53 protein-coding genes, 1 tRNA gene and 1 pseudogene (2 of these 55 running past the window's edge) are annotated in these 57,671 nt (G+C 61.8%); 32 read left to right on the top strand and 23 right to left on the bottom strand.

What is annotated here, in order from left to right; translation table 11 throughout:
* Positions 1-291 carry the end of a 3-keto-disaccharide hydrolase gene (locus tag IZV00_RS12615; RefSeq protein ID WP_230463209.1) on the top strand. It extends 324 nt beyond the left edge of the window, so the window shows 291 of its 615 coding nt (coding positions 325-615); the start codon falls outside the window, past its left edge; its stop codon occupies positions 289-291.
* A 45-nt stretch (positions 292-336) separates the two neighbouring features.
* Here the strand turns inward: IZV00_RS12615 and putA are convergent.
* Positions 337-3,941, bottom strand: a pseudogene (gene putA / locus IZV00_RS12610) (trifunctional transcriptional regulator/proline dehydrogenase/L-glutamate gamma-semialdehyde dehydrogenase).
* Positions 3,942-4,280: 339 nt separating this feature from the next.
* Between putA and IZV00_RS12605 the strand changes: the two are divergent.
* Positions 4,281-5,645, top strand: a complete 1,365-nt coding sequence (locus tag IZV00_RS12605; protein ID WP_196224956.1) for an aspartate aminotransferase family protein — start codon at positions 4,281-4,283, stop codon at positions 5,643-5,645.
* 80 nt (positions 5,646-5,725) lie between these two features.
* Here the strand turns inward: IZV00_RS12605 and IZV00_RS12600 are convergent, their stop codons facing one another.
* The 4 genes from IZV00_RS12600 to IZV00_RS12585 form a co-directional block, all read right to left on the bottom strand.
* On the bottom strand, positions 5,726-6,538 hold the full coding sequence (locus IZV00_RS12600; protein WP_230463208.1) for a DUF2182 domain-containing protein: 813 nt from the start codon (positions 6,536-6,538) through the stop codon (positions 5,726-5,728).
* Between the two features lie 4 nt (positions 6,539-6,542).
* Positions 6,543-7,175, bottom strand: coding sequence for a DUF1326 domain-containing protein (locus IZV00_RS12595; protein ID WP_196224955.1), 633 nt, complete (start codon positions 7,173-7,175; stop codon positions 6,543-6,545).
* Positions 7,176-7,355: 180 nt separating this feature from the next.
* Positions 7,356-8,060, bottom strand: a complete 705-nt coding sequence (locus IZV00_RS12590) for a LuxR C-terminal-related transcriptional regulator (protein WP_230463207.1) — start codon at positions 8,058-8,060, stop codon at positions 7,356-7,358.
* A gap of 587 nt (positions 8,061-8,647) precedes the next feature.
* Positions 8,648-9,202 (bottom strand): outer membrane protein assembly factor BamE, encoded by a 555-nt coding sequence (locus tag IZV00_RS12585; RefSeq protein WP_196224953.1) that lies wholly within the window; start codon positions 9,200-9,202, stop codon positions 8,648-8,650.
* Between the two features lie 88 nt (positions 9,203-9,290).
* On the opposite strand from IZV00_RS12585, the gene IZV00_RS12580 reads away from it, so the two are divergent.
* The 3 genes from IZV00_RS12580 to dinB are packed head-to-tail and all read left to right on the top strand — an operon-like array spanning position 9,291 to position 11,466.
* Positions 9,291-9,803, top strand: coding sequence for a ubiquinol-cytochrome C chaperone family protein (locus IZV00_RS12580; protein WP_196224952.1), 513 nt, complete (start codon positions 9,291-9,293; stop codon positions 9,801-9,803).
* Positions 9,800-10,330: a YceD family protein gene (locus IZV00_RS12575; protein WP_196224951.1), complete on the top strand. Its 531-nt coding sequence runs from the start codon at positions 9,800-9,802 to the stop codon at positions 10,328-10,330. Before IZV00_RS12580 ends, IZV00_RS12575 begins: the two co-directional genes overlap by 4 nt.
* Positions 10,331-10,386: 56 nt before the next feature.
* Entirely contained in the window at positions 10,387-11,466 is a 1,080-nt protein-coding gene (dinB, locus tag IZV00_RS12570; RefSeq protein WP_196224950.1) for a DNA polymerase IV, read from the top strand.
* Between the two features lie 6 nt (positions 11,467-11,472).
* Here dinB and IZV00_RS12565 read toward each other — a convergent pair whose 3' ends face one another.
* Complete coding sequence (locus IZV00_RS12565; RefSeq protein WP_196224949.1) at positions 11,473-12,267, bottom strand: DUF1134 domain-containing protein; 795 nt, start codon at positions 12,265-12,267, stop codon at positions 11,473-11,475.
* A 233-nt stretch (positions 12,268-12,500) separates the two neighbouring features.
* Here IZV00_RS12565 and IZV00_RS12560 point away from each other — a divergent pair.
* From IZV00_RS12560 to IZV00_RS12520, 9 genes are all read left to right on the top strand, one after another.
* A tRNA-Ser gene (locus tag IZV00_RS12560) sits at positions 12,501-12,592 on the top strand.
* A 718-nt stretch (positions 12,593-13,310) separates the two neighbouring features.
* A complete protein-coding gene (locus IZV00_RS12555) occupies positions 13,311-13,838 on the top strand; it encodes an RNA polymerase sigma factor (RefSeq protein ID WP_196224948.1) in 528 nt (175 codons plus the stop codon).
* A 56-nt stretch (positions 13,839-13,894) separates the two neighbouring features.
* A complete protein-coding gene (locus tag IZV00_RS12550) occupies positions 13,895-14,851 on the top strand; it encodes a FecR family protein (RefSeq protein WP_196224947.1) in 957 nt (318 codons plus the stop codon).
* Between the two features lie 82 nt (positions 14,852-14,933).
* Positions 14,934-17,159: a TonB-dependent receptor domain-containing protein gene (locus IZV00_RS12545; protein WP_230463206.1), complete on the top strand. Its 2,226-nt coding sequence runs from the start codon at positions 14,934-14,936 to the stop codon at positions 17,157-17,159.
* A gap of 222 nt (positions 17,160-17,381) precedes the next feature.
* Positions 17,382-18,161 (top strand): DUF2334 domain-containing protein, encoded by a 780-nt coding sequence (locus IZV00_RS12540; protein ID WP_196224945.1) that lies wholly within the window; start codon positions 17,382-17,384, stop codon positions 18,159-18,161.
* Entirely contained in the window at positions 18,118-19,257 is a 1,140-nt protein-coding gene (locus tag IZV00_RS12535) for a glycosyltransferase (protein ID WP_196224944.1), read from the top strand. Before IZV00_RS12540 ends, IZV00_RS12535 begins: the two co-directional genes overlap by 44 nt.
* Positions 19,258-19,333: 76 nt before the next feature.
* Positions 19,334-20,293 carry a hypothetical protein gene (locus IZV00_RS12530; protein WP_230463205.1) on the top strand — a complete coding sequence of 320 codons (960 nt, stop codon included), beginning with the start codon at positions 19,334-19,336 and terminating at the stop codon, positions 20,291-20,293.
* A complete protein-coding gene (locus IZV00_RS12525; RefSeq protein WP_196224943.1) occupies positions 20,293-20,796 on the top strand; it encodes a DUF2141 domain-containing protein in 504 nt (167 codons plus the stop codon). The genes IZV00_RS12530 and IZV00_RS12525 overlap by 1 nt, the downstream gene beginning before the upstream one ends.
* Before the next feature lie 2 nt (positions 20,797-20,798).
* A complete protein-coding gene (locus IZV00_RS12520) occupies positions 20,799-21,971 on the top strand; it encodes a glycosyltransferase (RefSeq protein ID WP_196224942.1) in 1,173 nt (390 codons plus the stop codon).
* Between the two features lie 330 nt (positions 21,972-22,301).
* On the opposite strand, the gene IZV00_RS12515 is transcribed toward IZV00_RS12520, so the two are convergent.
* Complete coding sequence (locus tag IZV00_RS12515; protein WP_196224941.1) at positions 22,302-23,282, bottom strand: polysaccharide deacetylase family protein; 981 nt, start codon at positions 23,280-23,282, stop codon at positions 22,302-22,304.
* Between the two features lie 101 nt (positions 23,283-23,383).
* Between IZV00_RS12515 and cofE the strand changes: the two genes are divergently transcribed.
* From cofE to cofC, 3 genes are read left to right on the top strand one after another with little or no spacing between them, the layout of a single operon-like run.
* A complete protein-coding gene (cofE, locus tag IZV00_RS12510; RefSeq protein WP_196224940.1) occupies positions 23,384-24,139 on the top strand; it encodes a coenzyme F420-0:L-glutamate ligase in 756 nt (251 codons plus the stop codon).
* On the top strand, positions 24,136-25,068 hold the full coding sequence (gene cofD, locus IZV00_RS12505; protein WP_196224939.1) for a 2-phospho-L-lactate transferase: 933 nt from the start codon (positions 24,136-24,138) through the stop codon (positions 25,066-25,068). Before cofE ends, cofD begins: the two co-directional genes overlap by 4 nt.
* A 3-nt stretch (positions 25,069-25,071) precedes the next feature.
* On the top strand, positions 25,072-25,650 hold the full coding sequence (gene cofC / locus IZV00_RS12500) for a 2-phospho-L-lactate guanylyltransferase (RefSeq protein ID WP_196224938.1): 579 nt from the start codon (positions 25,072-25,074) through the stop codon (positions 25,648-25,650).
* 13 nt (positions 25,651-25,663) lie between these two features.
* On the opposite strand, the gene IZV00_RS12495 is transcribed toward cofC, so the two are convergent.
* Positions 25,664-27,925: an NADP-dependent malic enzyme gene (locus IZV00_RS12495; RefSeq protein WP_196224937.1), complete on the bottom strand. Its 2,262-nt coding sequence runs from the start codon at positions 27,923-27,925 to the stop codon at positions 25,664-25,666.
* Between the two features lie 127 nt (positions 27,926-28,052).
* Here IZV00_RS12495 and mutS point away from each other — a divergent pair, with 127 nt between their 5' ends.
* A complete protein-coding gene (mutS, locus tag IZV00_RS12490) occupies positions 28,053-30,704 on the top strand; it encodes a DNA mismatch repair protein MutS (protein ID WP_230463204.1) in 2,652 nt (883 codons plus the stop codon).
* A gap of 9 nt (positions 30,705-30,713) precedes the next feature.
* Positions 30,714-33,476 (top strand): [protein-PII] uridylyltransferase, encoded by a 2,763-nt coding sequence (locus IZV00_RS12485; protein ID WP_196224936.1) that lies wholly within the window; start codon positions 30,714-30,716, stop codon positions 33,474-33,476.
* Between the two features lie 6 nt (positions 33,477-33,482).
* Here IZV00_RS12485 and IZV00_RS12480 read toward each other — a convergent pair whose 3' ends face one another.
* The 11 genes from IZV00_RS12480 to IZV00_RS12430 form a co-directional block, all read right to left on the bottom strand.
* Positions 33,483-33,983, bottom strand: coding sequence for a L,D-transpeptidase family protein (locus tag IZV00_RS12480; RefSeq protein ID WP_196224935.1), 501 nt, complete (start codon positions 33,981-33,983; stop codon positions 33,483-33,485).
* Positions 33,980-35,038 (bottom strand): GTP cyclohydrolase II, encoded by a 1,059-nt coding sequence (ribA, locus tag IZV00_RS12475; RefSeq protein ID WP_196224934.1) that lies wholly within the window; start codon positions 35,036-35,038, stop codon positions 33,980-33,982. Before ribA ends, IZV00_RS12480 begins: the two co-directional genes overlap by 4 nt.
* Positions 35,039-35,051: 13 nt before the next feature.
* Positions 35,052-35,849 (bottom strand): exodeoxyribonuclease III, encoded by a 798-nt coding sequence (gene xth, locus IZV00_RS12470; RefSeq protein WP_196224933.1) that lies wholly within the window; start codon positions 35,847-35,849, stop codon positions 35,052-35,054.
* Between the two features lie 268 nt (positions 35,850-36,117).
* Entirely contained in the window at positions 36,118-36,756 is a 639-nt protein-coding gene (locus IZV00_RS12465) for a LolA family protein (protein WP_196224932.1), read from the bottom strand.
* Between the two features lie 266 nt (positions 36,757-37,022).
* Positions 37,023-39,350, bottom strand: a complete 2,328-nt coding sequence (locus IZV00_RS12460; protein WP_196224931.1) for an FtsK/SpoIIIE family DNA translocase — start codon at positions 39,348-39,350, stop codon at positions 37,023-37,025.
* A 143-nt stretch (positions 39,351-39,493) separates the two neighbouring features.
* Positions 39,494-40,417 carry a DMT family transporter gene (locus tag IZV00_RS12455; protein ID WP_196224930.1) on the bottom strand — a complete coding sequence of 308 codons (924 nt, stop codon included), beginning with the start codon at positions 40,415-40,417 and terminating at the stop codon, positions 39,494-39,496.
* 182 nt (positions 40,418-40,599) lie between these two features.
* Entirely contained in the window at positions 40,600-41,760 is a 1,161-nt protein-coding gene (ispG, locus tag IZV00_RS12450; RefSeq protein WP_196224929.1) for a flavodoxin-dependent (E)-4-hydroxy-3-methylbut-2-enyl-diphosphate synthase, read from the bottom strand.
* A 51-nt stretch (positions 41,761-41,811) separates the two neighbouring features.
* Positions 41,812-43,119 carry an OmpP1/FadL family transporter gene (locus IZV00_RS12445; RefSeq protein WP_230463203.1) on the bottom strand — a complete coding sequence of 436 codons (1,308 nt, stop codon included), beginning with the start codon at positions 43,117-43,119 and terminating at the stop codon, positions 41,812-41,814.
* A gap of 326 nt (positions 43,120-43,445) precedes the next feature.
* Complete coding sequence (gene pgmG / locus IZV00_RS12440) at positions 43,446-44,816, bottom strand: phosphoglucomutase/phosphomannomutase PgmG (protein WP_196224928.1); 1,371 nt, start codon at positions 44,814-44,816, stop codon at positions 43,446-43,448.
* 18 nt (positions 44,817-44,834) lie between these two features.
* A complete protein-coding gene (locus IZV00_RS12435) occupies positions 44,835-45,284 on the bottom strand; it encodes a DnaJ domain-containing protein (protein ID WP_196224927.1) in 450 nt (149 codons plus the stop codon).
* Entirely contained in the window at positions 45,284-46,093 is an 810-nt protein-coding gene (locus tag IZV00_RS12430) for a division plane positioning ATPase MipZ (protein WP_196224926.1), read from the bottom strand. The genes IZV00_RS12435 and IZV00_RS12430 overlap by 1 nt, the downstream gene beginning before the upstream one ends.
* 103 nt (positions 46,094-46,196) lie before the next feature.
* On the opposite strand from IZV00_RS12430, the gene panC reads away from it, so the two are divergent.
* Positions 46,197-47,042 carry a pantoate--beta-alanine ligase gene (gene panC, locus IZV00_RS12425; protein WP_196224925.1) on the top strand — a complete coding sequence of 282 codons (846 nt, stop codon included), beginning with the start codon at positions 46,197-46,199 and terminating at the stop codon, positions 47,040-47,042.
* Between the two features lie 344 nt (positions 47,043-47,386).
* Here panC and IZV00_RS12420 read toward each other — a convergent pair whose 3' ends face one another.
* Both IZV00_RS12420 and hemE read right to left on the bottom strand, forming a co-directional pair.
* Positions 47,387-47,827, bottom strand: a complete 441-nt coding sequence (locus IZV00_RS12420) for a CopD family protein (RefSeq protein ID WP_196224924.1) — start codon at positions 47,825-47,827, stop codon at positions 47,387-47,389.
* Positions 47,827-48,888: a uroporphyrinogen decarboxylase gene (hemE, locus tag IZV00_RS12415; protein ID WP_196224923.1), complete on the bottom strand. Its 1,062-nt coding sequence runs from the start codon at positions 48,886-48,888 to the stop codon at positions 47,827-47,829. Before hemE ends, IZV00_RS12420 begins: the two co-directional genes overlap by 1 nt.
* 288 nt (positions 48,889-49,176) lie before the next feature.
* On the opposite strand from hemE, the gene IZV00_RS12410 reads away from it, so the two are divergent.
* The 11 genes from IZV00_RS12410 to IZV00_RS12360 all read left to right on the top strand — a co-directional run bounded on the left by IZV00_RS12410 (position 49,177) and on the right by IZV00_RS12360 (position 56,245).
* Positions 49,177-50,004, top strand: a complete 828-nt coding sequence (locus IZV00_RS12410) for a pyruvate, water dikinase regulatory protein (RefSeq protein ID WP_196224922.1) — start codon at positions 49,177-49,179, stop codon at positions 50,002-50,004.
* A complete protein-coding gene (locus IZV00_RS12405; protein WP_196224921.1) occupies positions 50,001-50,594 on the top strand; it encodes a Maf family protein in 594 nt (197 codons plus the stop codon). Before IZV00_RS12410 ends, IZV00_RS12405 begins: the two co-directional genes overlap by 4 nt.
* Entirely contained in the window at positions 50,591-51,412 is an 822-nt protein-coding gene (aroE, locus tag IZV00_RS12400; RefSeq protein WP_196224920.1) for a shikimate dehydrogenase, read from the top strand. The genes IZV00_RS12405 and aroE overlap by 4 nt, the downstream gene beginning before the upstream one ends.
* Before the next feature lie 5 nt (positions 51,413-51,417).
* Positions 51,418-52,011: a dephospho-CoA kinase gene (gene coaE / locus IZV00_RS12395; RefSeq protein WP_196224919.1), complete on the top strand. Its 594-nt coding sequence runs from the start codon at positions 51,418-51,420 to the stop codon at positions 52,009-52,011.
* A gap of 34 nt (positions 52,012-52,045) precedes the next feature.
* Positions 52,046-52,738, top strand: coding sequence for a DNA polymerase III subunit epsilon (gene dnaQ, locus IZV00_RS12390; protein ID WP_196224918.1), 693 nt, complete (start codon positions 52,046-52,048; stop codon positions 52,736-52,738).
* Positions 52,739-52,818: 80 nt separating this feature from the next.
* Positions 52,819-53,424: a ribosome hibernation-promoting factor, HPF/YfiA family gene (gene hpf, locus IZV00_RS12385; RefSeq protein WP_196224917.1), complete on the top strand. Its 606-nt coding sequence runs from the start codon at positions 52,819-52,821 to the stop codon at positions 53,422-53,424.
* Between the two features lie 138 nt (positions 53,425-53,562).
* Positions 53,563-54,030, top strand: a complete 468-nt coding sequence (locus IZV00_RS12380) for a PTS sugar transporter subunit IIA (protein WP_196224916.1) — start codon at positions 53,563-53,565, stop codon at positions 54,028-54,030.
* Between the two features lies 1 nt (position 54,031).
* Positions 54,032-54,487: a PaaI family thioesterase gene (locus IZV00_RS12375; RefSeq protein ID WP_196226643.1), complete on the top strand. Its 456-nt coding sequence runs from the start codon at positions 54,032-54,034 to the stop codon at positions 54,485-54,487.
* The gene (locus tag IZV00_RS12370) at positions 54,477-54,815 is read left to right on the top strand and encodes a DUF1491 family protein (protein WP_230463202.1); all 339 of its coding nucleotides are present in this window, start codon (positions 54,477-54,479) and stop codon (positions 54,813-54,815) included. The genes IZV00_RS12375 and IZV00_RS12370 overlap by 11 nt, the downstream gene beginning before the upstream one ends.
* A gap of 181 nt (positions 54,816-54,996) precedes the next feature.
* Complete coding sequence (locus IZV00_RS12365; protein ID WP_196224915.1) at positions 54,997-55,644, top strand: cell wall hydrolase; 648 nt, start codon at positions 54,997-54,999, stop codon at positions 55,642-55,644.
* 109 nt (positions 55,645-55,753) lie between these two features.
* Positions 55,754-56,245, top strand: a complete 492-nt coding sequence (locus IZV00_RS12360; RefSeq protein WP_196224914.1) for an MmcB family DNA repair protein — start codon at positions 55,754-55,756, stop codon at positions 56,243-56,245.
* A gap of 24 nt (positions 56,246-56,269) precedes the next feature.
* On the opposite strand, the gene IZV00_RS12355 is transcribed toward IZV00_RS12360, so the two are convergent.
* Both IZV00_RS12355 and IZV00_RS12350 read right to left on the bottom strand, forming a co-directional pair.
* A complete protein-coding gene (locus tag IZV00_RS12355) occupies positions 56,270-56,503 on the bottom strand; it encodes a hypothetical protein (RefSeq protein WP_196224913.1) in 234 nt (77 codons plus the stop codon).
* Positions 56,504-56,811: 308 nt separating this feature from the next.
* Positions 56,812-57,435, bottom strand: coding sequence for an ankyrin repeat domain-containing protein (locus IZV00_RS12350; protein ID WP_196224912.1), 624 nt, complete (start codon positions 57,433-57,435; stop codon positions 56,812-56,814).
* Between the two features lie 46 nt (positions 57,436-57,481).
* Here IZV00_RS12350 and IZV00_RS12345 point away from each other — a divergent pair, with 46 nt between their 5' ends.
* A protein-coding gene (locus IZV00_RS12345) for an SCO family protein (RefSeq protein WP_196224911.1) crosses the window boundary here: on the top strand, positions 57,482-57,671 show its beginning. 467 nt of this gene lie beyond the right edge of the window; only the first 190 of its 657 coding nucleotides appear in the window; its start codon is at positions 57,482-57,484; its stop codon lies beyond the right edge, outside the window.

Genomic DNA, 57,671 nt, shown 5'->3' with positions numbered 1-57,671 from the left:
GGCTTTATCGCGCGCCGTGGTCAGTTTGCGCGAACAACGTTCCCGCCGTCGCAAATAATCGGTTCGATTGGTGAGCCCGGCCCTCTGAAAGCAGCGATCAAAGCTGAATGGAACGAAGCCCATATCATCGCCAAGGGTTCGGCCATCTATCATCTGTTGAACGGCCAATTGATGGCCGCGGCGACCGATGAGTCGGCGGATCGTCGGCGCAAGGGCGAGATCGGGATGCAGGCGCACGTAGGTCCGCCGATGAAGGTCGAATATCGAAACATCCGGTTGAAGCTGCTGTAGCGCAATCCGTGAAGGGATCGGCTATGGAAGCGTCGGCGTAAGCGCTTATCCGATCATCATGAGGCTGGCATTACCTCCAGCAGCAGTCGTGTTGATGGAGATCGACACTTCTTCGAGCAACCAATCGCAATGATAGGCAAGGGGCTGGTCCTGCTTGGCTGCATGAACGGATATGATCGGCCCCGGCATAGCCGCGACTTCCGCCGCGGCTCGGGCAACGGCAGCCTCGTCTCCTTCCACCAGCGCAACTGCGCAAGGCCCGTCAGGCAGGACCGCGAATGCAGCGGCGACATTAGAGGGCAGATCGTCGGGAAGCGCCTCTGCAACCACGCCCCGGTTCCCGGTCGCAAGGATGGCAGCCATCTGTTCGAACAATCCATCCCGGCTCTGCGGCTTCATCAGCACCTGACCACGGGGATGCAGGCTGTAAAGATTACGTTCCCCGACGGGTCCGGCGAGCGCGTGTTCCAACCCAACAGCGGAGGCGGCGGCGTAGTTGCGGGCTTTTGCCGCGCTGCCGATTTCGCCCTTTTCTTCCAGCCAGTTCGCGAAATCATGGATGGGTGAAGCCGGATGCCGCGACTTCCATCCGAAAGCGGATGGGTGCGTCGCCAGCCGGTTAAGATAAAGCGGACCACCAGCCTTGGGTCCCGTTCCAGAGAGCCCACAGCCCCCAAACGGCTGGACGCCGACAACCGCGCCGATCATGTTGCGGTTCACGTAGAGATTGCCCGCCCTCACCCGCGATGTAACATAAGAGATCGTCTCATCGAGGCGGGTATGAAGGCCGAAGGTCAGCCCATAGCCAGTGGCGTTGATCGAATCGATCAGCGCGCCCAACCGTTCCCGGCGGAAACGCACGACATGCAGAACCGGGCCGAAAACCTCTCGCTCCAGTTCGCCTATATCGTCAATCTCGATAATCGTTGGCGCAACGAAGGTGCCGTGTGCCGCCTCGGCAGGCAGGGTGAGTTGATCAACCCGTTTTCCGCGCTCGCGCATTCTGGCAATGTGCTGATCGATCCCCTTCTTTGCCGCCTGCGTGATCACCGGCCCGATGTCCGTCCTCAGCGCATCGGTGCTGCCAACGCGCATTTCCCGCAACGCGCCCTTGAGCATCAGGAGAATGCGATCCGCGACCTCTTCCTGCAGGCAGAGTATGCGCAGCGCGGAACAGCGCTGACCCGCGCTGTCGAACGCGGAGACCAGCACGTCCGCCACCACCTGTTCGGCGAGAGCAGACGAGTCGACGATCATCGCGTTCTGTCCCCCCGTTTCGGCGATAAACGGAATAGAGCGACCTGCGGGTGAAAGCCTCTTGGCAAGCTGGCCCTGAATCATTCGCGCAACGGCAGTCGATCCCGTGAACATGACGCCCGCAGTTTCCGGCGCCGCGACCAGTGCGCTGCCCAACGCGCCATCGCCCGGCGCCAGTTGCAGAGCATGCCGGGGCACGCCCGCCTCATGCAGCAAGCGCACGGCCTCCGCCGCGATCAGTGGCGTTTGGACTGCGGGTTTTGCCAGCACCGGATTGCCTGCAACCAGAGCGGCAGCGACCTGACCGGTGAAGATTGCGAGGGGAAAATTCCACGGGCTGATGCACAGGGTCGGTCCCAGAGGATCTTGCCCGGCACCGATATTGGCCCGTGCCTGCGTCGCATAATAGCGGAGGAAATCGACCGCCTCGCGAACCTCCGCGATTGCGTTGGAAAGAGATTTCCCGGCTTCGCGGATCAACAGACCGAGCAGGATCGGCATGCGCGCCTGCATCGCATCGGCGGCGCGTTCCAGAATGGCTGCGCGCTCCTCCACCACCCTGCTGCTCCAATCGGACGTCGCGGCACGGGACATGAGTGCGGCGGCATCCTCGGCCGCCAGTTCCACCACCGTGCCGACCCTGTCCCGATGATCGGCTGGGTTGAGTATGGCGCGCGCCTTCCCTGAACCGAAGGTCGGGACCGCCCTCCACTCGATCGCGGCGCTATCGCGAAGGGCCTGCGACAGGGCGGCGAGCGTGCCTTCGTCGCTAAGGTCGAAGCCGGTTGAATTGCGCCGATCGGGATACAGATCGGCGGGCAGGACGATCAGGTCATGCTTCGCGCCGGGATGGGGCATGGCACGGACCACCTCGGCCGGATCAGCGATCAGATCCTCGACCGAAACCGCCGGGTCCGCGATACGATGGACGAAGGAGGAGTTGGCGCCATTCTCAAGCAAGCGGCGGACCAGATAGGCAAGCAGCGTCTCATGCGTGCCAACCGGCGCATAGATGCGGCACGGGCGGTCGAGATTTTCCTTGCCCACGACCTGTTCGTAAAGCGGCTCTCCCATGCCATGCAGGCACTGAAACTCATATTGGCCGACGCTGAAATCAGGGCCTGCGATGCGGTAAATGGTCGCGAGGGTCTGCGCATTATGGGTCGCAAATTGCGGAAAGATCGCATCGGGGGCCGCAAGCAGCTTTTTTGCGCAGGCGATATAGGCAACATCGGTGTGCACCTTGCGCGTGTAGACGGGGAAGTCGGCAAGGCCGTCAACCTGGGCACGCTTGATCTCCGCGTCCCAATAGGCGCCCTTCACCAGACGGACCATCATGCGGCGTCCTGAACGCCGGGCAAGATCGATGATCCAGTCGATGACGAACGGGCAGCGCTTCCCATAGGCTTGAATGACGAACCCCAGGCCATCCCATCCGGCCAGTTCCGCGTCTGTCGCCAGACTTTCGAGAAGATCAAGAGAGAGTTCGAGCCGGCCCATTTCCTCGGCATCGATGTTGAGGCCGATATCATAGCTTTTGGCGAGCAGGGCCAATTGCCGCACGCGGGGCAGCAATTCCCCCATCACCCGATCCGCCTGAGAGCGGGCATAGCGGGGATGTAGCGCCGACAGCTTGATGGAAATGCCGGGGCCTTCATACACGCCGCGTCCGCGCGCCGCCTTTCCGATCGCGTGAATGGCACGCTCATAATCGGCATGATAACGGTCGGCATCGGCCCCGGTCGTCGCCGCCTCACCCAGCATGTCATAGCTATAACGGAAGCCCTTTGCTTCCATACTCCGGGCGCGCTTCAGTGCCTGCTCGATCGTCTCCCCCGTGACGAACTGTTCGCCCATCATCCGCATGGCGAGATCGACGCCGCGACGGATCACCGGCTCCCCCGCGCGCGCCACCAGTCGGGTCAGCGCGGCGCCCAATCCCCGGTCATCAACGCTGCCGGCCAGCTTGCCGGTCACGACCAGGCCCCATGTTGCTGCGTTGACGAACAGTGATTTGCCGCCGCCCAGATGCGATCCCCAATCGCCATTAGAAAGCTTGTCGCGGATCAATGCGTCGCGTGTCGTCTGATCGGGAATACGCAACAACGCTTCGGCGAGGCACATCAGCGCCACGCCCTCTTCACTGGAAAGTGAATATTCCTGTATCAGACCTTCCACGCCGTTGCCCCTATGGTTGGCGCGCAGCGTGGTCACGAGCAGGCGGGCGATTTTTCTGATCGCTTCGCGATCCGATGGCTCAAGTGTCGCGGCTTCCAGCAGCGGCGCGATGCACGCGGCTTCCTCGCGCCGGTAGGCGGCGGTGATCGCTCGCCGAAGCGGTGTTTGGGGCATATGGGCGGGGCAAAGTCCTGGAAGGGCACGCGTCGGGTCATGGCAACTCCAACCACCCTCCATCATTGGGCCTGAGAATCGCATATATGGATGGATTGACCCAATTTTAGCATCCGGGTCGGGAGAAAAGCTGGAAAATCCCTCTATCTGGACTTGTTCGCTGCCCTCACTCGACGGGAATCGCAGACAAACCACCCCGTCTCATGATCATGTGTTGATAAGTGTCCACAAAATTCTTATGCATCCGACGGGCACGCTACTTCCCTGCATGGATGAGGGTAAGTCGATCCCCGCATTCTGCGCGTAATGGTCGTCGGGCGCATATCCATCTCGGAGACGGCCGAAATGTCAGTTTCTAAAAGATCGGAAGCACGAAGATAATGTACGATCCCAGCGAAAATGCTGCAGCTGATATTGCAGCTCACTTCCACTCCTTCACGAACCTGGCGACCCATCCCGAGGTCGGCCCCCTCGTTATAACCAAGGGCGATGGCGTGTTCGTGGAAGACGATCGAGGGAACCGCTATCTTGAGGCGGTGTCTGCCCTGTGGTGCGCCTCTCTGGGCTTCAGCAACGAGCGTCTGGCCAAGGCGGGCTGCGAAGCGCTGCGTGGATTGCCCTATTATCACACCTTCACCGGACGTTCCAATCCGGCCGTGATCGCGCTTGCCAACAAGCTGCTGTCGATCGCGCCTGTCCCGATGTCGAAGGTGTTCTTTGCGAACAGCGGGTCGGAAGCAAACGATTCTGCTGTGAAGCTGATCTGGTATTATCATAACGCCATCGGCAAGCCGGAGAAGAAGAAGATCATCGCCCGACGCAACGCCTATCACGGCGTTACCGTGGCGTCGGCCAGCTTGAGCGGGCTTGTCACCAATCATCGCGATTTCGACCTGCCCATCCATAATATTCTGCATACCGATTGCCCGCATTATTTCCGCTACGCCGAACCTGGCGAAAGCGAAGAGGATTTCGCGACGCGCCTCGCCGACAATCTTGAAAAGCTGATCCTGGAACAAGGGCCGGAGACGGTCGCCGCCTTCTTCGCCGAACCGGTCATGGGCGCGGGCGGGGTGCTTCCGCCGCCGGCTACCTATTTCGAAAAGGTCCAGGAGGTACTGGCGAAATATGACGTGCTTCTCGTCGCGGACGAAGTGGTGTGCGGCTATGGCCGGACGGGTGAGATGTTCGGTTCGACCACTTTCGGCATGAAGCCCGATATCCTCACAACGGCGAAGGGGCTGTCGTCCGGCTATGCACCGATTTCGGCGGTGATGGTGAATGAGAAGGTCTATGCTCCGATCGCCCGGAACAGCGGCACCATCGGCACCTTCGGCCACGGCTTCACCTATTCGGGCCATCCGGTCAGCTGCGCCATCGCCCTGGAAACGCTCAAAATCTACGAAGAAGATAATGTCGTCGGCCATGTGCAGTCATTGATGCCGCAATTCTGGAAGGCGCTGCGCAGCTATGAAGGCCGCAAATATGTCGGCGAAGTGCGTGGGGTTGGCCTGGTAGGCGCTATCGAGCTTTATGCCGATCCTGAAAACCGGACCAGCTTCGACCCCGCAGTAAAGGCCGGGGCGCGCTTGGTCGAAATCGGGCTGACACAGGGCCTGATCGTGCGGGCGCTGGGCGATACGATCGTCTTCTGCCCGCCGCTTATCATCACCGCCGAAGAGCTTGATGATCTGTTCGCCCGTTTCGAACGCACCATGGCTATCTTCGAAGACACCATCGGCTGACAGTCCGGCATCGGAGCAACTACTGCGCAATGCAGCGGTTGCTCCGGTTCGGCCCCGGTTGCCGCGCGGCTCACCCGTCGTCAGCGAAGCGCGACAAACAGTGCCGCGACAAACAGGAATGCAGCGGTCCACCGGTCCAACCGCCAGCGCGGTGGCGCCATCTTCTGGGCTGCGACCAGGCATGTGAAAAATGCGATCCAGGCGAGATTCATGACGCCGCCCACGAACAGCAGCAGCATCAGCGCCCAGCAGCAGCCAAGACAATAAAGTCCATGCCGCATGCCGATCTGGAACGCGCCGCGTGCACCGGGGCGCCAATAGCGATGAATGAAGATGAGCGGCGACTGGCAATTTTCCAGGCAACGATGCTTGGCAGGCGTCAATTCATAGAGAGCCGCCACCAGCAACAGGCCAGCAGCGCCCACGCGGCCACCCAGAGACAGCGTCTCGGCTGACAAATAGCCACCATGCAACAGCAGGGCCTGTGCACCAACCGCGATCGCTGAAAAACTTATCCAAATGAGCAGATAAGAGCCCATGACCATAAGGCTGTGCAGCAAACGCGCATAGTGACTGGTCGCTCGATCGATCCGCGCATGCAGCAATATCATGGGCGCGGCGGAAGGAAGCATCATGGCGACCATCATGATCGACCACATGGCGAAGGCCGCGAGAAAATAGCTGGGCGACAAGGGCTGGATGGCCATGGGCATTCCGCCCATCGGCATGTCCGCCATCCCTGTCCCCGCCATGTCCGCCATAGAGGCGTCCGGCATGGAGAGCAGCCATATCCAGGCCATCATCACCAGCAGCAGCAGCGCCGCTCCGACGATCAGGCTGTTTCGCGACAATAGTTGATGGACAACGGAAGGGCCGCCATCTGGTGGAGGCACCGGCCTAATGGACAACGCCACTCTCGGTCAGGTGAAGCTCGGCGAACTGCGCATGGGAATCGCTGAGCTGCACATCGACCGGCCCCTGGGTTTGCGCCCAACCGCGACCGACCTCGCACACATCATATTCAAAGCCCTGGGGCAGGTTGATGCGCGCGCGATGGGCTTCTCCCGTCACCGGGTTGACGATCGGTTCGCCACGCGCGTCGATCCAACCGGGAACATTCAGCTGCGCGGATCGGCCGTCAATGTCCACCCGTAGGTCGATAGGCGCGAATACGGGATCGTGCACCTTGGTGTAGGTCGTGGCAAAAACCTGGAAGAAGGTGGCGCCAGGCACCGTGTCCAGCCCGCTCATGATGCGCAGCAACGCTTCTCGCTGCGCCGCGTCCGCCCGTTCATCGACGATCGGAACGGCTTCGCCCATGCCTTCATGGATCGGCCCCGGCCAGGCGACGATCAGGCCGATGCGCAAGCCCGACAGGTCGGTGCCGTCATGATGACCCTGTTCGATGTCGATCGCGGCAACGGCCTGACAATGTCCATGCGTCGGCAACGCATTGAACTGGCAGGGACAACCATAGGCGCAATTGCAGTGGACAAATTCCTTGCCCTTGATGGTCCAGCGCGTGGCCATAGGACCTCTCCCGCCTTGAGTCTTGGACGGGGTCAGCATAGCAGCTTTTGCTATTGTTCAACAGGCCGAAGCCCCGCCCCGCCTCGGACTTCTGAATGCTCCTGCGTTTGCGCGCAGGAGCATCAGTCAGAATTTATGAGGGGGGGGGTGACCGCAGCCCTTTTGGGGCCACGGTCCAGTTCAGGCACGGCTGAGCGGCATGGCAGCCAATTCAAGCGGCGGTAGCTGTGCGGGATGGGGGATCGTCACCTCCACTGGCACTACCGGCTCTACCTCCGGCACCCGCCCACGCATTCCATGGTTGGCTGCCCAGATCGCAGCCTGCGTGCGGTTCTTGACGCGCAGCTTGCGCAGCACCGCCTTCACATGGACCTTCACCGTCGCCTCGCTGATATCCATTCTCTTGGAAATCACCTTGTTGGGGCATCCCATGATCAGCCAGCGCAGGATTTCCAGTTCGCGATCCGACAGGCTGGCGGCATCGACTGGCCGTTCAACCTCCAGCGCGTCCGTGAGTGTCGGCCGCGACTGCAATTCATCGGCGAGTTGCGGCGGAAGCACCCGCTCGCCCATCGCCACCAAGTGCAGCGTGGCCACCAGACGGTCACAGCTGATTTCCTTAATGATATAGCCCATCGCACCAAGCCGGAAGGCTTTCAGCATCGTCTGGAAATCGAACCGGTCGGACAGAACTACCAGATAGGAACAGGGGAATCGCCGTTGAAGGACGGCAACGCTGTCCGCATCAAGTTCTTCAGTTCCATTATCGACCAGAAGCAGCGACGGCCCGGTATCTTCTTCCGGCACCTCCGCCTTCTGAAGTGCAGCGGCAATATTGGGATATTGGTTAACCCGGAAATCTCGCTCAGTGAGAATCCGGCTCAACCCTTCTCTAACAATTGCATTACCGCACAACAGACGCACATTGACTGGGTAAGCCATTGGGTATTCCCCTCATGATCCCTTCCACCTTCGTAGCAGGCCCCAAACGAAGCGTGAAAGACCAGTTTCCAAATGCCTGCAGTGCGACCCTTTCTTTTCGTTTCAACGAGTTATGACTAGCATATTTGCGCGACGAGAGTCCTGAACTGCTCGCGGAAATTTAGGGTTAGTGCCAGAATTCGCTAACGAACTGTTAATGCGTTATATTCTGACTTTAACCTTATGTAGTATGCCGTATGCGCAGCGCGAGATATACTACTTTAGTCTTACTGCCGACGACACTAATCGAGCATATGCCTGAGCCGTCGCCGTTGCGAGTCTCTATTTGTTAACGCGAAAAATTAACCGCGTTTCCAAACAAGTCCAATGACTTGGATCGCCGGAATTTTCTGATGTCACCGATACTGGCACGCAAGCCTGCTCGAGACTCGCGACGACGAGGCTTTCTTGCCACAGCCGCCAGCGGGAATCCGGTAATAAGGCTTCGCTAAAAGGAAGCGTTGACCCCGGACAGCTTTGCTATCCTGTCCTTAAGAACCGTTAGGACCGCCGCCGGTATTGCTGCCGCCACCGCCGCCGCCCATGCCACCGGCACCCACCGCGCCGATATTTCCGAAAATCTCGTCGAACAGGCTGCGATGGCGGCCAAGGGTCGGCGTCTTGTCGCCCGCGGGCGATATCTTGGCGACCTGCTCAAGCCCCATGCGATCCACGGCAGTCACATTGCCCGCAGGGTCGAAACGGACATGCAACACGGTCTGGGCCACGGGCTTGGGATTGGAAAAGGCAAGCGCCCGCATGTCGCGCGACACATAATACCAGTCCTGATCCCCAAATTGCGCGGTAAAGCTGGGTCGGCCCAGCGTTCCTTCCACGGAGGCACGGTTGTCGATGCCCGGCTGGATCGAATCGACCAGCAGCTTGTCCACCTGATAGCCCTGATGCGTCCGGATGCGGGTGCAGGCGGATGTACCGAGGACCAGCGCGCCAAGGCCGACGGCGAGCAACAGATGTCGGCTGAACTGACGCATGAACTTCTCCTGCCGGGACAGGCCCCGGGAAAACGCGAAAACCAAAGCCGCCATTGCATCGCGCGGCCCGCCGATCAATATGGAAATGCGCGACCCCCGGCAAGGGGGCCTCCGCTCAGCTCAGCCAGGAAACTGCTTCGACATGCCAAACCTCTTTCAGCGCCTGTTCGCGCGAACCGATCCCAAGGACGCGATGCAGCCGCTCTATCAGGCCATCGTCCATGAAGGGCGTCAGCCGCATTGGTATATGGAAGGCCAGGTCCCCGACACGATGGACGGGCGGTTCGACATGATCGTCGCCATCCTCGCCCAGGTGCTGATGCGGATGGAAGCGATGGGCGCCGCGCAGGAAAGCGTCTGGCTGACGGAATTGTTCGTCGATGACATGGATGGCCAGCTGCGTCAGGAAGGCGTCGGCGACGTCGTGGTGGGCAAGCATATCGGCCGGATGGTGAGCGCGCTGGGCGGCAGGCTGTCAGCCTATAAAGCGGCACTGCTGGGCGAGGCGGAGCTGCGGGAAGCGTTGGAGCGCAACCTGTATCGTGGCGCGACGCCGGGTGATGCGATAACCCATGTCGAATCTTGCTTGCGATCGCGCTGGGTTCGACTTTCCGCATTGCCGTTGGACGCTTTGCTGACCGGAGATCTCGGATGAACAACCCGGCACCCGAATTCTCTCGCCCGGTGCGCGCCGATCAGATCGCGCGACATGCGCAAGGGGTTACCATCACCGCCGACGCCGATGAGCGAGAGGCACTGGCGAAGCGATTCAATCTGGTTTCGCTCAGCCGCCTTGAAGCCGATTATGCGCTGAGCGAAAATGATAGCGGCATCGAGGCACGCGGGCGCGTGCGGGCGGAACTGGCCCAGCCCTGCGTCGCTACGGGCGTCGCCGTGCCCGAGAAGATCGACACCGAATTCCTGCTGCGCTTCGTCGCGGAGCACGGCGATGAAGGCGATGACGAGGAACTGGAAATCGATTCGGAGGATTGCGACGTCATTGGCTTTGACGGGCAGACGATCGATATGGGGGAAGCGGTCGCCGAAACCATGGCCTTGGCCATGACGCCCTATCCCCGTTCTGCCGACGCGGACTCCTATCTGCGGGAAGCAGGCGTCCTGTCGGAAGAACAGGCCAGTCCTTTCGCTGTCCTCCAGTCCTTGAAGGACAAGAAGTCCTGACCTGACGACGCCTTCCGCGTTTTGCTTTCGTTCCTGCTGTGGCATAAACCCCCGCCATGGATTCCGGGCCGCGCAAGATCATCCATATCGACATGGATGCCTTTTATGCGTCGGTCGAACAGCGCGACGACCCAACCTTGCGCGGCAAGCCGATCGCCGTGGGCGGCGGCGGCCCGCGAGGGGTCGTTGCCACCGCCAGCTATGAGGCCCGCACATTTGGCGTGAAATCGGCCATGCCCGGCGCGCGGGCGCGGCGGCTCTGTCCGGATCTTCTGTTCGTGAAGCCCCGGTTCGAGGTCTATCGCGCCGTTTCGGCTCATGTGCGGGAGATTTTCGCCCGCTTCACCGACATCATTCAGCCGCTTTCGCTTGATGAGGCTTATCTCGATGTCACGGTGAACAAGCCGGGCCTAGCCTCCGCAACGGTCATCGCCCAGGAAATCCGGCGCATGATCCACGAAGAAACGGGCCTCACCGCCTCGGCGGGCGTATCCTACAACAAGTTGATAGCCAAACTCGCTTCAGATCAGAACAAGCCGGACGGCATTTGCGTCGTGCGACCCGGCGAAGGAGCAGGCTTCATGGCGGAGATGCCTGTGCGACGCATCCATGGCGTGGGGCCGGTGACGGCACGGCGGATGCAGGCGTTGGGGATTGAAACCGGCGCCGACCTTCGCGCGCGGGACCTGCCTTTCCTCCAGCAGCATTTCGGCAGCGCGGCCCCCTTTTATTATCGTGCCGCGCGGGGAGAGGACGACCGGCCGGTCCATGAGCGGCAGGAAAGAAAATCCGTCAGTGTCGAGGATACATTTTTCGACGACCTGATAACGCAGGACGCGCTGGTCGTCGAAATAGACCGGATCTCGCAAAGTCTATGGGGCAGGATCGAGAAGAGCGGGGCCTATGGCCGCACCATCGTCCTGAAGATCAAATTCGCCGATTTCCGGATCATCACCCGGTCGAAAAGCATGGGCGCCCCGGTTCGGTCGCCCGACCTGCTAGCGGAAACGGCGCGCACCCTGCTGCTCGCCCAGCTGCCGCTGCCCATGGGCGTTCGGCTGCTGGGTCTTGGGGTGCATAATCTTGACACCGAAGAGCCGGTCGAGGGAGGCCAGCAGCTTAGCTTTGTCCTTTGAACCAGATCAAAAGGGCAGCCAGTTCCGCTTTTCTGTGAACTTCATGTAGCCAGCATTGATGCCCAGCCGATAACCCACGCCCAGACGGATAGGGATCAGCACGACGCTGCCCCAACGCAGGTAGCTGGCCGTGAAGCCACCGACGATATAGGCTGTGCCTTCGGCAGCGGGGAAGCGGTGGTAAAGGTCCTGCGTGTCGTAGAGATTATAGACCAGAACGAAGGTGTTGGCCGCGTTGCCGCCCACGTCGAAGCCGATCGACGGCCCGGTCCAATAGACCTCCCGCTTGCCTTCCACCTTGTGGTTGAGCGTGCCGGACCCATAGCGCAGGCCAACGACAAATGCGCCGGATGCTTCTCGCCCGGCAATATAGGCGTTGGGACGGCCCTGATCCTTCAGGATCTTCTCGATCATGCCGGCAAGCCCCTCGGCCCCCTTCCCAAAGACGCCCTCGGCCGCCCCGATCAGATCATCTTCCTGATAGGATTCGCTCGGGCTCAAGGCGGCAGGGGGCGAATTGGACGTTACCGGCGCGCCGGTGGCGGTGCTGTTCGCCGCAGGCGGGGCATAATCCGGCGCCGTATTGCTGGGGGACGGAACGCTGTGGTCGATGCCGGGGTCGGTCGGGGTGCTGTTCGCGGGCGGAACGGGCGCGAGGTCCGCGTCGATTGCGGTGTTGGGATCGACCGTGCGCACCTGCGCGGTCGCAACAATTGGACTGAACGCCATACCCGCGGCTGCGAACGCCAACGCACCGCGCCGCACATTGCGAGCCGTCGCACGCCTTAAAATCCCGATCATGCCCGCTACTCCCCGAATTTTCCGCTCTTCGACCAGCTATCAGATTATCGGAAAGCAAGCTGAAACGACAATGAACGAACGGCGACCCGAGTCGATTCCGGGCTGGAACGAATCCTGCGGACAAGTTTGTAAGAATTTCATGGCATACACCCGTTGCCTTGCGCGAAAGCCGCCGTTATAGCGCTTCTCGCCTAGCCGCTGTCCCGCTCCAAGCGGGTGTTCAGGCCATGTTTGGAGACGTGGGTGAGTGGCTGAAACCAACGGTTTGCTAAACCGTCGTACTGTGAATACGGTACCGAGGGTTCGAATCCCTCCGTCTCCGCCAATTCCTTACATAAGTAGCTGAATTTACTAGCTTCTATGGAGAAAGCGATTGGCCGTCCCACAAATTGCCCCTCGCTTATCGGTGCTTGGACAGGCAGCTATCGACTGCTTCGCCCTATCCTGCGATTGCGACAAATCTCACAAACCGCCCCGCTTCCTTGCCGCCTTGCGACGGCTCCAAAGGAACCTTTGCCCGGCCAACAGGAATAGCACCCAAGCCCAAAACCAATCGCCTTCGATCCCGCTTGCCATCATGACGAAGCCGCCTCCGATCATCAAAACGACGAAAAGCGCCGTTATTGATAGGCCGTAGGCAAGATCGCTCACATGGCTTTCGCCGATGGGTTCCGGCGGTTGCCACGATCCCGTTCTAGGGCGCAAAAAGAAGCCCGGTCCTATGGCGGGGACCGGGCTAAGGTGGGGCGCGCAACAACGAGGGAGCCCCGCCCCCCAATGGCACTAGGGGACCGGGGACTTCGCCCCCTCACAAGCCCCGGACGGAAGCCTGCGAGGGTCAACCCGACCCCGAAGGATCGACACAGCGCCGGGAAGGACGTTCAGGGCAGCACGGGCATGTGCGTGCCCAACATAGGTGACGACGGGTTGCCATCGCCATATGATCGGCAGACAGGCAGATACCCTTGGGCGTGCCCGTCGAACCGGACATAAAGGTGATTTTCGCCCTTTCGGAGCCGATGGATATCGGACAAACAGGATCGATGAGTGCCGATCATAAGAATGAGCTTCAATCGGCCTATGGTATCCATCGCACCGAACTTCTGCGGTTTCTAACCGCTCGCACCGGCGACTCGGCCGAGGCGGAAGACCTTCTTCAGGAACTATGGATCCGTGCGCGGACCCAGCCATCGGGACCCGTTGTTAACGGTCGCGCCTATTTGTTCCGTATGGCCCAAAATCTGATCGTCGATCGTTTGCGCGAGCGTCAGCGGCGCATGGCGCGCGACCGCCGATGGTCGGACGAGGAAACGGGCTTCGTGAGCGGCGGGGCCGAACCAGCCGACCAGCGCCGCACCGCGGAAGAAACGATGCTTGATCGGGAGGAGATCGCGGCGCTCATCTCTGCATTGGCTACGCTGCCCGAGGGCGCTCGCCGGGCTTTCGAACTGCACAAGCTGCAAGGCCTCAACCACGGGGAGGTCGCCATCCGGCTTGGTATCAGCAAGAGCGGCGTGGAAAAGCATATGGCCGTGGCGATGAAATATCTGCGCCGCGCCCTGATGGACTGAGGTATGACAGATTTGCGACGTCTAAGGACTATCAGGATATTGGAAGGGCTCTCGCCATGACGGCGCGGTCGGACATCGATGAAGCGACGCTGGAACAGGCGTTGGCCTGGCAGGCGGCGCTGGAAAGCGACGATGCCGACTGGGACGGCTATATCGCTTGGCTGGAAGCCGATCCGTGTCATCGTGAGGCGTTTGATTCGGTCGTTCTTTTGTCCGCCGCAATCAACGACCACCGGCCTCAGATCGCACAGTTGCTGGAAGCGCAAATCCCGGTCGATGTTCGGCCCGTGCGTCGCGCCCGGCGCCTGCCGTATCTGGCGGGGGGTCTGGCCGCCGCCGTGGCCCTGATCATCGCGTTCCCCATGTACCGGGCATCAGAGCCGGTTGAGCAGTATAGCGCCAATAGCGGCAGCAGCCGTATCGTCACGCTGGCCCATGGCGTCAGCGTCACACTGTCGCCTGCCAGCCGCATCGTGGTGCGGGGCAGAGATGCAAATCGGATCGAACTGGCAAGTGGGGAGGCCTATTTCGATGTGAAGCATGATCCGGGCCGCACACTCGCGGTGTCGGCCGGGGATTATCAGATCGCCGATATCGGTACTCGTTTTTCCGTGAATATCGCGAGTCATGCCCTTCGGGTGGCAGTGTCCGAAGGGACGGTAACGGTGGCTTCGGCCAGTACGGAGCAGCCCATCAAGGTTGCCGCCGGTCAACAGCTGACGGGAAATGCGGCCGCCATCACATTGTCGCCTGCGCCGAAGGATGATGTGGCGAGTTGGCGTTCGGGTCGATTATCCTATACCGACACCCCGCTTGCGTTGGTGGTTGGCGATATCGTACGTTACACGGGCAAACCCGTCTCGCTCGATCCTTCGCTGGAGCAACGTCATTTTTCTGGCACATTGGTCATTGGCGACGGATCTAAACTCCTCACCGACCTCACGACCGTTCTGGAAGTGGATGTACAGAAGCAAGGTAGCGGTTTTCGCCTTCGCGCTCCTGCTAATCGCTGATGCAGGTTTTCATCCCGCACCAGCGGACGCGAAAGAACTCCTTTATCGCCTGGATATTCCATCGGAGCCATTGAGCGTCTCATTGTCGCGCATATCCGCGATCGCGGGCGTTTCGATCGGTCTGCCCGGCGATATGCCGCATGTTTTCAGCGGGCCTGTGAAGGGCACGATGTCCGTCGAAACTGCTCTGGGTCGGCTGCTGAAGGGCAGCGGCTATCGTGCGGTTAGGTTGGGACCTGCCCTGTATCGAATCGAGCGGCAAGCTGTAGCCACCCCGCCGCCCGTGCGCAGCCTTGCTCCTGCCTTGCCCTCACCAGACGTTCCCGCGCCTGATATCGTCGTAACCGCGCAGAAGCGTCTCCAACCCCTTGCCACCCTACCGTTATCGGTCTCCGTGCTGTCACTTGATAGCCTTGCCGCAGGGTCCGGGTCGCCGACCAGTCGGGACATCAGCCTGAACATGGAAGGGCTGTCGATGACGAACCTGGGACCGGGTCGCAATCGGCAGTTCATCCGCAACGTGGCGGACAGTCCATTCAACGGGCAAAGCCAGTCAACGGTGGCAGTTCAGGTCGATGATGCGCGCGTGACGTTTGATGCCCCCGATCCAGACCTTCGCCTGATCGACATAGAGCGGGTCGAAATCCTCAAAGGGCCGCAGGGGCCGCTTTATGGGTCAGGAGCGCTCGGCGGCATATATCATATCGTTACGCGCCAGCCGGAATTGGACCGGATCGGCGGCGCCATCCGCCTTTCGGGCCAGAGCGTCGCTCATGGTGGCACGGGAACGGGGGGCGAAGCGATCGTCAATATGCCGATCGTCAAGGGCACCTTGGCCGTGCGGGCCGTGGGCTATAGATTTGTCGATGCGGGATGGATCGACAGCGGCGCCGGACGCAAGGACAGCAATGCGGTCAAAACCAGTGGCTGGCGTCTTGGTGTACGCTGGCGGCCAACGAACCTCTGGACGGTGGACGTCGGCGTTGCGATGCAGGATCTTGATGCACGCGATAGCCAATATGTCGTGGCGGATCGCAAGACGCTAAGCCGATCGACCTTGTTTGCCGAACCTAGCTATAATGATTTCAAGCTGTTTCATGCCAGTGTCGAAGGCGAACTGGGAAGCGTCAAACTCCGTTCCGCGACCAGCTATGTCGACCATCGATTCAACTATGTCATTGATGCGACGGGCGCCGCCGCACAGTTCGCCATCCTGGAAGCTGCGCGCTTTACGGAACGGCGTGCCTATACTCTGTTCAACCAGGAACTGCGGCTGACACCTTCGAACGGCGGTCCCTGGCTCATTGGCCTGTCCTATCTGCGCGCCACGACCGGAGTGCATTCGACGATCGCGGCGGTATCGCAACCGCTGTCGCCGACGGCTGTCCAATCGCTCGACCGAACCGTGACCGAATTTGCCCTGTTTGGCGAAAATAAATTCTCGGTCTTGCCCGGCCTCGACGCAACCGTGGGGGCTAGGCTGTTTCATTCGACAGCGGAGGATGAGACAACAGAAATGGCAAGGACAAGATCGCAAAGCATAGCCAAGACGATATTGTCACCCAGTCTGACCCTGTCACGACCGTTCGCGGAAAGGGGCGTCCTATATCTGCGATATGCGCGTGCCATGCGGCCTGGCGGTCTTGCATCTGTGGGACAATCTAATGGCGGCCGGTTTAACGCGGATGAACTTGATACGGTTGACCTGGGATTTCGACAGTCGTCCGGAAACGGCCGACTGTCTCTCAGCGCCAGCAGCTATTTCACGCGCTGGAGCGATATCCAATCGGACTTCCTGTTGCCCAACGGCCTGATTTCCACGCGCAACGCGGGGCGGGGCGACATCATCGGGATCGAAGGCACGATCGACTGGTCGCTGGGTCGCGGCTTTGGTGTGTCGGCGGGCGGAAGTTTTCAAAGCGCGCGCCTTACCCATGCCGCAGACGGTCTCAAACTGGACGACACCCGTCTTCCAGTGACGCCCGACCTGACTGGCCGATTGGCCATCAACCAGCATGTGACGCTAGGGGGCTGGCAAGGACAGGCCGTGCTACAGGCCAACTATATCGGCAGCGCGCGTTTGACCTTCGATAGCGATCTGGACAGGGAAATGGGGCGTTATGCAACGCTGTCGACCTATGCGGACCTGTCGCGATCTTTCTGGACGATCGGCCTTCGGGTCGACAATATTTTCGACGTAAAGGGTGATAGCTTCGCATTCGGCAACCCCTTCTCCATTCGCAAGGCGCCACAGTTCACCCCGCTCAGACCGAGGATGATTACGGCTTCAATCGCGCGGCGTCTGTAACTTTGGCAGCCAATATATCGCCGTAAGCCAACAGGATTAGTGTGGCCCTATGCGTCATGGCCTGTCCGTGATTCTTCCTGTCGGTTGATGCAGTTCAGAAGGCGACCTGATCGGCCCGGCGCAGTATGATATGACTTTTTTTATCGGACAACTGCGGCGATTGCGTTCCGGCGCCGTCGTGCGACCGGGCCGAAGAGCGCGTCCTGCGGAACAGTCAAAAATATGCGGCGATTGCTGGTGTCCATTCATGATGTCGGTCCAGGGTTCGAGGCCGAAATCGACATTCTGATCGACCGGGTGGCGCGTTTTGTTTCACCGCAGCATCTAGCCATGCTAGTCGTGCCAAATCATTGGGGCCGACACCCAATAATTGCCGGGTCGCCCTTTGCAGACCGTGTGCGTTCCTGGTCGGATATGGGGATCAGCATGTTCGTGCATGGCTGGTTTCATAGCGATTCTTGTATGCACAAGGGCAGCCTCGCCGCCTTCAAGGCCCGCCATATGACAGCGGGCGAAGGCGAGTTTCTGGGATTGGAGACAGAAACGGCCGCTGCCCTTATGCGCGCGGGCCAAGACCTGATCGAGGACATTACTGGACGTCCCGTCGCGGGCTTCGTCGCTCCGGCCTGGCTGTATGGCAAAGGCGCCAAGGCAGCCCTCGTCGCATCCGGTTTTGCCCTGGCGGAGGATCATATGAAGGTGTGGAGTCCACGCTCTGGCAGGGCCATCGTGCGCGGCCCCGTCATCACCTGGGCCAGCCGCAGCAGGAGCCGCATCGCTTCCTCGCTGGTGGTAGCCAGATTGCTGCCCCACATCCTGCATTTCGCCCCGGTAATCCGCGTCGCGGTGCATCCTGGCGACGTGCGCGTGCCCGCGCTGCTCACCAGCATCGACAATGTGCTGCGTCGGTTGTGCGCCATGCGGACGCCTATGGGATATAAAGAATTATTGAACGATCATGTTGTCGCGCATTCGCATCCTGACCTTCCTGCACAGCTTTGAACCGGGCGGTGTCGAGCGCGTCGCCTTGCGCCTCGTGCGGCAATGGCGGCTTGAAGGCGTGGACGCGCCGCTGTTCATGGGACGCTCCAGCGGAGCGATGTTGGCCGAGCTTGGCGACGGCCTGGACTACGGCTCGCCTACCCAACCAGCATTCGGCACCGGCTGGTTCGAAACATTATGGATGATCGCGACGCTACCAGCCTTCATCCGTCGCAGCGCGCCGGACATCCTTTTTTGCGCGGGCAACAGCTACGCCATTGTCGCGGTTGCGATGAAGCTGATCCTGGGTCGTCGCTGCCCGCCGATCCTGGCCAAGATCAGTAACGACCTGGATCGTCGCGACATGATACCGCCGGTTCGCCTGCTATATCGCGGCTGGCTGTGGGTACAGGGACGCTTCATCGATCATTTCGTCGGCATGGAACAGCCGATGGCGCAGGAGATCGGCGCGGCGATGGGCATCGCACTGCATCGCATTGCGATCATTCCGGACCCCGCGCTCTCCTGCGGGCAGATCGAACGCCTCAGGAATGCGCGAAGCAACCGCATGAACGGAGAGGCTGGTATCAGGTTCGTGTCGGTGGGACGTCTGGCACCGCAGAAAAATTTCGCCCTCATGCTGCGCGCCTTTGCCGCCGCCGCTGGCCCGGCTGATACGCTCTTCATATATGGCGAAGGGCCGGAGCGCTCAAAGCTGGCACGATTGATCGATGGACTGGGCCTTGCTGGACGGGCCGTGCTGGTCGGCCATGTGGCTGATCCCGCCAGTCGGCTCGTCCACTTCGATGTCTTTCTGTTGTCATCGAACTATGAAGGCGTCCCAGCCGTGCTGCTCGAAGCCCTGGCAGCGAGCCTGCCGATCATTACGACCCGGTCCAGCCGAAGCATTCCCGCAATGATGATGGATGGGCAGTTGGCGAAAATCGTGCCAGTCGGCGATTGTCCAGCGCTGGGCCATGCCATCGGCAGCGCGGCCGACATGCGACAGGATGCCGCCGCCAGCCTCGCTCAGGCATCGCGCTTCACCATCGAGGATGCCGCGCGCGATTATCTGCTCGTCCTCACCACTCTGAGGGAAGGGCGCGCGGGACGCTGAAAATATTCGCGGCCTCGACTGAGGTGCCGAGTAGCAGGTGCCGTCGTGCGTGTAAGCCAACGACAAAGAGCAGCATATGACCGGCTTGAGCGCTTCAGGCATGATCGTTCCCACGTCCCTGGATGCCGAAGAAAGGCATCATCTTCCCGGATCGATCATCGATCCTGAACCGCTGATCAGATCAAGCCGCAACTGGACACGCTGGGCGGGACCGCTCGTCTCGATCCTTATCCTGATCGTCGCCCTCGACCAGTTCAGGGGGCTTGATCGGGCCGCACTCTGGGCGTTGCTGCCCGTCAGGCCGATTTTCTGGCTGACCTTCCTGTTTTATTACACGGCAGGTCCGCTCTCGGAATGGATCATCTTCCGACGGCTCTGGAAAATTCCGCTGGAAGGTTTTGGCGCGCTGATGCGCAAACTGGTCAGCAACGAAATTCTGCTGGGCTATCTGGGCGAGGTCTATTTCTACGCCTGGGCGCGCCGGAATGCGCGGATTACCGGTGCCCCCTTTGGTGCCATCAAGGATGTCACCATCCTGTCCGCGCTGGTGGGCAACGCTGTGACGCTGGTGATGGTTCTGTTCGCCATTCCTCTGTTCAACGCGATCGACACAGGCGCGCGGCGGTGGGACATAATCGGCTCGATCCTGTTCATGCTCGGATCGTCCCTGGCCGTCATGATCGCGCGCAACCGACTTTTTACCCTGCCCCGTCAGGAATTGTGGCGCGTCGCCTTCATCCATCTGTTGCGGATCGTCGCCACAACCCTGCTTGCGGCTGCAATGTGGCATATGCTGCTTCCCACCGTCGCGCTGGGCTGGTGGATATTGCTGGGCACCTTGCGCCAGCTGGTATCGCGCCTGCCTTTCCTGCCAAACAAGGATATTGTTTTCGCCGGCATTGCAGCCTTTTTCGTCGGGGCGGGCAATGAAATCGCTTCGGCCATGGCGTTGATGGCGACGCTCATTCTGGCCGCCCATCTTCTCGTCGGCATGGTGTTGGGGACTGCCGAACTGTTGAAGGAAGGGCGGTCGTGATGCTGATACCAGCAATGCTGGCGGCGGTGGCCATCCATTCCTCACCCGAACTGGGCAAGGCCGCAGGCCAATGTCGTCCCGGCGAAAATGGATCGGCCTTCCTGGTGGATGTAGAGGGTTTGAAGGACCGCAAGGGCCTGTTGAAACTGGAGCTCTACCCTTCCAACGACAAGGACTTCCTGGCCGATGACAATGTGCTCATCGCGGCAGGAAAGGCGTTCGCGCGCGTCGAGACGGGGATACCGCCGTCCGGCCCGGTATCGATGTGCATCCGGGCGCCCGGTCCCGGCACTTACGCGCTCAGCCTGATGCAAGATCGCAACTCAAACCACCGTTTTTCCTTATCCGCCGATGGCGTCGGCTTTCCGGGCAATCCCAGACTTGGTCTGTCCAAACCCCCTGCGGCCGCCGCCAGCACGCATGTGGGCGACCATCCGGCCCGCCTCCCGATCAGAATGAATTACTGGAAGGGGCTATTTTCCTTCGGCCCGCTGGAGCGATAGCCATGCGTATTGTCGATGTCTGCGCCTTTTACGCGCCGCAGGGTGGCGGGGTCAAAACCTATGTCGAGCGCAAGCTGCGCGCAGGGGCCGCTGCGGGGCATGAGATCATTATACTGGCTCCCGGTCCAAGCAATGAGAGCGTAGCGGTCGGCGGAGGACATATCGTCACGCTGGCGGCTCGCCGATTTCCGCTGGATCGGCGCTATCATTATTTCGACAACGAGACCGCGTTACACGCCATGCTCACGCATCTTGCGCCGGACCTTGTCGAAGTCTCCTCGCCCTGGTCGAGCGCGGCCATGGTCGGACGGTGGCAAAGCAGCGCGCCACGCGTCCTCATCATGCATGCCGACCCTTTGTCCGCCTATGCCTATCGCTGGTTCGGACCAGTGGCGCAGCAGAAGACCATCGATCGCGGTTTCGACTGGTATTGGCGCCACTTGCGTCGGCTCGATCAGGCATATGACATGATCATCAGCGCAAGCGAGGGGCTGTCCGCCCGACTGCGAGACGGTGGGCTGTCGCGGGTTAAAACCATCGCCATGGGCGTTGAACCGGGGCTGTTTGCTCCGTCACTGCGGAACGAAAGGTTGCGCGCCCGTCTCCTTGCCCGCTGCGACCTGGACGCTGACGCCACGTTGCTGATCGGCGTCGGCAGGCACGCCCCTGAAAAGCGATGGCCGCAAGTCATCGAGGCCGTGACGTCGGCGGGATACCGGCAATCCGTTGGACTGGTGATCGTAGGCGATGGGCGCGGGCAGCGTAACGTCCGCGCGGCTGCGGCCAACAATCCTCACATCTGCCTGATCGCGCCCGCGGGCAACCGGTCTTCGCTGGCCAAAATGCTGGCGAGCGCGGATGCGCTGGTCCATGGGTGCGAGGCCGAGACATTCTGCATGGTCGCCGCCGAAGCGCGCGCCAGCGGCCTTCCGATCATCGTGCCAGACCGCGGAGGAGCGGCAGATCAGGCCGTGCCCGGTGCGGGCTTGCGCTATCGCGCGGGGCAGTCAGCCGACCTGGCGCAGGTCATTTTGAAATTTCTCGATGACAACCCGGCAGCCTACCGACAGCGCGCCATGCAGAGCGCGGCTGGCATTACCACGATGGATGACCATTTCGATCGACTTTTCAGCGCCTATGCCCATTTGAATGGGATAAAGCGTCATGCGGCTTGAACCTCCTCTTGAACAACCGACAGCGGCACTGCCCACCGGCCCGGTCATTGCAAAGCCAATTGCGAAAGCTCGGACCAGCAAAGGTCCGCGCAAGGTCATCACGTCCGAAAGCCATGGATTTCAACGACAGTTCAGTTGCCGCTGCTGGCCAATGTTCGTCCGCATCATCTGGTGGGCACTGCGAAACTGAATACGCCGATTGCATATAACGATATGCGGCACTTTTCTGGATGACGATCAGCTTGCAGCCCCTGTCGGCCGTCTCACGTCCCTTACGGCAGACTTTGCGTCCGCCACATTATCCATACATTTGATTAATCGCGGCCGGGATCAGGCCGGGATGAAGCGCCGTTCGTAGCGCCAACTGGCCCATAGCTGCTGAACCATCCGGCTGGTGGTGCGAAGACGGTCGGGCGGGACGCGGCTGTGCGAGGAGCTCGCCTCTGTCGCCAAGCTTAGCGGCAGGTCTTTGAAGCCACAAACACTAAGACCCGTCAGCTTCGCGGCCTCCCGGCAGAGAGCGGTGAACCGGCGCATCACTGCATGATTGGGACGTTGGCGGTCGCGGGTCAGCATTTCGAAACTGTGCGTGACCACGGCGAACGCGGCATGCCGCTCGCCCACCGCGTGGCGCAGCCCGGTACGCATCTCTTTCGCTGACATCGCGCAGATTTGCGCGGGGCGAAAGCTGCCGGGCCGGTCGGTTATGCCCGAAACGGGAAGCTCGCAGACACCGAAGCTGCGCGTGGGAGCGATCTGATCACGCGCACCGCTGATGCGGCAGCCATAGCGATGATAGGCGGGGTTTACGCTGCTGTCCCACGTCATGCCGACATGACCGAGGGCGCGCAGTGTATCGTCATTGGCACCGAAATTGCCTGCTCGAAAGGCCATGGGCGCAGGCGCTCCGGCTTCCTCCAGCCATTGCCTGCCCAAGCGTAGCAAGGTGACCTGATCATCCATCGAGAAGTCACCGATATTGCGGCCCAGCCTCCCTTCGATAGGGGAGTGGCGCGCCCAGCGGAGCCATTCGCTGTGAACGTGCAGTTGCACCTCGTGCCCCCGGTCCATGATTGAGGTGACGATGGGCTTCAAAAACTCGGTTCCATAAACCAGCGCGGGCATCGGATCGACGAAGAACACGCCTTTAAGGCCATGCCTTTCCAGTTCCGCCATCTGCCAGCCGATGCCATAGGCTTGGCCCCGAGACTCTGCCCAGATGGACAGGCGGATATTGTCTTCCAGGTTTATTCCCCGCTCGTGGAGCAGTGACGATAATTCTGTGTCCACGGTGATCAGCAGGGCGGTCATTGCCAAAGCCCGTACCCCATCCATATTAAGGAGCCGTAACGCCCCCTGATTATGGCGACAGGGCGGCTACCCACTGGACCAGTCGCGCGCTACATCGCTTTATGATTTCAATTCACCCGCTGACTGGCATGGCTGAAATTTGCGCCGGTGACGATTTGGCCGCCCTGTTGCAAGACGCTCTGAAAGCGGCAGGACTCTGGCCGTTGCTGGACAACGACGTGCTGGTCATCACGCAGAAGATTTTGTCCAAGGCGGAAGGTCGCATGGTCGATCTTACCCAGGTGAAGCCGACGCCGGAGGCTCTGGAACTGGCGACAATCACAAAAAAGGACCCGCGCCTTGTCGAGCTTGTGCTGCGCGAAAGCGTCGCCGTCGTCCGTGCCGTGCCTCACATATTGATCACTCGTCACCGGCTGGGCCATGTCATGGCCAATAGCGGCATAGACCGGTCGAATATCGGCCCGGGCGGCCCGGAACGGGCGTTGCTGTTGCCCCTCGATCCCGATGGCTCAGCTGCCGCGATCAGCCATGCCCTTACCGACGACGGGATTGCGCCTGCGGTGGTGATATCCGACAGCTTCGGGCGGCCATGGCGGTACGGGGTGGTCGGCGTTGCGATAGGCGCGGCACGCTTGCCTGCGCTGATCGACCGAAGGGGAGACAGGGACAGGGATGGCCGCCGCCTGGAAGTGACGCAGATCGCCTTGGCGGACCAGATTGCGACCGCCGCCGCATTGGTCACAGGCGAAGGGGCCGAAGGCATTCCAGCCGTGCTGATGCGGGGGTTGCGGTTGCCCATGGGTGATGCGCCGGCAACGGCGCTTGTCCGGCCGCTGGAAGAGGATCTGTTTCGATGAGCCGTATCGTGACGCTGACTGGCGGCGTGGGCGGCGCCAAGCTGGTGCTGGGCCTCATGCGCATTTGCCCGCCAGAACAGATTACCGCCATCGTGAATACGGGCGACGATTTCCAGCATTTCGGGCTCACCATCTCTCCTGACATCGACACGCTTCTCTACACCCTGTCTGGTAAGGCCAATGCCGCACAAGGCTGGGGCCGGGAAGGCGAGAGCTGGAGCTTCATGGATGCCCTCAAATCCTTGGGCGGCGAAGATTGGTTTCTGCTGGGCGATGGCGATCTGGCGCTGCATGTGCTGCGATCTCATCTGCTGGCGCGCGGAGAGACGCTGAGCGCGATTACGGCCCGCTTCGCTGCTGCATGGGGACTGGACCTTACCATCCTGCCGATGAGCGATGACCCGGTTGCGACGCATCTTAATACCAGCGAAGGCGACATGCCCTTCCAGCGCTATTTCGTCGAACGCCGCTGCGCGCCAGAGGTGCGGGCCATTCGTTTCGAAGGGGCAGAGCGCGCTAAACCGGCGGCAGGCGTGATCGAAGCGATCACCGCCCCTGACACACGCGCCATTGTGATAGCACCGTCCAATCCCTGGCTGAGTGTCGATCCGATCCTTGCGGTGCCTGGCATCCGGGAAGCATTGGCTTCCGCTCGCGCGCCGGTTGTTGCGGTATCGCCGATCGTCGGGGGCCAGGCGGTCAAGGGACCCGCCGCCAAGCTGATGCAGGAGTTGGGCCTGACCGTGACCAATAAAAGCATCGCGGCCCATTATGCGGATGTGATCGACGGGCTGCTGATCGACGAACGCGACGACGCCTATGCCGTTTCGATCCCATACGACATTGGCGACACGCTGATGAAGACGCTGGAGGACCGGGAGAGAGTTGCGCGTGCTGTTCTGACGCTGGCCGACCGGATCGCCAGCTGAACCGTGCGCTGCTGGATCGTCATCCCGGTCAAGGCGCCGCAATTGTGCAAGACGCGGCTGTCCCCTGTGCTTGGCGAGGATGAGAGGCAAAAGCTGGTGGCGACGATGCTGCGCCAAACCGTTTCTGCTGCTCAGGCGGTTGCAGGGCGGGAGCAGGTTTTATTGCTGGGGCCTTCGCGCCATGGTCTGGCAGAGGATATTCCGCTGCTTACTGACCCGGGACGCGGCTTGAACGTAGCCTTGATCAGCGCCCGAGACGCGGCGATTGGGGAAGGGGTCGATCGGCTGTTGATATTGTCGGCTGATCTGCCTTTGATCGAGCCTGACGACGTGACGGCACTGCTGAACCTGCCGAGGGATGGCATCGCGGTCGCGCCCGATCATGCGGGCACGGGCACCAACGCGCTCTTACTCCCCCTCCCCGGCGCGGCCGAGTTCCGCTTCCATTATGGAGAGGGCAGTTTTGCCGCGCATGAGGCCGAAGCGGAACGGCTCGGCCTGCCTTTTCGCAGCGTGCAACGGCCCGGACTGGAACTCGATATCGATCGGCCGGAAGAACTGGCCCTCTGGCGGCGGGGCTAGCCCTGCCTCTTCCCTAAAGAGCCACCCCTGCCGAAGCCAGTACTGCCAGCGTCAGCAGTTCGGACGCGTTGGACGCCATGGTCGCGATCTGCACCGACTTCTCCATGCCCACGAGCATTGGGCCAATCATCGTCGTGCCGCCCAGTTCGCGCAACAATTTCGCCGAGATATTGGCTGATTGCAGGCCGGGCATGACGAGTATGTTGGCCGGGCCGGACAGGCGGCTGAAGGGATAATTTTTCATGACGGCGGGATTGAGCGCCGCGTCTGCGGTCATTTCGCCTTCATATTCGAAATCGACATCGCGGCCGTCGAGAACCTTCAGCGCGTCGCGGACATTTTCCAGATGGCCGCCCGGCGGGTTGCCGAAGTTGGAATAGGACAGGAAGGCAACGCGCGGGTCATGACCCATGCGCCGTGCGACCGCGACAGTGCCCTCGGCGATGTCGGCCAGTTCGTTGGCGGATGGCCGTTCATTGACGGTGGTGTCGGCCAGGAACACCGTCTTGTCCTTCGACACCATGATATGGATGCCGAAGGCTGTGCGTCCCACCACCGGGTCCATGACGCGCTTCACCTCGCGCAGAGTCTGGGCGAAGGGCCGCGTCACGCCCGTGATCATCGCATCCGCATGACCCATGCTGACAAGCAGGGTGCCGAAGATATTGCGATCGCGATTGACCATGCGTTCGCAATCGCGCCGCAGATGACCGCGCCGCTGCAACCGACTGTAGAGCGTATCCACCATCTCGGGCACCAGAGGCGAATTGACGCTGTTATGCAGTTCGAAACTCTCAGGATCGCGGACGCCAAGCGCCTTCAGCTTGTCATAGACCTCGTTCCGGCCGACGAGAACGGGGATGCCATAGCCAAGGTCACGGAACTGGATCGCGGCGCGCAGCACCACTTCTTCCTCCGCTTCGGCGAACACGACGCGCTTGGGATTGGCCTTGGCGACCTCATAGGCCGTGGTGAGGACCGAAGTCGTCGGATTCAATCGGCCTTTGAGAGACTGGCGATAGGCGGCCATGTCGGCGATCGGCTTTTGCGCGACGCCGCTTTTCATCGCCGCCTGCGCAACCGCTACCGGAACAACCTCCATCAGACGCGGATCGAAGGGCGCCGGGATGATGTAATCGGGACCGAAGCTGTGTGAACGGCCGTAAGCCTTGGCAACTTCCTCCGGCACCTGTTCGCGCGCCAGTTCAGCGATGGCATGCGCCGCCGCCACTTTCATCGGTTCGTTGATGCCCGTTGCGCGCACATCCAGAGCGCCCCGGAAAATGAAAGGGAAGCCCAGCACATTGTTGACCTGGTTGGGATAATCCGACCGCCCGGTAGCGACGATCGCATCCGGGCGAACTTCCAACACCTCGGGAGGCGCAATTTCCGGGTCGGGATTGGCCATGGCGAAGATGATCGGCTTTTCCGCCATCACCTTTACCATGTCCTGCGACACCGCTCCCGCGACAGACAAGCCGAGGAACACGTCGGCGCCCTTGATCGCTTCGCCCAGCGTGCGGGCGTCGGTCTTCACCGCATGCGCCGATTTCCACTGGTTCATACCCTCGGTACGGCCCTGATAGATGACGCCCTTGCTGTCGCACATGATGACATTGTCGTGCGAGACGCCGATCGCCTTGATCAGTTCGGTACAGGAAATGGAGGCCGCCCCTGCGCCATTCACCACGACCTTCATGTCCTTAAGGTCGCGCCCGGTCAGCATCGCGGCATTGATGACGCCAGCGGCGGCAATGATGGCGGTGCCATGCTGGTCGTCGTGGAAAACCGGAATGTTCATCCGCTCTTTCAGCGTCTGTTCGATGATGAAGCATTCCGGCGCTTTGATATCTTCAAGGTTGATGCCGCCAAAGCTCGGCTCCATCAGCTCGACCGCATCGATGAACTTGTCGACGTCCTCGGTCTTAAGCTCGATATCGATCGAGTCCACGTCGGCGAAGCGCTTGAAGAGCACGGCCTTGCCTTCCATCACCGGCTTTGATGCGAGCGCGCCCAGATTGCCAAGGCCAAGGATCGCCGTGCCGTTGGAAATGACCGCGACCAGATTGCCCTTGGCCGTATAGTCGTAGGCGGTCTGCGGATCGGCGGCGATGGCGCGTACCGGCACGGCGACGCCGGGAGAATAGGCAAGGCTGAGGTCACGCTGTGTCGCCATTGGCTTGGACGCGATGATTTCGATCTTGCCCGGCCTGCCAGTCGAATGGAAGAACAGCGCCTCGCGCTCGGAAAATTCCACACTCGACTTATCAGTCATGACGCATCCGCCCCTCTTTACCTAGTAAACAGGCCCTAGCGGCAAGCCCGACCTGTCGGCAAGCATGAGCGGCACGTTTTTTCACGCCCTTTCCTGAACTGCCGCTTGCGGCTATCGCCTGACGGTCATGCACAGCCCCAAGGAAAACGCCGCGACCCAGCCGACGCCGATGATGGCGCAATATCTGGCGTTGAAGGCTGAGGCGCAGGATTGCCTGCTCTTCTACCGCATGGGCGACTTCTTCGAACTGTTCTTCGACGACGCAAAGGCCGCCGCAGCGACGCTGGACATCGCGCTTACCAGCCGGGGCGAACATGGCGGCGCTCCGATTCCCATGTGCGGCGTGCCCGTGCACAGCGCCGAAAATTATCTGGCCCGGCTGATCAAGGCCGGACACCGGGTCGCCATCGCCGAACAGACCGAAACGCCCGCAGAGGCCAAGACGCGGGGCAGCAAGGCGCTCGTGGCCCGCGCCATCGTACGCTATGTCACGGCGGGCACGCTGACCGAGGAGACGCTGCTCGATTCCAAGCGCGACAACATGTTGGTGGCGCTGGCCCAGACGGGCGGCGACGGCGTGGGCGAGATCGGGCTAGCTGCGGCCGACATTTCCACCGGGCGTTTCGAAACGCTGACGCTGCGGACCAGCGACCTGCCCGCCGAACTGGCGCGGCTGCGGCCCAGCGAGATCGTCGTGCCCGACGGCCTCGCCCTCGATCTGCCCGAGGCGCATCCGTTCGATCGTGCGGCATTTTCCAGCAATCGGGCCGAGTCAGCGCTCAAGCGGCTGTTCGGCGTGGCTACCCTCGACGGATTCGGCCAATTCAGCCGGGCGGAGCTGGCCGCGATGGGCGGGCTGGTCTCCTATCTGGATCATGCGGGCAAGGGCACCCTGCCCTTTCTGGCGCCGCCCGTTCGCAAGGCAAGTGGCGCCCATGTGGCGATCGACGCGGCCACACGGGAAAGTCTGGAGATCAGTGCGACGATGAGCGGCGCGCGCGCGGGCAGCCTGTTGGGGGCGGTGGATCGGACGGTCACCGGCGCAGGCGCCCGGCTGCTGGCGCAGGACCTGTCTGCACCGTTGATGGATCAAGGGCTGATCGAAGCGCGGCTGGGTCTGGTGCAACTCCTCCATGACGACCCGCTGCTGCGCGATCAGTTGCGTGCCGCGCTAAGGGCATTGCCCGACGTCGGGCGCGCGCTGGGCCGCATAGCGGTAGGCCGGGGCAGTCCGCGCGATCTGGGACAGCTGCGCGACGGGCTCAATGAAGCGCGCATGCTGCGCGAACGGCTGGGACGGTTGCCCGATCAACCGCCTCTGCTCCAGCAACTGTTGCCAGCCCTTGATGGCCACGGAGCGTTGGTGGACAGCCTTTCGCGAGCGCTGGTCCCCAGCCCGCCGACCGAGACGGCCAATGGCGGATATATTGCCGACGGCTACGACCCGGCTCTGGACGAGCTGCGGCGGATGGCGGGCGACGGACGGCGGGCGATCGCTGCTCTGGAGGCAAGCTATCGCGAGCGTACCGGCATCGCGTCGCTGAAGATTCGGCATAATGGCGTGCTTGGTTATCATGTCGAAGTGCCCGCACGGGCCGCCGATCCACTGATGCAGCCGGACAGCGGCTTCACGCATCGCCAGACGCTGGCGGGCGTGGTCCGATTCAATTCGGTCGATCTGCATGCACAGGCCGGACGGGTCGCGCAGGCGGGTGCCCATGCGCTAGTGGCCGAGGCCGCGCATCTGGAGGATCTTGTCGAAGCCGCCCTGGCTCGCAAGGCAGAGATCGCGCTGGCCGCTGATGCGCTTGCCCGGCTCGACGTTGCCACAGCGCTGGCGGAGCGCGCCGCCGAAGGAGGCTGGCAGCGGCCGCATTTCTTGCCCCAGGAGGGCGGCGAACCGTGCCTTGAGATCATTGGCGGCCGACATCCGGTGGTCGAGGACGCGCTCCGGAAGGAAGGGCAGCCCTTCGTCGCCAACGATTGCTGTCTAGGGGCCGAAGACCGGCTCTGGCTGGTCACCGGCCCCAATATGGGCGGTAAATCCACCTTCCTGCGACAGAATGCGTTGATCGTGATTCTTGCGCAGGCTGGCAGCTATGTCCCTGCTCAGTCGGCGACGCTGACGTTGGTCGATCGGTTGTTCAGTCGCGTGGGGGCATCGGACAACCTTGCGCGCGGGCGATCGACGTTCATGGTCGAGATGGTGGAAACCGCCGCTATCCTTTCGCAGGCGACGGAACGCAGCTTCGTCATCCTGGACGAAGTCGGACGCGGCACATCCACCTATGACGGGCTGGCCCTCGCCTGGGCGGTCGTCGAAGCGGTGCATGAGGTCAACCGCTGCCGGTGCCTGTTCGCGACGCACTATCATGAACTGACACGGCTGGCCGAGACGCTCTCGTCGCTATCGTTGCACCATGTGCGTGCCCGCGAGTGGAAAGGCGATCTCATCTTGCTTCATGAGGTTGCGGAGGGGCCAGCAGACCGCAGCTATGGCCTCGCCGTCGCGCGGCTTGCCGGGCTGCCGCCCGCCGTTCTGAAGCGCGCCAAGGATGTGTTGACCCGGCTGGAGGCGGGCCGGGCAAAGACTGGCGGCATCGCGGCGGGCCTGGACGACCTTCCCCTCTTCGCCGCCGCCGCAGCGCAGGAGGAGGAAGCGGTCGATGCCCTGCGCGCCGCGCTCGACATGATCGATGCTGATGCGCTTTCTCCGCGCGAGGCGCTGGAGCAGCTTTATCGCTTGAAACAACTGGCCGCCGCCAGCAGCGGACACTAGACTGAGCCCATGGTCATGCAGTTCCCCTCCCTTGGCTCTCGCCGTTCCATCATCGACCGGCGCGCGATTTCCGACAGCATCAACGCGCTGGCGCAAGAGCATAGGGGCGACCCAGCGAAACTGCGGGGGTTGGTAGTTCGCGAACTGAAGACCGCGCTGGACGCCGGACGCGTCGATGTCGCGAAGCGGTTGGAGGCAAAACCCACGCGGGGACGCGAGGCCGTGACCGCCTTTGCGTTCCTGATCGACCAGATTCTGCGCCTGCTCTACGATGCAACCACGCATCATCTTTATCCTGCCAGCAATCGCAGCACGGGCGAGCGCATCACCCTGATGGCCGTCGGCGGCTATGGCCGTGGCGAGATGGCGCCGCATAGCGACGTCGATATCGCCTTCATCACGCCATGGAAGCCCACCGGGTGGACCGAGCAGGTCATCGAATCCATGCTCTATTCTCTCTGGGACTTGGGCCTAAAGGTCGGGCATTCGAGCCGGTCGATCGATGAAACCATGCGCATGGCCAAGGCGGATCTGACCGTGCGCACGGCACTGCTCGAAGCGCGTTATGTCTGGGGCGACCGGGCGCTGTACGAGGACACCGCCAAGCGGTTCGATGCTGAGGTGATGCAGGGGACGGCGCGCGCTTTCGTCACCGAAAAGCTGGAGGAGCGGGACGAGCGGCACAAGCGCATGGGCGATAGCCGCTATGTCGTTGAACCCAATGTCAAGGAAGGCAAGGGAGGGCTGCGTGACCTCCACACGCTATTCTGGATCGGCAAATATGTGAATCGGGTGAAGTCCGTCGCCGAGCTGGTCGATGTAGGCTTGCTGACCGATCTGGAACTGCGGCAATTCCAGAAGGCAGAGGATTTTCTTTGGGCCGTCCGATGCCACCTGCACATGATCACGGGGCGGGCGGAAGATCGCCTGACATTCGATCTACAGCTGGAAACCGCCACGCGGATGCACTTCACGGCGCGGCAGGGCCGCTCCGGTGTGGAGCGCTTCATGCGCTATTATTTCCTAAACGCAAAAATTGTCGGCGACCTGACCGCCGTGTTCCTTGCGCATCTGGACGACCAGATGGCGGCGAAGGGGCGGCGCTATATTCCGTCCATATTCCGTCGTCCCAAGAAGCTGGACGGGTTCGTGCTGGACCGTGGTCGGCTCGCGCTGCCAAGCGACGACTTTTTCCAGCAGGACCCGGTGCGGTTGCTCGAAATCTTCGCGGTGGCTGATCGCCATGAGCTGGGCATCCACCCAAGCGCCATGCGCACCGCCAGCCGGGACGCAGGTCTCATCACGGCGAAAATCCGCCGCGATGCTCGCGCCAATGCGGCTTTCATGGATGTGCTGACATCGCCCCGCGATCCGGAAACCGTGCTGCGCTGGATGAATGAATCGACGGTGTTTGGCCGGTTCATCCCCGATTTTCGTCGCGTCGTGGCGCAGATGCAGTTCGATATGTATCACCATTATACGGTGGACGAGCATACCATCCGCGCAGTCGGGCTTCTGGCCCGCGTGGAGAAGGGCGATCTGGTGGAAGACCACCCATTGTCCACCGAGATCATGGGCAAGCTGGTGTCTCGCCGGGTACTCTATGTCGCGGTACTGCTGCACGACATCGCAAAGGGCCGTGGCGGCGACCATAGCGTCCTTGGCGCCGAGGTGGCCGATCATCTTTGCCCACGCCTCGGCCTGACGCCGGCCGAAACGGAAACCGTCGCCTGGCTGGTGCGCCATCATCTACTGATGTCGGCCACGGCGTTCAAGCGTGATCTGGCCGATTACAAGACGATCCTCGATTTCGTCGAAGTGGTGCAGAGCCCCGAGCGGCTTCGCCTGCTGCTCTGCCTCACCGTCGTGGACATCCGCGCTGTGGGTCCCGGCGTGTGGAACAGCTGGAAGCGACAGCTGCTGGGCGACCTTTATGAGGCTGCCGAGGAAGTGCTGCGGCTTGGCCATAAGCAAAAGGGTCGCGGCGAACGCGTCACCGCCAAGCAGGAATCGCTGCGCAAGGCGCTCGGCATGTCGAAGGCCGACTTCCAGAAGCTCAGCAAGCGCCTGCCCGAATCCTACTGGATCGCCGAGCCTGAGGACATACTGATCCACAATGCGCAGCATATCCTGGCGTCGGGCGATTCACCCTTATCGATTGCCGCGCAATATTATCCGCAGCGCGGTGCCACGCTGGTCACCGTCTATGCCGCCGACCATCCGGGCCTGTTCTACCGGATTGCCGGCGCGATCCATCTGGCGGGCGGCAATATCATCGACGCGCGCATCCATACCACGCGTGACGGCGTCGCGATCGACAACTTCCTTGTGCAAGACCCGTTGGGCGGCGCTTTCCATAGCCCGGAACAGCTGACCCGCATCCGCAATGCGATCGAGGATTCGCTGGCGAACCGCCACCGCATGATCACGAAGCTGGAAGCGCGTCCCCTGCCCCGCACCCGCGCCGAAGCGTTCCGGATCGAACCCAATGTGCTGATCGACAACAAGGCGTCCAACCGCTTTACGGTGATCGAGGTCAATGCCCGCGATCGCCCGGCCCTGCTGTTCAGCCTTGCCAACGCTTTGTTCCAGTCGAAGGTCACGGTGCATAGCGCTCACGTCGCCACTTATGGCGAACGCGCGGTCGATACATTTTACGTGACCGACCTGCTGGGTGGCAAGATTGAGAGCAAGGCACGTCTCCAGACACTCGAGCGGCGGTTGCGCGAATCGGCTGGCGGTGAGATTGGCGAGGCTCTGGAGCAGGCCTGACCTGCCTTAGATGATCTCCATAACGTCGCCCGGAGCCAGCAACGGCAGCAGTTTCAGCATATCGTCGCGATCAATGGCGATGCAGCCCGCCGTAGGACGCCCTTCGGACAGGTGGAGAAAGATCGCGCTGCCCTGCCCCGGCACCGGCGGCGCGTCATTATGCCCCAGCACGACGATCACATCATAGGCATCATCGCCGCAGAGGAGCGATTCCGCCGAAAATGCTCGTGGCAGATGCACTGGCCGATTGTAGGCGGGATCAGCAGGGTCGTCAGACCAGCCATCACCTTCCCTCACCCAGCGCCATGGAAGCCGGATTGCGGCAGGCTCCGCCCTTCCCGGCCGCAGCAGAACGCCCCGCAACGGCCAGACCCCTAGCGGCGTGCAGCCGTCCCCCTCCCGCTTATCGGTCGCCGCGCAAACGCCGCCCCGGCCGAGCGTGCATGGGATGTCCAGTGTGCCGAACCGCAACCGCCCGGCGGCGCTGTTCACATGGATCGTGGTCACAGTTGATGCCCGGTACGATCGCGTTTGGTCGCCAGATATTGTTCATTGTGCGGATTGGCAGGCAGGATGATGGGCAGGCGTTCTGCCACCTTGATACCCGCGCCTTCCAGCCCCTCCACCTTCTTGGGATTGTTGGTGAGCAGTCGCACCTCTTCGATGCCCAGCAGCTTGAGCATGCGCGCCGCGACCGAGAAATCACGCGCATCGATGGCAAAGCCAAGGCGGACATTGGCATCGACGGTATCGAACCCCTGATCCTGCAAGGCATAAGCGCGCAATTTGTTGATGAGGCCGATCCCGCGCCCTTCCTGCCGCAGATAAAGCAACACGCCCCAACGTGAGTCCGCGATCCGGTGCAGCGCCTCATGCAATTGAGGCCCGCAATCGCATTTGAGGCTGCCCAGCACGTCCCCGGTCAGGCATTCGCTGTGCAGCCTGATGACCGGCGGCGAGGAATCCCGCGTCCCAACGATCAGGGCGACATGCTCTCGTGGCTCATCCGGACTGCGAAAGGCAATGATCTCGGCGGTCTCGCAGGCTGACACCGGCAGCCGCGCGCGCGTCGCTATGGCAAGATGAGCAGCGTCATCATAAGCGTCGATGTCATCGGCACTGACTTCGGCCTCGCTCTCTCCCTCCGATCCCAAAAAGAAAGCAGGCAGGATACCCGCCAGCCGGGCGAGCTTAAGCGTCGCCTTAGCCGCCAGCGGCGCGGTAAGGGGCTTGGCTGCAAACGGTCCCTTCAACGGGGATGCGAGGTCGAGTACCGGGTCAGCGATCGCGGTAGCAACATCGCCATCGATCCACGGCGCGCGGGCGATCAGCACGGGCATGTCGGGATCGGCAGCAGCAAGCTGGTTTGCGAGCTTCAATGTCTCGCCCCGGGCAGCTGCTATCAATATGTCCGCTTTGCCCGCAGGATCGAAAGTCTTCAGCGTCAGGGCATCGGCGCCTTCGACCGCCATGACGCGTATAGCGCCGTCAGTCGCACGAACGGTGACTGCCCAACCACGGCGCAGAGCGTCAATCGCGCGGGCGGCAGCGCGCCCGTTCATGGCAGACGGTCCATCAGAAGGCGAACTCCGTAATGATCGGGACATGATCCGATGGTTTGGTCCAACTGCGCGCCGGTTCGACAACACGGTGCCCGACCGCCTTTGCCGCAACATCCTGCGTCATCCACATATGATCCAGCCGCCGCCCACGATCCGATTCCGCCCAATCCCGCGCGCGATAGCTCCACCAGGTATAAAGCCGCTCGGGAGCCGGAAAAAATTGGCGGCCGATATCGATCCAATTGTTCGACTCCTGCAACCGGCCCAGCAGTTCGCATTCAATCGCCGTATGGCTGACGACATTGAGCAGTTGCTTATGGCTCCACACATCGCATTCCATGGGCGCGATGTTGAAATCGCCAGTGAGGATCGTCGGCTTGTCCTCAAGCTGGGAGGACCATTCGATCATGCGCTCAATGAAATCGAGCTTCTGACCGAATTTGGGGTTGACTGTCCGGTCGGGAATATCGCCTCCGGCAGGGACATAGACATTTTCTATCCGCACGCCATTGTCCAGGCGGACGCCGACATGGCGGGCTTCGCCATTGGCCTGCCAATCGAGCCGGTCATCCTCATGAATGGGCACCTTACTCATGATCGCCACGCCATGATGCATGCGCTGGCCGTTCAGCACCTGATGAACATAGCCCAGACGCCTGAACATGTCGGTGGGAAATATCTCATTCACCACCTTCGTCTCCTGAAGGCAAAGGATGTCAGGTGCTTCTTCGGTCAGGAAACGTTCGACTATGTCGATCCGGGCGCGGACGCTGTTGATGTTCCAGGATGCGATGCTCAGTGTTTTCGGCATGCTGATCCCCTAAGGGCCTGCGAACGGCTTCGCAAGCTTGGCTCTGCACCGACCTGCCACTGGCAAAGTAAGACCCCCGCTCCGGGGGCATGGAACGGGGGTCTCGATCGCGCCCTTGAAGCGCTTTGCGGCGGGAGCTGCGTTCCGAGTAACAGGGGGGAAATCCCGGACTTCGTCTCGCGCCGTGGAGTTCTTATTAGGGTTCCGGATATGAGCCGAAGATGAACAGAATTCGGCAGATCGCCATCCATCTCATGCCAGGCCCATTTCACCCCCCCGCCACGCGCCCCTTCGGGCGCGGGTCTGTCCAACGAAAGGCAGAATTCGCAACCGGGACGCCATAACGCTGGTTCGACAAGCGCACGCTAGTACGGTTATTCTGGGAATCGAGCGCTACCCATCCGTAAAGCTGAAGACCCGCAGGCCCGGCCGGATCGCGTTCAAAGATCATCGTGATGGTGCCGAATTCCGGCCGCCTGGGATCGCGTGCCTGGACGCTGATCACCTTCGGATCCCCGGTCTGGATCAACTTGCCAAAGCGGGACAAGTCCTTTTTCGGATCGAGCAAGGCGCCCAAAGGCGAGCTGCCAATCGGCCAGCGCTGCACCTGACGGACTTCATAGTCGATCATCGTCAAGGCCTTGCCGTCGCCGACGATCAGCAGCGGCACACCTTTTTGATACTGGAACCGCACCTTGCCGGGCTGCTTGATCGTAAGCTTACCCGTCAGGGTTTGACCAGTGCGGTCGGTCTGCACGAAATCGGCGGTCATCGTGGTGACGCCGCGAATATAGGCATTTACCCGATCCATGCCGTCCGGCGACTGCTGCGCTGCAACGGGCGCGGCTGGAACGAACAACGGTGCGGCGGCCAGGGCCAGGGCGAGTGGCGCAAACAAGCGCTTCATGCATTCTTCTCCGCTTTGTTGAGAGGTCGAGGAGTAACGATCAGGCGTTGAACCCATTGTGAACTGATGCGTTCCTGATCTCCGAACCCTGCATGGGCCGCTTTGCAGCTGTGAATTAGCTCGCCCGATGAACAAAAAAAAGGCTGGTCCGAAGACCAGCCGGAAAGTTTTAGGAGAGGATGCCTGAAAGGCCCGATCTTATTGAACGGCACTGGTCCTTTTCGCAAATGCATAGACGGCCAGATCGATTGCGTTTGACGCAATCGTCATAGCGGATTGCCATTTTCATCGCGCAATACCTCACGTCGGCCGACATGGTTCGGAGGGCCGACCAGCCCCTCTTCTTCCATCCGCTCAATGAGGCGCGCAGCCGAATTATAGCCGACCCGGAGCTGACGCTGCAGCCAGCTGGTCGAAGCCTTCTGATTTTCAAACACCAGCTGGCATGCTTTGCGGAACAGCTGCGCATCGGGGCTATCATCGCCCAGATCCACGCCGTCGAGGGCGAAGCTGCCTTCTTCCGGTTCTTCGGTCACGGCCGAGATATAATCCGGCTGCCCTTGTGCCCGCCAGTGGTCGGCGACCACGCGCACCTCGTCGTCGGACACGAAGGGGCCATGTACGCGCATCAGACCCTTGCCGCCGTGCATATAGAGCATGTCGCCCTTGCCCAGCAGCTGTTCGGCGCCTTGCTCACCCAGGATCGTGCGGCTGTCGATCTTTGAGGTCACGAAGAAGCTGATCCGGGTCGGAAGGTTCGCCTTGATGACGCCGGTGATGACATCAACGGATGGGCGCTGCGTCGCCAGGATCAGATGGATGCCCGCAGCACGCGCCTTTTGCGCCAGGCGCTGGATCAGGAACTCGACTTCCTTGCCTGCCGTCATCATCAGGTCGGCGAGTTCGTCCACCACCACCACGATCTGCGGCAGCGGCTGGAAATCGAGCTGTTCTTCCTCGTAGATCGGCTTGCCGGTTTCGGGATCGTAGCCCGTCTGAACGCGGCGGCCGAGTGGCTTGCCCTTGGCTTTCGCTGCCCGCACCTTTTCATTATAATTGGCGAGGTTGCGGACGGAGATGGAGGCCATCATGCGATAGCGGTCCTCCATCTGCTCCACCGCCCATTTGAGGGCGCGGATCGCCTTGGCGGGCTCGGTCACGACAGGCGACAACAGATGCGGGATGTCGTCATAGGTCGACAATTCCAGCATCTTGGGGTCGATCATGATGAGGCGCAGCTGGTCCGGCGTCATGCGGTAGAGCAGCGACAGGATCATGGCGTTAAGGCCAACCGACTTACCCGAGCCGGTGGTGCCCGCGATCAGCAGGTGCGGCATGGGCGCAAGGTCGGCGATAATCGGTTCGCCCGAGATATTCTTGCCCAGGATGATTGGCAGCGTGGCGTCCTGCACGAACTGTTCGGAGGTGATAAGCTCGCGGAACGACACGCCCTCGCGATTGGCGTTGGGCAGTTCGATGCCGATGACGGTGCGGCCGGGAATGGTCGCGACGCGGGCGGAAAGGGCCGACATGTTGCGGGCGATGTCGTCGGCGAGCGCAATGACGCGGCTCGCCTTGATGCCGGGTGCCGGCTCCAGTTCGTACATGGTGACGACCGGGCCGGGGCGCACTTCGACGATGTTTCCCTTCACATGGAAGTCGTCGAGCACGGATTCGAGCAGGCGGGCATTGCGTTCCAACGCGGCCTTGTCGATCTTCTGCGACTGGCTTGCGGGTATCGGATTAAGCAGGTCGGGCGAGGGCAGCGAGCTATTGCCGAACAGGTCATCCTGAGAAACGGGCGCCATTTGCCTTTGGGCGGGCGCGGGTTTGGGAGTCTGGATGGTGATGGGCGGCTTGGGCTCGTTCGACACGGCGCGGCGGGGAGCGATGACGCGTTCTCCGGTTTCGTCATCGTCATCTTGCGCGTCGGCAGTAACGCTCCCGCCGCCCGCGAAAGCGAGGGCCGGTTTGGGCAGACTGAGACGCGGCAGAGTTGGACGGCGCAAGGCGAGGATCGGCTTTTCCAGCGCAAGGCTGCGATACCAGGTGAAGAAGCCGGCGAGTAGCATCAGCACCACGAGAATGCCTGTGATCCATCCTTGCGCGGCGGGCGCGGCGGAGGTGAGGCTGCGTACGCCGTTGGCGGTGGCCAAGCCGATGAGACCGCCCCAGCCCGACGGGAGATCGATAAGCGAGTCAGGCTGGAACATCGCCAGCGCGATGCCGATGAGGATAATGCCGAGGAAGCATTTGCCGAACTGCCCTTTCCACCCGGTCATGTCCTGATCACCCCAAAGGCGACGGGCGGTGATGGCCAGCAAGGGAAGAACGAGCGCAACAGGTACGCCAAGCAGGGTGAAGAGGAAGGCGGAGACCCAGGCGCCGGGCCAGCCCATGATATTTTGGACCTGATTGTCGGCGACGGTCATCATCGACGGGTCGCTCAGGCGGAAGCTGAGCAGCGCGAGCGCGAGGAACAGGGTCGCCAGCATCAGCGCGATCGCGCTGATCAGCGCGCCGCTGCGGATGAGGCTGCGTTTCAGCATTTCGCGCCATTCCGGCGTGCGCTTTCCTCCGCGGCTGACAGCCATGGCTTTTGAATGTCCCCCAAATGTTCCGTTCCGGCACAATGCGCCGAGCGGGGACTCCGCGTCAAGAGTCCGGCGTTTCGGCTGGTCGCGGGAAAATCATGAATGAAATGGCGGGAAAAACGCGATTCCCGCCGGATCACCAATCATGTGACTCCTTCATGCATTTGCGCTGACGGAGATGCGCGCAGGGCGATGAGGCATCCGGCGACGATCAGCGCCGCGCCCGCGAGGGTCGAGAGGGTCAGCCGTTCGCCGAAGGCGAGCCAGCCGATGATCGCCGCCCAGATGAAGGCGGTAAATTCGACCGGGATGAGGTGCTGAGCCTCCGCCCGCGCATAGGCCCAGGCGAAGGCGGCGAGCGAGGTGAAGGCGAAGGCCGCGCAGGCGACGATGAGGAGCGCGGAATCAGGGCGGGGGAGGTCGAGGTGCAGCGGAAAGAGGGTCGGCGCTGCCCACGCGGCTGCCGCGCACAGGCCAAAGAGGATGAGCATGACGCAATGCTGGAAGAAGGCAACTTCGACCGGGGAGGCAAGCTGGGCCTGCTGGCGCTGAATGATCAGATTCCAGGCGAAGAGGACCGCTGAAACCAGCACAGCGGCGGCGCCGAGCAGGGCGTCCCAGTCATAGCTGTCCTGCATACGGCCCGACAGGATCACCGCGACGCCGACGAGTCCGAGAAGAGAGGCGCTGATGGCGCGCTTGCCGATCCGTTCGCCCAGCAGCAGCGCGGCAAGATAAAGGGCGATGAGCGGCGCGATGAAGGACAGCGCGATGGCTTCAGCGAGCGGCATGCGCATCAGCGCGAAGAAAAAGAGGCTCGCCATGATCGAGACGATAATACCGCGCAGGATATGCAGGCGCAGGACCGGTCTGGTCGGCCAACGGTGGCCGCCGGGCAGCATGATCACGAGGCCGAGCAGCGTCCCGGCCAGCGCGCGCCAGAAGAGCGCGTTGAACAGGCCGATGGAGAGGCTCAATCCCTTCATCGTCGCGTCCATGATGGCAAAGAGCAGCACGGCGGCGCAGCAGACTGCAAAGGGAATGGCGAGGGAGCGGGGTTGGGTCATGTTCATGGCATGGGGGGTGTAGCGGTGAGGCGGCTCGGCATCTGCGAGCAGGGCAGATTTAAGAAGGAATGGGCTTCGACAGGCTCAGCCCGAACGGGGGATGGGGAGGCTTGGAGGGTCGAGCCTTCCCTATAAAGGGGACGGCGGCGAGTGGACTGGGTGTGGCGGGATGCCCTCCTCCCCTACTCCGCCGCCTCGGCCCGGCCTGCGTCGGTCGTTTCCGCTTCGAGCTTGGCCGCTTCAATCTCCGCCGCCTTGGCTTCGACCAGATTGACGATATGGTCGATCATGCCTTCGTCCTGGATGGTGTGGTCGGTGAGGCCGGAGAGATAGACCATATGCTTGCCCGCGCCGCCGCCGGTGAGGCCGATGTCGGTTTCGCGCGCTTCGCCGGGGCCGTTGACGACACAGCCGAGTACCGAGAGCGACAGGGGCGTGTGGATATGCTGGAGCCTTTCCTCCAGCGCCTGCACGGTGCGGATGACGTCGAAACCCTGACGCGCGCAGCTGGGGCAGGAGATGACCTTGACCCCGCGGGTGCGGATGCCGAGGGATTTCAGGATTTCATAGCCGACGCGCACTTCCTCTTCCGGTTCGGCGGAGAGGGAGACGCGGATCGTATCGCCGACCCCGGCCCAGAGGAGATTGCCGATGCCGATCGCGCTTTTGACCGTGCCGCCGATCAGGCCCCCCGCCTCGGTGATGCCCAGATGCAGGGGGCAATCGACGGCGTCGGCGAGCTGCATATAGGCGGAGACGGCGAGGAATACGTCGGACGCCTTTACCGCGACCTTATATTCGTGAAAGTCCTGATCCTGGAGCAGCTTGATATGGTCGAGCGCACTTTCGACCAGTGCCCCCGGGCAGGGTTCGCCATATTTTTCGAGCAGGTCCTTTTCGAGGCTGCCCGCGTTGACGCCTATGCGGATGGCGCAGCCATTGGATTTGGCCGCGTCGACCACTTCCTTGACGCGCGCTTCCGACCCGATGTTGCCGGGATTGATGCGGAGGCAAGCCGCGCCCGCGTCAGCGGCTTCGAGCGCGCGCTTATAGTGGAAATGGATGTCGGCGACGATCGGTACGCGGGCGGCGCGAACGATCTGCTTCAGGGCCGCCGTCGATTCCTCGTCCGGGCAAGACACGCGGATGATGTCGACGCCCGCATCCTCGCAGCGGCGGATCTGGTCGATCGTCGCCTTGACGTCATGCGTCAGCGTGTTGGTCATCGTCTGCACGCTGACGGGCGCGCCGCCGCCGACCGGCACATTGCCGACCATGATCTGGCGGCATGGCCGGCGAGCTATGTCGCGCCAGGGACGCAGGCCGGGATTATGGTCGGACATGAATTGGGGGCTCCGTGCTGATGGAGCCCCTATAGTGATTCACGAGCCAAGTTAGAAGCGCGCCGTCACCGATGCGGCGATCTGGTCCGCATTGCCGCTGGTCCGGGACAGGGTGGTGACGGTGGTCGCCGCCGGAGTCCCGGCATAATAGCTTTCGGGGCGGATGATATTCGCCTTTTCCACGAAATTATGCGCGTAGCTGAGATTGAGGCCGATGGCGGGCGAGACATTGTAGGTTGCCCCGGCCGACAGCCAGGCGCGATCGCCGTCGGGCACGCGCGTGGTCAGATGCTGAGGTTTGGTAGGCGAGCGATCGAACATCGTGCCCGCGCGCAGGGTGAGCGCAGGGCTGACATCATATTCGCCGCCCAGGCTGACGCTGTAGCTGTCCTTGTAATCCAGTTCCTTGACCGAGGTGCGGCCCGCCGCCGTGATGGCGATCGATTTGAAGACCGACCAATTATACCAGCGCGCGCTGATCATGGCGCGAAGGCTGGGGGTCAGCCGATGCATGAAGCCGACGGTCACGATGTCAGGCAGTTCAAGCGGCGCGGTGGCATCGCTGCTGCCATTTTGCGGCGCCAGCAGACCTTGGAGGCCCGAAATCGTCTGCGTACCGGTCAGACGGTGCCCCATGCCAGAGCGATAAGAGATGCCGACATTGGTGTCGCCATTGGTATAGAAGAAGCCCGCATTCCAGCCCAGCGTCCAATCCTTGCCCGTCACGCGGGCGAGGCCATCGGTCGTGATCAGGGGCGAAAGTTGCGGCAGGGCGTTGGTCAGCGTGACCTTCACATATTGGACATCCACGCCGCCGCCGATGGAGAAATGATCGTCCAGCTTATAAGCGGCGGACGCCTGAACATTATAAGCCTTAAGGTCGGTGTGGAGCGATTCATAACGGCCGAAGAAGCCGGAGTCATAATCCAGCTTGAGGCCGAAGGGGGCGTTGACGCCCGCGCCGAGCCACAGCCGGTCTGTGACCTGACCCGTGACATAGAAGCTGGGCACGGGAATGACCTTGTCGAACGGGTTGCCGCCCGAATTGCCTGTGATCGGCACAGTGGCGCCCGGAAAGCCTGGCACGGTGCGATTGCTGCCCTGGTTCGATTGCTGAGCGGTGGCGAAAAGCGCCACGGCGCCAGCGGACAATTGCACGCCGGGAAGTTCGGTAATCGCGGCCGGATTGAAATAGATGGCCGACGGGTCATCCGCCGCCGCACCGGCACCCGAAAGCGCCCTGCCCGTTTCCTTGGGCGATTGTTCCTGCAGATAGAAGCCGCCGGCGAGCGCGGGCATGGGAAGCGCCAGAAAGCCCACAGACAGGAAGGTGGTGGCAATGCGGCGGCTTGAAAACATGCAATTCCCCTTTTGAAATCCCGTTTGCGCGCCGGGCACGCAATATCATCACGGCCTATGGCAGCGATATGGTTAATTTCCCGTTCGGCAGGAATGCATCCCACCGGGACGAAAAAAAAGCCGCCCCGAAGGACGGCTTGGAAGTTTTAGGAGAGGATGCCTGAAAGGCCTGTCCTCTTTGCGGGCCAACGCTTTCTTTCGCAACTGCGAAAGACAAGTACACGGTTGCGTTTATTGCAACTGTCAACAATTGGGCGGAATCCGTAGCGGAAATGGGAATGCCGATTGAGGGAGTTTTTGTGAATGATCGGCTGTGGCGCTGCGGCTCAACCCTGAAAATCTAGCACTGATTCGGACAAATGGCGAAAAAGATCAGCCCGCAGGCGATCGAGCCCCTGCTGATTCGTCGATTCGATTCTGGCCACCAGTTCCGCCTGCGTGTTGGATGCGCGCAGCAGCCACCATCCGTCTTCGGTGGTGACCCGGGCGCCGTCGATGGCGTTGAGGCTCGCGCCTGCCGCTCGCAAGCGCGAAACTATTTCTGCGACGATCGCGAATTTCCGGTCTTCATCCACCGGGAATCGTAATTCGGGCGTGTTTACCAGCGGCGGCAGTGCGTCATGAAGAGCGGTCAGGCTCTTACCGAGGCGGCTGACCAGCCGGATAAGGCGCACGGCGGCGTAAAGGCCATCGTCGAAGCCGTAATAATCATCAGCGAAGAAGATGTGGCCGGTCATTTCGCCGCCTAATGGGCTGCCGATCTGCTTCATCTTCGATTTGATGAGGCTGTGGCCGGTTTTCCACATCAGCGGCGTGCCGCCCAGCGCCGTGACGCGATCGAACAGCGCCTGGCTGGATTTCACGTCGGCGACGATGGTGGCACCGGGCCTGTCCAGCAACACGGGTTCGGCGAACAAGGAGAGCAGCTGGTCGCCCCAGATGGTGCGCCCCTGTCCATCGACCACGCCGATCCGGTCGCCGTCCCCGTCGAAAGCCAGTCCGAAATGGAGGTTGTTGGCGAGGACAAGGGCGCGCAGGTCGTGCAGATTCGCCTCGATCGTCGGATCGGGGTGATGATGGGGAAAATTGCCGTCTATTTCGGTGAAAAGCGTGTGGTGCTCACCCGGCAGCAGCTGGACGAGCTTGTCCACGACCGGACCTGCGGCGCCACTGCCTGCGTCCCAGGCGATGCGGAGCGCGCCGCCGTCGAACCCCTCCATCAGGCGGGCGACATATTGGTCCATGATGTCGATGGTGGAGCGAATGCCGTTTCCTTGTTCCCAATCGCCCGCAGCGGCGATGGCGCCAAGCCGCATGATGTCCGCGCCAAAAAAGGCTTCATGCGCAAGTACCAGCTTGAAGCCATTGTGATCGGCGGGATTATGGCTGCCGGTTATCTGGATGCCGCCATCAACATCGAGCGTCGCTTCGGCATAATAGAGCATTGGCGTGGGGCCGAGGCCGATGCGCAGGGCGTTGGTGCCGCTGTCGGCGAGGCCGTTGACCACGGCCGCTTCGAGCATCGGTGAGCTGAGGCGGCCGTCATAGCCGACCGCGACCGATGATCCGCCATTGCGCCTGACGATCGTGCCGAAGCTGCGGCCCAGCGCGTAGGCGTCTTCCTCTCCCAAGGTTTTGCCGACTATACCGCGCATGTCATATTCGCGGAGCAGCGAGGGATGGAAGCGGTGGGACATGAGCTCTGTTCTACAGCCTTAGCGGCGGCGGGCGGCTTCTTTTTTCTCGGGTTCGGCGAGTAGCAGGTCGCGGGCGGCGTTGATTTCCGCCGCCAGCGCTTCGGTGCCGCCGCGATCGGGATGGACCGAGGCGATCAGACGCCGGTGGGCGGAACGGATCATGGTCTCATCGGCGTCTTCGGGGACGCCGAGGAGGGCGCGTGCCCTTGCGATGCTGGGGGCTTCGGGTGGCGCCTTGGGCGGGGTGGCGGCGGATCGCCTTTTCTTCTGCCGCGATTGGGACAGGAAGAAGAGTGCCGCACCGAGGAGCAGGGGCGCTCCGGCTAGCGGTTTGCCCTTGGCCGCCATGACCGCGCCGACCAGCGCGCCGCCGAGCACCATGCCATCCTTCACACTCATGCGCTGCAATCGTCCCGTCCAGATGAGCCAGGCGGCAAGCCCGAGAAGAAGAAAGGCGAAAAGGCCCATCAGGCCGCGCCGAGGAGATCGACCGGCGAATTTTCCTCACGAGCGGGGAGAGCAAGGCCGGACACCATCTCGCGCAGTTCCTGGCGCGCGGCGATGTGGCTGACGCCAAGGTCGCCGAGATGCCCCTTGTCGAGCAGGGTGAGGCCCGAGGGAAAGAGTTCGCGGAAGATGACGCGTTCGGACAGGCCCGGAATCACGCGGAAACCGACGCGGCGGGAGAGTTCCATGAGGGCATCGCCCACGCGCTTCTTGTTGCGGGCATCATGGTGCTGGACGCGGTTGCGTAGCACGACCCAGTCGATCGAGACGCCATCCGCCTTGGCGCGAGTCTTGCGCGCTTCGAAGATGAGTTCGGAATAGAAGGACAGGCGGCGGACCTTGAAAGTTTCCGCGTCCACCTGTCCGATGAGGTCGAAGTCGACGAAGCTGTCGTTCATCGGCGTCACCAGCGTGTTGGCGCGGGCGGCCATGTGGCGGGCGAACAGGTCGTCGCGGCCGGGGGTGTCGACGACCAGGAAATCCTTGCCCTGGGCGACGGCGGCGGCTTCTTCCTCCAGCGCTTCGATCGTGTCGCCCTTCAGCACGGCAAAGTCGGGCGCGGGGAGGTCGATGCCGCGGCGGCGGGCCGTTTCGGCGCGATTTTCCATGTAGCGGGTGACGGTGCGCTGGCGCGGATCGAGGTCGATCATGCCGACCTTGTAGCCGAGCGCGGTCAAGGCGATCGCGGTGTGCACGGCAGTGGTCGATTTGCCGGTCCCGCCCTTTTCATTGGCGAAGACGATATGATGCGTTTGGGTGTTCGGACCCATTGATAACCCCGTTTATTGCCGCAACGATTCTTGACCCACTTGCCGGGCCGTGCCTTTAGCAGGATAGTCCCCGTACCCCTGCCATATCGGAGCCCCTCGTCCCGTGCAAACCCTGCGTGACCTTCCTTCCCTGCGATCCGCCATCGATGCGATGAAAAGCGATGGGCGGCCTGTCGCTTTGGTGCCGACGATGGGCGCGCTGCATGAGGGGCATATGGCGCTGGTCGAGGAAGCGCGGCGGCTTGGCGGGCATGTCGTCGTGTCGATCTTCGTCAATCCGCGGCAGTTTGGCGCCAATGAGGATCTGGACGCTTATCCGCGGCGCGAGGCCAAGGATGCGCAGATGTGCCAGGCGGCAGGAGTCGATGCGCTGTGGGTGCCGACGGCCGAGGTCATGTATCCGGCAGGCTATGCGACCAATATTTCCGTTTCGGGGATCACCGAGGGACTCGATGGCGCGGCGCGGCCGGGGCATTTCGACGGGGTGGCGACGGTTGTCACTAAGCTGTTCAATCAGGTGCAGCCTGATGTCGCGCTGTTCGGGGAGAAGGATTATCAACAGCTCGCAACCATCCGGCAGATGGTGCGCGACCTTGATATGCGGATCGAGATCATCGGCGTGCCGACGCAGCGGGCCGAGGATGGCCTCGCTTTGTCATCGCGCAACGCCTATCTGACCGAGGATGAGCGCAAGGACGCGCTCGCCCTGCCCCGCGCGCTGGGTGAAGCGGCCCGGCAGATGGAGAAGGGCGCGAGCGTCGAGGCGGCGATTGCCAAGGCAATTACAATGCTGGCCGCGCATGGCTTTGATCCCATTGATTATGTGACGCTTTGCGATGCGGTGACGCTGGAGCCGATGAATGTACTGGATCGTCCGGCCCGGCTATTGGGCGCGGCGAAGCTGGGGCGGACGCGGCTGATCGACAATATCGCGGTCGATCCGGCCTGAGCTTGCCCCGACTATATAATCAAATTGAAGCTGCTGGCACCTGAGCCCGCATTTTCCCGTCTGATCTCTTCAAGGCGCTGGCGAATATGGCGGCGGCGGCTGAACACGCCAAAAGCCCGCAAAACGAAGCTGGTCACGACCCTCTCTCCTTATTCTTTGGCGAGGAAAATTAGCGTCGATTTCGATTGCTGCAATATGTCGGTAGACATGCGAAATTAGTTAGGTGCGGTGCGCGTAGGGCCTGCTTTCAAGAGAAGAGAAGGGCTTCGACAAGCTCAGCCCGAACGGGTGGGGTGATTGCCCGTGATCAGGGCTGCGCTGGGACGACGGCGTTGGGGTTTGTGTCAGAAGGGTTTGACGATCACCGCGACGACGATCACCGCAGCGGCGATGCCGGGGACTTCGTTGACAAGGCGCAGCTTCTTTTCGCTCATGGGGCGCAGACCCCTGGCGAGTTTCTTCGTATAGCCCGCGATCCAGCCATGATAGGCGGAGAGGCCGAGGACGAAGAGCAGTTTCAGGTGGAACCAGCCGAAATGCCAGGCGCCGATTTCGACCATCAGCATGAGGCCGAAAACCCAGACGAGGATCAGCGAGGGGTTGAGGATGATCTTGAGCAGGCGTCGTTCGCGGTCGATCCATTTGCGGTCTTCATCTGATCCCACGGCACATTGGTGGTGATAGACGAAGAAGCGCGGCATCATGAACAATCCGGCCATCAGGAAGATGACGAAGATCACATGGGCGGCCTTCACCCACAGATAGGCGGCACCGAGATAAGGCATCAGCTCTGCTTTCCTTGCCGGACATAGGCGATCAACGCTTCGACATGGGCGATGGGCGTGTCGGGAAGAATCCCATGGCCAAGATTGAGGATATGCGGACGGTCTGCAAAAGCCGCGCGGATATTGTCGACCGATTGTTCGACCGCACTACCCCCGGCGATCAGCGCCAGCGGATCGAGATTGCCCTGTACCGGCAAGCCTTGTGGCAGGACGCGGTTGGCCCAGTGCGGATCGATGGTTTCATCCACGCCGATCGCATCGACGCCCGTGCCCGCCGCATAATCGGCGAGTTTGGCGCCCGCGCCTTTGGGAAAGCCGATGATGGGAACATTGGGGTGGAGGCTTTTAAGCTTCTCGACGATGCGCCGGTTGGGTTCGATTACCCAGCGTTCGAACTGGAGTGGCGCGAGGCTGCCTGCCCAGCTGTCGAACAGTTGCACTGCCTCTACCCCTGCCTCGATCTGGCCCGAAAGATAGGTGACGGTCGATTCAATGATCGCGTCGATGATCGCGCTGAAACGTTCGGGGTCCTGATAAGCGAGGCGACGGGCCGCACCCTGATCCTTGCTGCCCTGCCCGGCCACCATATAGGTCGAGATTGTCCAGGGGCTGCCTGCAAAGCCGAGGAAGGTGACGGAGGGGTCGAGGGCTGCCTTTACCTGCCGCACCGTCTCATAGACGGCCTCATAGCGGCTGAGATCAGGTTTGAGCGCGGAGAGGTCCGTTTCGCTGAGGATCGGCGCTAGGCGCGGCCCCTCCCCCGTTTCAAACCACAGGTCCTGTCCCATCGCATAGGGCACGATCAAAATGTCGGAAAAGAGGATCGCGCCGTCGAAGCCGAAACGGCGGAGCGGCTGAAGCGTGACTTCGGCAGCGGCGGGGCTGTCATAGACCAGTTCGAGGAACCCGCCCTTCTGTGCCCGTAAGGCGCGATATTCGGGAAGGTAGCGGCCGGCCTGGCGCATCAGCCACATGGGCGGTGGGCTAAGGCATTCCCCCTTCAGGACGGAAAGCAGCGGCTTGGAAGGCCCGGCGGAAAGGCCGGTATCTGGTCCCGTCATAAACTCTCTTATTTAGATTCTTAAAAGGATGATGGAGATAGTAGGGCAGTTGGTAGCGGGGTTTATGCGCAGCGCCCGGATTTGCCAACAGCTTGACTCTCCAGGTCTACGGATTCGGGACCGAGTCAGTGTGGGCCATCCACGCTATCCACAGGCTGTGGATGAAAATGAGGACCTGTTGGGGGCATGTGGATAAGATTCCGGCCAATGGGTACTATCCAAAAGGGGTAGTTTTGCCCGCAACCTATCCCTTGCTTTATCCACAGGCTCCCCACAGAGATATGCGTCATGTCGCGTATCCATCTGCATTTGCTGTCTGACTCCACCGGCGAGACGCTGGAAAATATCGCCAAGGCGGCGATCGGCGCGTTCGAGAATGTGGAAGCAGTGCGCCATTTCTGGCCGATGGTGCGGTCGGATGTCCATCTCGACCGGATCATGGAGGAGATTTCGGCCAATCCGGGGTTGGTGCTGTTCACATTGTCCAATCATCAGTTGCGGCGGCGGCTGGAGACGCGCTGCCGGGCGCTCGGCCTGCCGCATGTTGCGGCGCTGGACAGCGTGACGGACGCGCTGTCGAACATATTGGGGCAGGAAACGCGCAATCGGCCGGGGCGCAAACATATTTTGGACGAAGCCTATTTCGCCCGGATCGAGGCGATCCAGTTCACCATCGCTCATGATGACGGGGTGGGGCATGAAAATTGGGAGGAGGCCGACATCGTTCTGGCGGGCGTGTCGCGCGCGTCCAAGACGCCGACCTCCATCTATCTGGCTAATCGCGGGTACAAGACCGCGAACATCCCGCTGGTGGTGCAGTCGCCGCCACCGCGCAGCCTTTACGGGTTGAAGCATCCGATGGTCGTGGGGCTTACGGTCAGTCCCGAGCGGCTGGTGCAGATACGTCGTAATCGCCTGCTGTCGCTCAATCAGGCGCCGGAGACCAGCTATGTCGATCTGGATAAGGTGCAGGAGGAATTGGCCTTTGCCCGGCGGATGTTTGCCGACAATGGCTGGCCGGTGATCGACATGACGCGGCGATCGATCGAGGAAGCGGCGGCGGCGATCATCAACCTGTTCAACGACCGCGTATTGGCGGAGGGGAGTGACCTATGATCGTGCTGGCGTCGCAAAGCGCGAGCCGCAGGGCGCTGTTGCAGGCGGCGGGGGTGCCGTTTGAGGCTATGTCGCCCGGTGTCGATGAAGAAGCGGCGAAGGAAGCGTTGCGCGGCGATGGGCTAGACGCGCGTGCCTTGGCTGATGCGCTGGCGGAATTGAAGGCTTTGCGGGTGTCGCGCCGCGTGCCGGGCGGGTTGATATTGGGTTGCGACCAGACTCTGAGCCTAAATGATGGCAGCATGATCGACAAGGCGGTGGATCGCGCCGACGCGGAGCAAATCTTGCGGTCCTTGTCGGGGCGGGTCCATCATCTGCATAGCGCGGCGGTGATAGCGCTGAACGGCGAGCCGATCTGGCGGCATGTCGAGCGGGTGCGGATGACGGTGCGGACCCTGTCAGATAGTTTCATAGCTAAGTATCTGGACGAGGAATGGGAGCATTGCCGCTGGTGTGTCGGCAATTACCGGATCGAGGGGCCGGGCGTGCAATTGTTCAGCAAGGTTGAGGGCAGCCAGTTCGCGATTCAGGGGCTGCCGCTGCTTCCGCTGCTTGACTTTCTGCGCATCCGGGGCGTTCTGCCAGCATGACTGACAAGCTCCCTTATGCAGAAGTGATCGGCGATCCGATCGCGCACAGCAAATCGCCGCTCATCCATAATTTCTGGCTCGATTGCCTGGGGATTGAGGCGGAATATCGCAAGACGCATGTGACGGCGGAGGGGCTGGCCGCCTATTTTCTGGAGCGGCGGGCTGATCCCGATTGGCTGGGGTGCAATGTCACCATTCCGCACAAGATCGCCGTGATGGATTATACCGACGATCCGGGCGGGGTGCGGGAGCGGATCGGGGCGATGAACACGATCGCCAGCGAGACCGGCGGGCCGTTGATCGGCACCAATACTGATGCGGGCGGATTCCTTCAGCCGCTGCTGCGTGACAAGTGGAAGGGTGAGAGTGCGGTTCTGGTCGGGGCTGGGGGCGCGGCGCGGGCGATCCTGTTTGCGCTCACCAGCCTTGGCGTGGCGGATATTACCGTGATGGTGCGCGATGCGGCGAAGGGGCAGGCGTTGCTTGACCGGGCGAAGGTCAAGGGACGCGTGATCGGCATGGGCGATCCGCTTCCGGCGGCCGATCTGCTGGTCAACACCAGTTCGCTGGGCATGGTGGGACAGCCGGTGCTTGATCTTGATCTGTCGCCGCTGGCCCGCGATGCGACGGTTTATGACATCGTCTATGCGCCGCTAGAGACCGAGCTGCTCAAGGCAGCACGGGCGCGGGGTTTGAAGGCGTTGGATGGGTTGGAGATGCTGATCGGGCAGGCCGCGCTGGCGTTCGATATTTTCTTCGACGCGCAGGCGCCGCGCGACCGGGACGATGAATTGCGCGCGCTGCTGCTGGCGGCCTGAAGGCCATGAAGATCTATGGGCTGACCGGATCGATCGGCATGGGGAAGTCGGCCGTCGCCGCCATGCTGCGGCGGGAGGGTGTGCCACTGTTCGATGCGGACGCCGAGGTGCATCGGTTGCAGGGGCCCGACGGCAGGTTGTTGCCAGCGATCGAGGCGCGCTTTCCCGGAACGACGGGACCGGAAGGTGTGGATCGGGGCAAGCTGGGCGCGGCGGTGTTTGGCCATCCGCAGGAACTGAAGGCGCTGGAGGCGATCGTCCATCCGGCGGTCAAGGAAGAGCGGAAGGCTTTCCTGCGCCGTCATCGCTCGCGCGCCTTTGTCGTGCTGGATATCCCCTTGCTGTTCGAAGGCCATATGGAGCGGACGCTGGCGGGAGTCATCGTGGTGACGGCGCCCGCCTGGAAGCAGCGTAGGCGCGTGTTGGCGCGCAAGGGCATGACGGCGGCGAAATTTCGTAGAATCCTGCACTTGCAGACGCCCGATGCTGAAAAACGGCGGCGGGCGGACTATATCATCCATACAGGCACCACATTTGCCGCCACACAGGCACAGGTGAGGCGCTTGGCGGCTTGCCTTGGATCAAAGACAGGTCGATAAGGAAAAGCCCGGCAGAGTCGGTGTGAAGAGGTCCATGCGCGAGATTATTTTCGACACCGAAACGACTGGATTTGACCCTGTATCGGGCGACCGGCTCGTGGAAATAGGTTGCATCGAACTCGTGAACCGGGTGCCTTCCGGCCGCACCTTCCATGCTTATTATAATCCCCAGCGGGCGATGCCCGCCGCCGCCGAGGCGATTCATGGGCTTTCGGACATATTCCTGAAGGACAAGCCGCTTTTCGCTCATGGGGTCGAGGATCTGCTGGCGTTCCTGGAGGATAGCCCTCTGGTCGCGCACAACGCGCGGTTCGATTTTGGCTTCCTCAACCATGAGTTGAAGCTGTGCGGCCTGCCCGAAGTCGGCATGCACCGGATGATCGATACCGTCGCAATCGCGCGGCAGATGCATCCGGGGGCCAAGCACAGCCTGGATGCGCTCTGCACACGCTATGGCATCGATCGCAGCCATCGGATCAAGCATGGCGCGTTGCTGGACGCTGAATTGTTGGCGCAGCTGTATATCGAACTGACTGGCGGCCGTCAGATCGGCCTCGGTCTTGCACAGGAGGAGGATAAAGACGCCATTCGGGTGGAACTTGCGAGCGGTATCGCGGTTCGCCCTGTTCGTCCCGCGCGGGTCTTCATGGCCAGCGCGATGGAGCTGGAGAGGCATGCAGCGTTTGTCGCGACGCTGGAAAAGCCGCTCTGGCTGGAGGAGGCTTGAAGGCTGGCTGACATACTGCCCTTCACGCTTCGCCCAACCGGACTGCCTCCTGCAGCCCGGCAAGAACAAGGAGAAGGCATATGGATATTCGTGTTTCCGGCCATCAGGTCGATACGGGCGACGCTCTGAAAGAGCATGTCGCGACCCGATTGGAGGCGATGGCCGAGAAATATTTTTCGCGCACGATTTCCGCCCAGGTCACGTTTCGGCCTGCACCCCACGGGGCGTTCCACTGCGATATCGTCTGCCATGTGATGACTGGCCTGATCCTGAAAGGCGCGGGCGAGGCGCAGGAGGCGCATCCGGCATTCGATCAGGCGGCAGAAAAGATCGAACGGCAGCTGCGGCGGTACATGCGCCGCCTGAAGGACCGCCATCCCCAAGCCATTGCGGCGGAGGCTCAGCGCGCCAATGGCTATGAGCTGAACGGCATGGATGGCGCGGGCTATACCATCTTTGCTTCGTCGCCGGAGGAGGAAGAACCGGCCGACGCGCCGCTGATCGTGGCGGAAACGCGGGTCGATATTCCTGAAGCCAGCGTGTCTGACGCAGTGATGATGCTGGACCTGCGCAACACCAATGCGCTGCTGTTCCTGAATGCTGGCACATCCGCCTATAACATGGTCTATCGCCGTCATGACGGGACGATCGGATGGGTGGAACCGCGGTTGGAAGCGCGCGCCTGACAGGTGCCTGACACCGGGTCCCGGCCCCGGGCTGCCATTGACCCAGAGCGGCAGGCAGCCTATGGGGCCGGGCTTTATATCCCCGGACAAGCGCGGTTTTTAAGGGGCAGCGCGCATGCCGGCTGTTCCAGGTTGGTCATGGTTCATTTCAACGACATCGTCGCGCCGCAGGCACTTGCAACAGACGTCTCGGCGAATGGCAAGAAGCCGCTGTTCCAGAAAATCGCGCAACTGGCCGCGTCCGCCTATGGTCTGGAGGCGAACGCGGTATCGGAAGCACTGTTCGAGCGCGAACGACTGGGATCGACCGGCTTTGGCGGCGGAGTCGCCATCCCGCATGCGAAGATTCCCGGCCTGGACCGGATGAGGGGCGTCGTCATCCTGCTCAATCCCCCGCTTGCCTTCGACGCGGTCGATGATGCGCCGGTCGACATCGTCTTCGCCTTGCTGTCGCCGGTCGATAGCGGGGCGGAACATTTGAAGACGCTCGCCCGCGTGTCGCGCTATCTGCGTGATGAGGGGCATGTCGCCCGGCTGCGCGGGGCGAAGTCAGCCGAGGCGCTGCACGCGCTGCTGGCCGGTGGCGAAGCGCGTGACGCCGCCTGAAATGGACGGCGCGCCGAGCGGCGAGGCGGCGCATTTCCGTGCGCTCGAGAATCTCTATCGTTCCGCGCCGATCAACCGGATGTTCCGGTCGGAGCTGACGATTCCCGAGGCGGGCCGGTCGATCATCGAGTTCGATGTCGATGAAGAACAGTTTCACGCGGCGGGCGCGGTTCATGGCACCGTCTATTTCAAGATGATGGACGATGCCGCCTTTTATGCTGCGAACAGCCTTGTCAGCGATCGTTTTCTGCTGACGACCGCCTTCAACCTGCTGTTCACCCGCCCGATCGGGCCGGGCCGGATCCGGGCCGAAGGGCGGTGGATCAGCGGCAAGCGGCGGGTGTTCGTCGCCGAAGCGAGCCTGATCGACATGGACGGCGAAGAGGTAGGCCGGGGAACGGGCACCTTCATGCGGTCGCAATTTCCGCTGTCTTCGCTGCCGGGCTATGCAGGCTGACCGGCTGACCAGCGCGATGCTGGTCGGCGTGCTGGTAAGGCGCGCGGCCGGGGCGGGGGGCTTTGCCACGGTGCTGGTCAAGGGCGACGAGATTAGTGGCGCAATCCTTATCGAAGCCGCTGAAAGGGGGCAGGCTATGGGCCTGTTCGAACGGGTTTCCGATTTTGCCGGTGGATATAGGTTGGAGCGTTGCGGACCCGCGCCGGAGGAGGGAAGTGATTCCCTCAATCAATATATAGCGAGGCGTCGGAGATCAGACCCCGATCTGTGGATCGTGGAACTCGATATCGCGGATGCGGAACGGTTCGCCGCTGAAACGATCTGTTGATCGTTGACTCTGAACGGATGGAAAGGCACTGGCCCCACCCAACGCTTAACGCGCAGGTTGCCAAATTCGCCCGTGGGGGGCGGGCGAGGTAAACACGCAGACGGGGGGCGGCCTGACGTCGATTATGTGATGGGGTTTTTCCCGACGTCTCTGGCCAAGAACCGCATGTTTCTGAGCTGTAATGAGTTTTCGTTTGAAGGCCGCGACTGCCGCGGCATTTGCCCTGACCGCCACCGTCGCGGTTACAGCGGCCGACATGTCGAGCGCTAGCGAAGTCGCTCCTTCGGTCGTCTCCCTTGCCGGGAATCAAGAGCTGAATGCAGCTCCGGCGGCTTCCAAGCCCGCTGTTATTTTTGCCGCGCCGCGCGAAGTCGCTCAGCCGCTGGCCAATCTTTCCAATAGCGCCGATGTGCGTGCCGACAATCTGTCCGCTCTGGTCGATGCGCAGGGCGAAGCCGAAAGCGTCGAAGGCGACATGAAATGTCTGGCTGGCGCGGTGTATTTCGAATCAAAGGGCGAGAGCCTGGAAGGCCAGCTGGCCGTTGCCCGCGTCATCATCAATCGCGTGAAGTCGGGCCGTTTCGCCAACAGCATGTGCGGCGTCGTCTATCAGCCTGGCCAGTTCAGCTTCGTCCGTGGCCGTGGCATGCCGACCATCCCGATGGCCAGCGAGAGCTGGCGTGAGGCTGTCGCGATCGCACAGATTGCGATTCAGGACAGTTGGAACAGCAAGGCCGAAGGCGCGCTGTTTTTCCATGCCCGTCGCGTGTCGCCGAGCTGGGGCAAGCGCCAGCTGGCCTCGATCGACAATCATATTTTCTATCGCTGATCCTCGGGTCGCACATCACAAGGACAGCGGGCCGGTTCAGGGAACTGAATCGGCCTTTTCTTTTGTTCCCTTCTTGTTCTAAGATAGGGGCATGAGTCCGGTTTCTTCCATGCCCACCCCTGATCGGCACTGCTCTCCCCTGACCGATGGCACGGCGCTGGCCGTGGCGCGTGGCACGCTGCGGCTGTTTTTTCGCCATGACATGAGCGGAATTTTGGAAGTGCCGCTGCCCAATGGGCGCCGCGCCGACATCATGGCGCTGGACAGCGCGGGGCGGATCAGCATCGTCGAGATCAAGTGCAGCCGCGCCGACCTGCTCGGTGACATGAAATGGCCGGATTATCTGGACTATTGCGATCGCTTTTTCTGGGCGGTGCCATCCGGCTTTGACCTGTCGCTGTTCGATAGCGAGGCTTTATGGCCAGCGCGCACGGGCCTGATCGTTGCGGATCAATATGATGCCGAATTACTGCGGCCTGCGCCGGTGGAACCGCTGGCGGCGGCACGGCGGAAAGCGGAGACACTGCGCTTTGCAAGGCGGGCGGCGCGGCGGCTGACCGCACTGGCCGATCCCGATCATGCCGCCGAGCTGGGATGGTGACATAAGGTTATCCACGATGAGGCGTCAGCGGGGGCGCGTACCCCAATATTCATCGGCCAGGAATCGGTGGAGCGCTGTCGATCCCTGCCGCGCTGCTGTCCGCGCCATGTGGCGGCGTATGTCATAGCTGCTGTTGGTGAGGCCGCTATGGAATGAATCCAGCGCCTTCTTCGTTTCATGCGGTGCATGCGTATAGGGTTGGAAGATATTGCCGAGGGCCTGTTCCCAAGCTTTCTCGATGTCGTTCTTGCGCTCCATAACCTGCCTCTCCGGGCTTGGGATGATAGAGAGGAGATGGGAAGGCGGAGGGCGTGAGACAAGGCGTGTCGGGCGAGGGGCTTAGAGTATCTTGCTTTTTAAATCACTCACCTCCGTTCGGGTTGTCCGAACGAGTCACTTGCCTCGTTCAGATGTCGAAGCCCTCCTCTTCCTAGAAAGAAGTAGAGCCGTTGGCTTCGCCGGCCTTCGGCTCGACAGGCTCAGAGCGAACGGGGTTAGGTAAGCCTGTTACAGGGCACGATTCTCTAAAACCGGCTCAATTGAATGGGGCTGGGAGAGATATGCTCTTAAAAAGTCGGTCCCTGCACCGGCCCCGAAGGCGCAGCCTTTGGCTTCGATGCTGCCAACGCCTCGACAATTCCGGAGGTGCGCGCGTCCCGTTCCGCATAGTCGCGCGCGGACATGCCAGCGATGGTGTCGCGCTTGTCCGCATTAGCCCCTTGAGCGACGAGCAGGCGGACGAGTCCGATGTCGCGCAGCTGCACCGCGCGGATCAGCGGAGTTTCGCCACTGCCGTTGGTCTTGTCGATCTGCGCCCCACCGGCGAGCAGGGTGCGGACCCCGTCCTCGAACCGGGCCTGCACCGCGTTCATGAGCGGCGTATTGCCACGATTGTCGGCAAGGTTGGGATTGGCGCCTTTGGCGAGCAGGAAGGAGAGCCATGTATTGTCACGACGGGCGATGACGAGGTGCAGCGCGGTTTCGCCGCTGGTGACGTCGCGGCTGTTGATGACGGTCGATCCGGGCTTCTGGATGAGGTCGGTGACCTTCTGCCCGTCGGCGTCCTTGACCGCCTTCAGGAAATTATAGGCGTCCGAAAATTGCGCTTGCGCCGCGACTGGCGAGAGCAATGTCAGCGCCAGAGCTGCTGCGCGCGCCGCGCCGATCCAAGCCGGAAAAGCCTTCATCATCGTCCTTAAGCCCCGTTGGCATTTGCAATAGCGCCCATAGCAGGGCATGGCTGGCGGCGCCATGAACAAAGCGATCCGATCCCTCATCCTGCCGCTCACCGCCCTGCTGGCCGCCTGCAATATGGGTGCTGGCGGCAACGCATCAAGCGAGATGGAAGGGACACGCGGGGATCTGGCCGGGGCGCGGATTGGGGCGCCTTTCATCCTGACCAATCAGGATGGGAAGAAGGTGCGCT

The organism is Sphingobium sp. Cam5-1 (assembly GCF_015693305.1).
In the GTDB taxonomy this organism is placed as follows: Bacteria; Pseudomonadota; Alphaproteobacteria; order Sphingomonadales; family Sphingomonadaceae; genus Sphingobium.
This window is presented reverse-complemented; position numbering and strand designations above follow the sequence as displayed.

Coding starts and splice junctions, on each gene's coding strand:
- IZV00_RS12365 (WP_196224915.1), top strand. CDS start 54,997: ATGAGTTTTCGTTTGAAGGCCGCGACTGCCGCGGCATTTGCCCTGACC.
- IZV00_RS12530 (WP_230463205.1), top strand. CDS start 19,334: ATGACCGGCTTGAGCGCTTCAGGCATGATCGTTCCCACGTCCCTGGAT.
- IZV00_RS12355 (WP_196224913.1), bottom strand. CDS start 56,503: ATGGAGCGCAAGAACGACATCGAGAAAGCTTGGGAACAGGCCCTCGGC.
- dnaQ (WP_196224918.1), top strand. CDS start 52,046: ATGCGCGAGATTATTTTCGACACCGAAACGACTGGATTTGACCCTGTA.
- IZV00_RS12540 (WP_196224945.1), top strand. CDS start 17,382: ATGCGGCGATTGCTGGTGTCCATTCATGATGTCGGTCCAGGGTTCGAG.
- hemE (WP_196224923.1), bottom strand. CDS start 48,888: ATGACGGGACCAGATACCGGCCTTTCCGCCGGGCCTTCCAAGCCGCTG.
- cofE (WP_196224940.1), top strand. CDS start 23,384: ATGATTTCAATTCACCCGCTGACTGGCATGGCTGAAATTTGCGCCGGT.
- IZV00_RS12350 (WP_196224912.1), bottom strand. CDS start 57,435: ATGATGAAGGCTTTTCCGGCTTGGATCGGCGCGGCGCGCGCAGCAGCT.
- IZV00_RS12445 (WP_230463203.1), bottom strand. CDS start 43,119: ATGTTTTCAAGCCGCCGCATTGCCACCACCTTCCTGTCTGTGGGCTTT.
- IZV00_RS12595 (WP_196224955.1), bottom strand. CDS start 7,175: ATGGCCACGCGCTGGACCATCAAGGGCAAGGAATTTGTCCACTGCAAT.
- aroE (WP_196224920.1), top strand. CDS start 50,591: ATGACTGACAAGCTCCCTTATGCAGAAGTGATCGGCGATCCGATCGCG.
- IZV00_RS12430 (WP_196224926.1), bottom strand. CDS start 46,093: ATGGGTCCGAACACCCAAACGCATCATATCGTCTTCGCCAATGAAAAG.
- IZV00_RS12410 (WP_196224922.1), top strand. CDS start 49,177: ATGTCGCGTATCCATCTGCATTTGCTGTCTGACTCCACCGGCGAGACG.
- IZV00_RS12435 (WP_196224927.1), bottom strand. CDS start 45,284: ATGGGCCTTTTCGCCTTTCTTCTTCTCGGGCTTGCCGCCTGGCTCATC.
- pgmG (WP_196224928.1), bottom strand. CDS start 44,816: ATGTCCCACCGCTTCCATCCCTCGCTGCTCCGCGAATATGACATGCGC.
- IZV00_RS12580 (WP_196224952.1), top strand. CDS start 9,291: ATGCCAAACCTCTTTCAGCGCCTGTTCGCGCGAACCGATCCCAAGGAC.
- ribA (WP_196224934.1), bottom strand. CDS start 35,038: ATGAACGGGCGCGCTGCCGCCCGCGCGATTGACGCTCTGCGCCGTGGT.
- IZV00_RS12360 (WP_196224914.1), top strand. CDS start 55,754: ATGCCCACCCCTGATCGGCACTGCTCTCCCCTGACCGATGGCACGGCG.
- hpf (WP_196224917.1), top strand. CDS start 52,819: ATGGATATTCGTGTTTCCGGCCATCAGGTCGATACGGGCGACGCTCTG.
- IZV00_RS12380 (WP_196224916.1), top strand. CDS start 53,563: ATGGTTCATTTCAACGACATCGTCGCGCCGCAGGCACTTGCAACAGAC.
- cofD (WP_196224939.1), top strand. CDS start 24,136: ATGAGCCGTATCGTGACGCTGACTGGCGGCGTGGGCGGCGCCAAGCTG.
- IZV00_RS12555 (WP_196224948.1), top strand. CDS start 13,311: ATGAGTGCCGATCATAAGAATGAGCTTCAATCGGCCTATGGTATCCAT.
- IZV00_RS12520 (WP_196224942.1), top strand. CDS start 20,799: ATGCGTATTGTCGATGTCTGCGCCTTTTACGCGCCGCAGGGTGGCGGG.
- IZV00_RS12405 (WP_196224921.1), top strand. CDS start 50,001: ATGATCGTGCTGGCGTCGCAAAGCGCGAGCCGCAGGGCGCTGTTGCAG.
- IZV00_RS12485 (WP_196224936.1), top strand. CDS start 30,714: ATGGTCATGCAGTTCCCCTCCCTTGGCTCTCGCCGTTCCATCATCGAC.
- IZV00_RS12465 (WP_196224932.1), bottom strand. CDS start 36,756: ATGAAGCGCTTGTTTGCGCCACTCGCCCTGGCCCTGGCCGCCGCACCG.
- IZV00_RS12420 (WP_196224924.1), bottom strand. CDS start 47,827: ATGCCTTATCTCGGTGCCGCCTATCTGTGGGTGAAGGCCGCCCATGTG.
- ispG (WP_196224929.1), bottom strand. CDS start 41,760: ATGTCCGACCATAATCCCGGCCTGCGTCCCTGGCGCGACATAGCTCGC.
- xth (WP_196224933.1), bottom strand. CDS start 35,849: ATGCCGAAAACACTGAGCATCGCATCCTGGAACATCAACAGCGTCCGC.
- dinB (WP_196224950.1), top strand. CDS start 10,387: ATGGATTCCGGGCCGCGCAAGATCATCCATATCGACATGGATGCCTTT.
- coaE (WP_196224919.1), top strand. CDS start 51,418: ATGAAGATCTATGGGCTGACCGGATCGATCGGCATGGGGAAGTCGGCC.
- IZV00_RS12575 (WP_196224951.1), top strand. CDS start 9,800: ATGAACAACCCGGCACCCGAATTCTCTCGCCCGGTGCGCGCCGATCAG.
- IZV00_RS12535 (WP_196224944.1), top strand. CDS start 18,118: ATGTTGTCGCGCATTCGCATCCTGACCTTCCTGCACAGCTTTGAACCG.
- IZV00_RS12375 (WP_196226643.1), top strand. CDS start 54,032: ATGGACGGCGCGCCGAGCGGCGAGGCGGCGCATTTCCGTGCGCTCGAG.
- IZV00_RS12495 (WP_196224937.1), bottom strand. CDS start 27,925: ATGACTGATAAGTCGAGTGTGGAATTTTCCGAGCGCGAGGCGCTGTTC.
- IZV00_RS12565 (WP_196224949.1), bottom strand. CDS start 12,267: ATGATCGGGATTTTAAGGCGTGCGACGGCTCGCAATGTGCGGCGCGGT.
- IZV00_RS12455 (WP_196224930.1), bottom strand. CDS start 40,417: ATGACCCAACCCCGCTCCCTCGCCATTCCCTTTGCAGTCTGCTGCGCC.
- IZV00_RS12525 (WP_196224943.1), top strand. CDS start 20,293: ATGCTGATACCAGCAATGCTGGCGGCGGTGGCCATCCATTCCTCACCC.
- IZV00_RS12605 (WP_196224956.1), top strand. CDS start 4,281: ATGTACGATCCCAGCGAAAATGCTGCAGCTGATATTGCAGCTCACTTC.
- IZV00_RS12460 (WP_196224931.1), bottom strand. CDS start 39,350: ATGGCTGTCAGCCGCGGAGGAAAGCGCACGCCGGAATGGCGCGAAATG.
- mutS (WP_230463204.1), top strand. CDS start 28,053: ATGCACAGCCCCAAGGAAAACGCCGCGACCCAGCCGACGCCGATGATG.
- IZV00_RS12370 (WP_230463202.1), top strand. CDS start 54,477: ATGCAGGCTGACCGGCTGACCAGCGCGATGCTGGTCGGCGTGCTGGTA.
- IZV00_RS12585 (WP_196224953.1), bottom strand. CDS start 9,202: ATGGCGGCTTTGGTTTTCGCGTTTTCCCGGGGCCTGTCCCGGCAGGAG.
- IZV00_RS12550 (WP_196224947.1), top strand. CDS start 13,895: ATGACGGCGCGGTCGGACATCGATGAAGCGACGCTGGAACAGGCGTTG.
- IZV00_RS12515 (WP_196224941.1), bottom strand. CDS start 23,282: ATGACCGCCCTGCTGATCACCGTGGACACAGAATTATCGTCACTGCTC.